General features: G+C 31.9%; 44 protein-coding genes and 5 pseudogenes (2 of these 49 only partly in view). 16 read left to right on the top strand and 33 right to left on the bottom strand.

Annotation, left to right across the window (positions count from 1 at the left end; all coding sequences use genetic code 11):
* Positions 1–48, top strand: partial view of a phosphatidylinositol-specific phospholipase C gene (locus tag ABH961_RS07570; protein ID WP_098642368.1) — the 3' portion only. It extends 1,368 nt beyond the left edge of the window; 48 of the gene's 1,416 nt are visible here — the last part of the coding sequence; the start codon falls outside the window, past its left edge; the stop codon is at positions 46–48.
* 175 nt (positions 49–223) lie between these two features.
* Here ABH961_RS07570 and ABH961_RS07565 read toward each other — a convergent pair whose 3' ends face one another.
* Positions 224–1,600, bottom strand: coding sequence for a lytic polysaccharide monooxygenase (locus ABH961_RS07565; RefSeq protein ID WP_404519163.1), 1,377 nt, complete (start codon positions 1,598–1,600; stop codon positions 224–226).
* Positions 1,601–2,922: 1,322 nt separating this feature from the next.
* Here ABH961_RS07565 and ABH961_RS07560 point away from each other — a divergent pair.
* From ABH961_RS07560 to ABH961_RS07545, 4 genes are all read left to right on the top strand, one after another.
* Positions 2,923–3,966: a Fic family protein gene (locus ABH961_RS07560; protein ID WP_404519161.1), complete on the top strand. Its 1,044-nt coding sequence runs from the start codon at positions 2,923–2,925 to the stop codon at positions 3,964–3,966.
* Positions 3,967–4,825: 859 nt separating this feature from the next.
* On the top strand, positions 4,826–6,334 hold the full coding sequence (locus ABH961_RS07555) for a spore germination protein (RefSeq protein ID WP_098077080.1): 1,509 nt from the start codon (positions 4,826–4,828) through the stop codon (positions 6,332–6,334).
* The gene (locus ABH961_RS07550; RefSeq protein WP_098077077.1) at positions 6,321–7,424 is read left to right on the top strand and encodes a GerAB/ArcD/ProY family transporter; all 1,104 of its coding nucleotides are present in this window, start codon (positions 6,321–6,323) and stop codon (positions 7,422–7,424) included. The genes ABH961_RS07555 and ABH961_RS07550 overlap by 14 nt, the downstream gene beginning before the upstream one ends.
* Positions 7,421–8,548, top strand: coding sequence for a Ger(x)C family spore germination protein (locus ABH961_RS07545; RefSeq protein ID WP_098123808.1), 1,128 nt, complete (start codon positions 7,421–7,423; stop codon positions 8,546–8,548). Before ABH961_RS07550 ends, ABH961_RS07545 begins: the two co-directional genes overlap by 4 nt.
* Before the next feature lie 42 nt (positions 8,549–8,590).
* Here the strand turns inward: ABH961_RS07545 and ABH961_RS07540 are convergent, their stop codons facing one another.
* Complete coding sequence (locus tag ABH961_RS07540) at positions 8,591–8,857, bottom strand: hypothetical protein (protein WP_240519144.1); 267 nt, start codon at positions 8,855–8,857, stop codon at positions 8,591–8,593.
* A gap of 1,344 nt (positions 8,858–10,201) precedes the next feature.
* On the opposite strand from ABH961_RS07540, the gene ABH961_RS07535 reads away from it, so the two are divergent.
* A complete protein-coding gene (locus ABH961_RS07535) occupies positions 10,202–10,786 on the top strand; it encodes a sigma-70 family RNA polymerase sigma factor (protein WP_000157852.1) in 585 nt (194 codons plus the stop codon).
* Entirely contained in the window at positions 10,770–11,585 is an 816-nt protein-coding gene (locus tag ABH961_RS07530) for a DUF4179 domain-containing protein (RefSeq protein ID WP_098131666.1), read from the top strand. The genes ABH961_RS07535 and ABH961_RS07530 overlap by 17 nt, the downstream gene beginning before the upstream one ends.
* Positions 11,586–12,346: 761 nt before the next feature.
* Here the strand turns inward: ABH961_RS07530 and ABH961_RS07525 are convergent.
* The 5 genes from ABH961_RS07525 to hblC all read right to left on the bottom strand — a co-directional run bounded on the left by ABH961_RS07525 (position 12,347) and on the right by hblC (position 20,047).
* Positions 12,347–12,895, bottom strand: a complete 549-nt coding sequence (locus tag ABH961_RS07525; RefSeq protein WP_404519159.1) for a fascin domain-containing protein — start codon at positions 12,893–12,895, stop codon at positions 12,347–12,349.
* Between the two features lie 255 nt (positions 12,896–13,150).
* Entirely contained in the window at positions 13,151–15,760 is a 2,610-nt protein-coding gene (locus ABH961_RS07520) for a putative mucin/carbohydrate-binding domain-containing protein (RefSeq protein WP_404519157.1), read from the bottom strand.
* Positions 15,761–16,271: 511 nt separating this feature from the next.
* Positions 16,272–17,405 carry a hemolysin BL binding component B gene (gene hblA, locus ABH961_RS07515; protein ID WP_098132523.1) on the bottom strand — a complete coding sequence of 378 codons (1,134 nt, stop codon included), beginning with the start codon at positions 17,403–17,405 and terminating at the stop codon, positions 16,272–16,274.
* A gap of 31 nt (positions 17,406–17,436) precedes the next feature.
* Complete coding sequence (hblD, locus tag ABH961_RS07510; protein WP_170957036.1) at positions 17,437–18,666, bottom strand: hemolysin BL lytic component L1; 1,230 nt, start codon at positions 18,664–18,666, stop codon at positions 17,437–17,439.
* 55 nt (positions 18,667–18,721) lie between these two features.
* Entirely contained in the window at positions 18,722–20,047 is a 1,326-nt protein-coding gene (gene hblC / locus ABH961_RS07505; protein WP_404519155.1) for a hemolysin BL lytic component L2, read from the bottom strand.
* Positions 20,048–20,658: 611 nt separating this feature from the next.
* On the opposite strand from hblC, the pseudogene ABH961_RS07500 reads away from it, so the two are divergent.
* Positions 20,659–20,730, top strand: a pseudogene (locus ABH961_RS07500) (undecaprenyl-diphosphatase); the annotation flags it as partial.
* A 19-nt stretch (positions 20,731–20,749) separates the two neighbouring features.
* Here the strand turns inward: ABH961_RS07500 and bla are convergent.
* Positions 20,750–21,676, bottom strand: coding sequence for a class A beta-lactamase Bla1 (gene bla, locus ABH961_RS07495; protein WP_048547863.1), 927 nt, complete (start codon positions 21,674–21,676; stop codon positions 20,750–20,752).
* Positions 21,677–21,956: 280 nt separating this feature from the next.
* On the bottom strand, positions 21,957–24,095 hold the full coding sequence (locus tag ABH961_RS07490) for a peptidoglycan D,D-transpeptidase FtsI family protein (RefSeq protein WP_404519153.1): 2,139 nt from the start codon (positions 24,093–24,095) through the stop codon (positions 21,957–21,959).
* 393 nt (positions 24,096–24,488) lie between these two features.
* On the opposite strand from ABH961_RS07490, the gene ABH961_RS07485 reads away from it, so the two are divergent.
* Positions 24,489–26,213: a peptidoglycan D,D-transpeptidase FtsI family protein gene (locus tag ABH961_RS07485; RefSeq protein WP_404519152.1), complete on the top strand. Its 1,725-nt coding sequence runs from the start codon at positions 24,489–24,491 to the stop codon at positions 26,211–26,213.
* A 46-nt stretch (positions 26,214–26,259) separates the two neighbouring features.
* Here ABH961_RS07485 and ABH961_RS07480 read toward each other — a convergent pair whose 3' ends face one another.
* The 7 genes from ABH961_RS07480 to ABH961_RS07450 all read right to left on the bottom strand — a co-directional run bounded on the left by ABH961_RS07480 (position 26,260) and on the right by ABH961_RS07450 (position 35,327).
* Entirely contained in the window at positions 26,260–27,087 is an 828-nt protein-coding gene (locus ABH961_RS07480) for a hypothetical protein (protein ID WP_001060748.1), read from the bottom strand.
* On the bottom strand, positions 27,077–27,610 hold the full coding sequence (locus ABH961_RS07475; protein WP_000393076.1) for an RNA polymerase sigma factor: 534 nt from the start codon (positions 27,608–27,610) through the stop codon (positions 27,077–27,079). The genes ABH961_RS07480 and ABH961_RS07475 overlap by 11 nt, the downstream gene beginning before the upstream one ends.
* Positions 27,611–28,210: 600 nt before the next feature.
* Complete coding sequence (locus tag ABH961_RS07470; protein ID WP_098132528.1) at positions 28,211–30,181, bottom strand: penicillin-binding transpeptidase domain-containing protein; 1,971 nt, start codon at positions 30,179–30,181, stop codon at positions 28,211–28,213.
* Between the two features lie 454 nt (positions 30,182–30,635).
* Positions 30,636–31,256 carry an SGNH/GDSL hydrolase family protein gene (locus ABH961_RS07465; RefSeq protein WP_116480648.1) on the bottom strand — a complete coding sequence of 207 codons (621 nt, stop codon included), beginning with the start codon at positions 31,254–31,256 and terminating at the stop codon, positions 30,636–30,638.
* A 175-nt stretch (positions 31,257–31,431) separates the two neighbouring features.
* Positions 31,432–32,541, bottom strand: coding sequence for an acyltransferase family protein (locus ABH961_RS07460; protein WP_098132529.1), 1,110 nt, complete (start codon positions 32,539–32,541; stop codon positions 31,432–31,434).
* A 547-nt stretch (positions 32,542–33,088) separates the two neighbouring features.
* Positions 33,089–34,402 carry a D-alanyl-D-alanine carboxypeptidase family protein gene (locus ABH961_RS07455; protein WP_098077050.1) on the bottom strand — a complete coding sequence of 438 codons (1,314 nt, stop codon included), beginning with the start codon at positions 34,400–34,402 and terminating at the stop codon, positions 33,089–33,091.
* 265 nt (positions 34,403–34,667) lie between these two features.
* A complete protein-coding gene (locus ABH961_RS07450) occupies positions 34,668–35,327 on the bottom strand; it encodes a CatB-related O-acetyltransferase (protein WP_000682543.1) in 660 nt (219 codons plus the stop codon).
* 453 nt (positions 35,328–35,780) lie between these two features.
* Here ABH961_RS07450 and ABH961_RS07445 point away from each other — a divergent pair, with 453 nt between their 5' ends.
* Positions 35,781–36,251, top strand: coding sequence for a DUF5065 family protein (locus tag ABH961_RS07445; RefSeq protein ID WP_098077048.1), 471 nt, complete (start codon positions 35,781–35,783; stop codon positions 36,249–36,251).
* Positions 36,252–36,845: 594 nt separating this feature from the next.
* On the opposite strand, the gene pepD is transcribed toward ABH961_RS07445, so the two are convergent.
* The 6 genes from pepD to ABH961_RS07415 form a co-directional block, all read right to left on the bottom strand.
* Positions 36,846–38,315, bottom strand: coding sequence for a beta-Ala-His dipeptidase (gene pepD, locus ABH961_RS07440; RefSeq protein ID WP_098152948.1), 1,470 nt, complete (start codon positions 38,313–38,315; stop codon positions 36,846–36,848).
* A gap of 142 nt (positions 38,316–38,457) precedes the next feature.
* Positions 38,458–38,634, bottom strand: coding sequence for a stage II sporulation protein SB (spoIISB, locus tag ABH961_RS07435; RefSeq protein WP_000852619.1), 177 nt, complete (start codon positions 38,632–38,634; stop codon positions 38,458–38,460).
* Positions 38,635–38,709: 75 nt separating this feature from the next.
* The gene (locus ABH961_RS07430) at positions 38,710–38,835 is read right to left on the bottom strand and encodes a hypothetical protein (RefSeq protein WP_000588712.1); all 126 of its coding nucleotides are present in this window, start codon (positions 38,833–38,835) and stop codon (positions 38,710–38,712) included.
* A gap of 94 nt (positions 38,836–38,929) precedes the next feature.
* Positions 38,930–39,667: a type II toxin-antitoxin system SpoIISA family toxin gene (locus ABH961_RS07425; RefSeq protein ID WP_116480647.1), complete on the bottom strand. Its 738-nt coding sequence runs from the start codon at positions 39,665–39,667 to the stop codon at positions 38,930–38,932.
* 333 nt (positions 39,668–40,000) lie between these two features.
* Positions 40,001–40,738, bottom strand: coding sequence for a 2,3-diphosphoglycerate-dependent phosphoglycerate mutase (gpmA, locus tag ABH961_RS07420; protein ID WP_064449141.1), 738 nt, complete (start codon positions 40,736–40,738; stop codon positions 40,001–40,003).
* A gap of 167 nt (positions 40,739–40,905) precedes the next feature.
* Positions 40,906–41,388, bottom strand: coding sequence for a MarR family winged helix-turn-helix transcriptional regulator (locus ABH961_RS07415; RefSeq protein ID WP_088080043.1), 483 nt, complete (start codon positions 41,386–41,388; stop codon positions 40,906–40,908).
* A gap of 116 nt (positions 41,389–41,504) precedes the next feature.
* Between ABH961_RS07415 and ABH961_RS07410 the strand changes: the two genes are divergently transcribed.
* Positions 41,505–43,181, top strand: coding sequence for an alpha-keto acid decarboxylase family protein (locus ABH961_RS07410; RefSeq protein WP_141497649.1), 1,677 nt, complete (start codon positions 41,505–41,507; stop codon positions 43,179–43,181).
* Positions 43,182–43,356: 175 nt separating this feature from the next.
* On the opposite strand, the gene ABH961_RS07405 is transcribed toward ABH961_RS07410, so the two are convergent.
* From ABH961_RS07405 to ABH961_RS07395, 3 genes are all read right to left on the bottom strand, one after another.
* Positions 43,357–44,139 (bottom strand): class I SAM-dependent methyltransferase, encoded by a 783-nt coding sequence (locus ABH961_RS07405; RefSeq protein WP_048546872.1) that lies wholly within the window; start codon positions 44,137–44,139, stop codon positions 43,357–43,359.
* A 301-nt stretch (positions 44,140–44,440) separates the two neighbouring features.
* Positions 44,441–44,848, bottom strand: a complete 408-nt coding sequence (locus tag ABH961_RS07400) for a VOC family protein (protein ID WP_098132533.1) — start codon at positions 44,846–44,848, stop codon at positions 44,441–44,443.
* 120 nt (positions 44,849–44,968) lie between these two features.
* Positions 44,969–45,679, bottom strand: coding sequence for a class I SAM-dependent methyltransferase (locus ABH961_RS07395; RefSeq protein WP_098132534.1), 711 nt, complete (start codon positions 45,677–45,679; stop codon positions 44,969–44,971).
* Positions 45,680–45,884: 205 nt separating this feature from the next.
* Here ABH961_RS07395 and ABH961_RS07390 point away from each other — a divergent pair, with 205 nt between their 5' ends.
* Complete coding sequence (locus ABH961_RS07390; protein ID WP_098077040.1) at positions 45,885–46,181, top strand: hypothetical protein; 297 nt, start codon at positions 45,885–45,887, stop codon at positions 46,179–46,181.
* 720 nt (positions 46,182–46,901) lie between these two features.
* On the opposite strand, the pseudogene ABH961_RS07385 reads toward ABH961_RS07390, so the two are convergent.
* A pseudogene (locus ABH961_RS07385) lies at positions 46,902–47,111 on the bottom strand (hypothetical protein); the annotation flags it as partial.
* 926 nt (positions 47,112–48,037) lie between these two features.
* Here ABH961_RS07385 and ABH961_RS07380 point away from each other — a divergent pair.
* On the top strand, positions 48,038–48,511 hold the full coding sequence (locus ABH961_RS07380; protein WP_404519149.1) for a CDI toxin immunity protein: 474 nt from the start codon (positions 48,038–48,040) through the stop codon (positions 48,509–48,511).
* Positions 48,512–48,529: 18 nt separating this feature from the next.
* Here the strand turns inward: ABH961_RS07380 and ABH961_RS07375 are convergent, their stop codons facing one another.
* Together ABH961_RS07375 and ABH961_RS07370 are read right to left on the bottom strand one after the other, a co-directional pair.
* Positions 48,530–49,774 carry an MFS transporter gene (locus ABH961_RS07375; protein WP_404519147.1) on the bottom strand — a complete coding sequence of 415 codons (1,245 nt, stop codon included), beginning with the start codon at positions 49,772–49,774 and terminating at the stop codon, positions 48,530–48,532.
* Between the two features lie 64 nt (positions 49,775–49,838).
* A complete protein-coding gene (locus tag ABH961_RS07370) occupies positions 49,839–50,474 on the bottom strand; it encodes a TetR/AcrR family transcriptional regulator (RefSeq protein WP_098144432.1) in 636 nt (211 codons plus the stop codon).
* Positions 50,475–50,817: 343 nt separating this feature from the next.
* Here ABH961_RS07370 and ABH961_RS07365 point away from each other — a divergent pair, with 343 nt between their 5' ends.
* On the top strand, positions 50,818–51,030 hold the full coding sequence (locus tag ABH961_RS07365) for a hypothetical protein (protein WP_000033159.1): 213 nt from the start codon (positions 50,818–50,820) through the stop codon (positions 51,028–51,030).
* A 1,314-nt stretch (positions 51,031–52,344) separates the two neighbouring features.
* Here ABH961_RS07365 and ABH961_RS07360 read toward each other — a convergent pair.
* The 3 genes and pseudogenes from ABH961_RS07360 to ABH961_RS07350 all read right to left on the bottom strand — a co-directional run.
* Positions 52,345–53,721 (bottom strand): DEAD/DEAH box helicase, encoded by a 1,377-nt coding sequence (locus tag ABH961_RS07360; protein WP_404519144.1) that lies wholly within the window; start codon positions 53,719–53,721, stop codon positions 52,345–52,347.
* Between the two features lie 179 nt (positions 53,722–53,900).
* Positions 53,901–54,263: pseudogene (locus ABH961_RS07355) on the bottom strand (helix-turn-helix domain-containing protein); the annotation flags it as partial.
* 66 nt (positions 54,264–54,329) lie between these two features.
* A pseudogene (locus tag ABH961_RS07350) lies at positions 54,330–54,533 on the bottom strand (YolD-like family protein); the annotation flags it as partial.
* 169 nt (positions 54,534–54,702) lie between these two features.
* Here ABH961_RS07350 and ABH961_RS07345 point away from each other — a divergent pair.
* Positions 54,703–55,197 (top strand): hypothetical protein, encoded by a 495-nt coding sequence (locus tag ABH961_RS07345; RefSeq protein ID WP_098047806.1) that lies wholly within the window; start codon positions 54,703–54,705, stop codon positions 55,195–55,197.
* 225 nt (positions 55,198–55,422) lie between these two features.
* On the opposite strand, the pseudogene ABH961_RS07340 reads toward ABH961_RS07345, so the two are convergent.
* Positions 55,423–56,109 (bottom strand): annotated as a pseudogene (locus ABH961_RS07340) (MBL fold metallo-hydrolase).
* Positions 56,110–56,350: 241 nt separating this feature from the next.
* On the opposite strand from ABH961_RS07340, the gene ABH961_RS07335 reads away from it, so the two are divergent.
* Complete coding sequence (locus ABH961_RS07335; protein ID WP_048546852.1) at positions 56,351–56,680, top strand: YkvA family protein; 330 nt, start codon at positions 56,351–56,353, stop codon at positions 56,678–56,680.
* Positions 56,681–56,953: 273 nt separating this feature from the next.
* Here the strand turns inward: ABH961_RS07335 and ABH961_RS07330 are convergent, their stop codons facing one another.
* Positions 56,954–57,671, bottom strand: partial view of an MFS transporter gene (locus ABH961_RS07330; RefSeq protein ID WP_098152946.1) — the 3' portion only. It continues 518 nt past the right edge of the window; only the last 718 of its 1,236 coding nucleotides appear in the window; its start codon lies off the right edge, out of view; its stop codon occupies positions 56,954–56,956.

Below are 57,671 nucleotides of genomic sequence, written 5' to 3'. Positions count from 1 at the left end.
GGTACGACTAACAAATTCACTGTGAAAATATACGCTATTACAAATTAGAAAAAAAGAATCCCAATGGTATTCCACTGGGATTCTTTTTTGATTTCATTTCATAAATATTAGATGAAGATTAAATGTATTAGTATATCATTTAAACCATTAAGGGATTTATATATGGAACGACCCTTTACTTTCAAAGAAAAAAGCAAAAATGTTAGCTACATTTTCCTACTTATCATTTATTTAAAATTGGCTTCCAAAGCGATAGGGCAAAAATCCAATTTGTGTCACCTTTGCCTTGATAATCTTGAACTGCTTCATACACTTTTCCCTCATGTAGTACTCTATCACCTTTAGTATACGCTTTTCTCGCATCCCATTTTTCATATGTGGAATCCTCTGACTTTGTTGTTACATTCAAAATATCACTTCTACTAGATTCATTTCTAGCTAAATCAACCGCCGTCACTACATATTTATACGATGTATTAGCCTTTAATTCTTTATCCATAAAGGATGTATTATCTGTTGTCCCAATTTTACTCATAACTCCAGCGCTTTCCCTATATACAATATAATGGTCTACACCTACATTATCTTCAGACGGACTCCACATCAAGTCAACAGTTGTTGCTGTTGTACTCATACTATGTAATCCTTTCGGTTGAGTCGGAGCTTCTATATCTGGGACTTCATTTGTTGTCTTAACTTTTAGCTCTTCACTTTCTTTTGATACGTTCCCAGCAGAGTCTAATGCCTTTATTGTATAGGTATATTCAGTATTTGCTTTTAGTTTTTTATCAATAAATGTTGTACCTGGTATCGTATCAATTACTTCTCCATTGCGTAACACTTGATATTCTTTTACACCTATATTATCCGTAGAGGCCTTCCATGTTAGTGCAACACTATTGGCAACAACTTTAGACGCATTTAATCCAGTTGGTTGACTTGGAGCTACTGTATCGGGAGTTTCATTATTTACTAGATTTACATCAATTACATTATAAAACGCATTTGACGTATCTGCTACATCCCATACAGCTAAAATAACATGATAACCATTTCGATCAGTTGGTACATTAATTGTATGTGTTAAATTATTTGATGCGGCAGAACCGTCATGTTTCACAGTTCCAATTGGCTCTAATTCAGCACGTGTTAATGGTTTATTAGGATCCCATCCCTTTTTTGTAATGTAGTAATGCCATTTACTTGTAAGATGTGCAGCTGTATATTTCCATGTAAATGTATTTGCTCCACCCTTAATCGTATTTTTGAACCAGCGATTTGATGTTTGTTGGTCAAGATTTCCTCCAAACAGTCCTCCTGCCGAAGCGATTTTCCCATCAATCGGTCCACCATCTGGAAATCCTTTAGGCGCTTCTAAACTTTGAGGTTCGTACATTATATTTCCACAATTTAAATTTAATGCTCCATAATTCTGACTACATAAAGCAGCACGACTGGTTGGCTTTTCAACAAATCCATGTGCATACGCACTTTGAGGAATCATTGTAATCGCCGTCACCCCTGCAGCTAAAACACAAGCACCAATTCCTTTTTTACTTTTTATTAATCTTTCAAATTTAGAAGTAAATTTCAAATTCATTCTTGTCCCCCCAATATATTATTGTTATCGCTAATATAATAGCAATATAAAGATAAACGAACAAATTACTAGTAAATATACTATTATCATTCAAACATTGGTACATTTATTATTATTTTTAATCTCATATAAAAATAAAATAAATACAATAACTCTATTTTGTAACATTATGTATTAATAGAGGAATAAAAAGCTTGCTTTATTTCACAAAAAATTCAAATATTAATTTGAAGAATTATATTTACCCTCATGCAGAAAAAATACAATTTTAAAGTAAAAAAGTCTGGAAGAAACTGATTATATCAGTCTCTTCCAGACTTCATATTTCTGCTATACAGCATATAAACAAGTCATTTCCAAGGCAAAATTCACACATATTTTCTAAACCTTAATAAACACATTAAATAATCTGTTTATATTCAAATGGTGAATGCGCACAAATTCTTTAATCTTAGATATATTCTCCTATAAAATACCTGAAACTAACTTAACTTTATAGCCCTTTTGAATGGCCATCTTCTCCCCCCTGTGAATCCTTACTTTAAACAAATCATCTAAAGATTGATAATGTAAGATATGAAAAAGAGAATTGACAATCCAATTCCCCCATAACATTATATTAATTTATTATGTCATTTTTACCTAATAAGGTACAGGAACAAACAAAAAACTTCAGTGTGCTCGTTATATAAATATAAACGTTCTTAGGGTGAAACGTTTAAAGGGTACTTTACTGAATTGTTATTAACTGCTCCTGTACCTAGTATTTAAATTAACTTATGTCAATATATTTTACAATACAAGTGTTAAACGTTACATATTTCTATATTTAATGATACATTTCATCAATATAGCCCCCTAATCTTTAGGCTAAATATAGAAATTTAGGCTCGTTAGGATTTAATTGTGGAATTCTCATCATTGCAAATGAATTGATTAGGCACATAACTGTCACAAATTAATCACTTTTCTATTTTTTTAACTATGAAAATTTTATTACCACTTCAATATTTACTCTTAAACTAAAACACATTTATACCTACAATTAATTTATTATCTTTCAAAAGAGTCGATAGTTTTATATTTTTTATTTTTTTATTGTACATTTGTACATTTGATGTTAGGATTATGCCTATTAAAATTGAATCCTAACGATTCTTCTTTATAATTTCTATATTTTAAATACCAAATAAAAATATAGATTCTGAAACACGATCAAAATCAGAATAAAAATGTCGTTATTTTACAATGATGTCGTGGAATACCTTTAGAATGGAAAGATACATGCAACAACGTGTTAAGGGGTTACAGGGGGAACAAAAATGAGAGACTTTTTTGATGATAAGTATAAAAATATTGAATTAAAAAGGAGGTTAATAAATTTAATAAGTGACATTAGCGAGTTCAAAGGAAAATTAGCTGCTTATCAGGAACAAAACCCTGACATATTTAATAATTTAGAAAAAACTATACCACTACATTACATAAAAAATTTCACAACTATTTATGAAGATGTAAAAGTTCCTAATAAAAGATTAAAAGAGCTTATTTTAGATGATATAGTACCTCAAAATATTTCAGAAGATGCTATTTTTTGTTATTATCAAACACTTTCTTTTGTACATAAAAACTCCTGTACTTTATTAATTAATCCAGCAACTATACAGGAATTACATTTTCAACTAATACATTACCTTACCTCTGACAGTGCCAAATGGCGTGAAAAACCTTTTATTATTCCAGGTATTCCTGAGCATGGAATGCACTTGAATAGTTACCGCATTCTTCCACATGAACTTATTCCGCAGTTTATGGAGCAATTATGTGATCAATACAACTCATTAAATGCTAGTAAGGGACTACATTCGCTTTTATTAATAGCTCGTTTTATATTAAATTTTTATTGCATTGTCCCTTTCAATCAAGGTAATAACAGGCTAGCATTTATGTTAATGCAATTACTGTTAATTAAGAGTGGACATACATTTGTAAAATATGTATGTTTGGATAAATATATTAAGAAAAATGAATCTGATTATTACAATTCGATTTATAAATCTTCCGTGAATTGGTACTGCGAGGAACATAATAGTAGCTTTTGGTTAAAAACGTTTTTAACAATTATTTTAGAGGCTTACAAAGATCTTCATAACACAGTTCTAGATTCTATATGTAAACATACTAAAGTTGAGAGAATTCAGGATTTTATACTTAAACAAAAACACCCCTTTACTAAGGAGAGTATTCGTAGCACTTATCCAGACATTGCAGAGAGTACAATCAGTAAGGCTTTAAATTCCTTGCAATTATTTGGGCATATTAAGCTAGTTACAAAAGGAAGAAACGCAAAGTGGACTAAAGTTTGACCATACTTTTATAACTCTTACAGTTTAAAAATTCAATTATAACGTTATCAATTGTTTCCATGATTTTGGGATCAAATTCATGGAATGTCATTTTAATTTTAAGCTATTATTACTACTTTAGTTATTTCTAATTCCTACACAACAATTTATAGGAAAAGGTACGTTTCCTTCCACCTTTTCCTATAAAAATATTAGATATTAACACAGAAAGATTGTCGAAAAAAGTCGTATTTTAATATTTTTTCTTTATTTTCTGGTTGTAAACGTTTTAATTTCATGTTACCATCTTAATCAAACAATAGAGGGTAATAAAAATGAAAGTATTTCTTTCCCTTAGGAACATATAAACGTACGGTAACATCAAGTAAATAAGGCCCAAGAAATATTTGATACCTTCCAAAATAAACAATAGGAATTTTGCACTTTAATTTTTTCTTTCAATTTAGAAAAAAACATTTTGTCCCTAAACAAAAATTGTTAGCATGCAAAGTTCAAATACACTAGAACACCCAAATAAATGTAATTTCTTTTTAATCGATCATTAAAATATGAAAAAAGTATTCTTCCTACAAAATTCAGCTGATTAACTTAAAGACATCTAAATTACTATCTTAATTTCCCTCTATTGTTGACAACATATTTACCAACTATGAAAAAGAGCCTTACAAGGGTTCTTTTTTGTTATAATCATTCAAATTTCAATTTTATCTTGATACTTAGATTTCCACACAAATTTCCTCTACTTTTTTACTCTCAATTATTAATTTCCATACCAAATTTGTTTAAATTTATGAATAAAATTCCATCATATAAAAATAATAAATACAACTAATCGTTATATATTAAAGAGGTGTCAATTTTGTCCTTAAATGAAGAGACCTTAGAAACTAAAACAGATAAAAACATTGAAAAGATCCAAACAAGTAACTTAGAAGAGCTTAAAAATACATTAGATAATATCTTTGATATTAGTGCAGATTTAATCGAACATCCTTTGCAATTAAAAACAAACACGAATATTTTACTATATTATTTTGAAGGCCTTACAGATGGTGTCGCTTTAAAAGGCAATGTTGTTACACCATTATTACAAAAAGTAAATGAGGACAGCCAAATATTTAATTCTAATATTATTGCTACTCATACCAAAATAGTTTATACATGGAATGAAATTAAAGAAGGATTACTTGAAGGTCAATGTGTTCTATTTATGGAAGGAGAAAAGCGGTCACTTCTAATAAATACAAAAGGCTGGGCAGAAAGAGCAATTCAAGAACCAATTTCAGAAGTTACTATTAAAGGCTCACATGATGGATTTATTGAGAATGCCACAAAAAATATAGGCTTAATTCGTCGATATCTTCCTTCTACAGAGTTAAAAATCAAAAAGCTGACGATTGGAGAACGAGCAACTTCATTAGTCTATTTAATTTACTTAGGTGATGTAGCAAACGCAGATGTTGTCCAAGAAATAGAAACTAGAATCTGTAAAATTAAAACGGATGCGGTATTGAGCATTGGAGAACTATCTAATTATACAAAAGATCAAAATTGGACTCCTTTTCCACAGGCTTATTTAAGCGAACGCCCAGATGCCATTTCAAATCATTTACTTGATGGGAAAGTAGCAGTGTTAATGGATAGATCCCCTGGTGCAATGATTGTTCCAATGAATTTAATTGGATTTTTTCAAACTCCAGATGATTATAATATTCATTGGCTCATTGCATCTTTTTTTCGCCTATTACGATTTGCAGGATTTATTATAGCTATTTTTTTACCGGCATTTTATATTGCTATAGTCTCTTTTCACTTTGAAATCATTCCTATAGATTTATACACTTCTATTGCAACGTCAAGAGTCAAAGTCCCTTTCTCTCCCTTATTGGAAGCTTTTATAATGGAAATCACACTAGAAATGCTACGTGAAGCTGGTATTCGCTTACCACAACCCATTGGACAAACTATAGGAATTGTTGGAGGGATTGTAATTGGACAGGCTGCTGTTCAAGCTGGTCTTGTGAGTAACGTTATGGTTATTATCGTATCGATTACAGCCATTGCATCATTTATTGTTTCTAATTATGATTTATCAAGTTCTATACGCCTTATTCGTTTTCCAATGATGTTATTGGCATACTTTTATGGGATTGTAGGTATTGTTAGTGGATTAATGCTCTTATTCGCTCATTTTGTTTCACTAACTTCCTATGGTTCACCATACGGATTGCCAATCGCGCCATTTCGGCTCAAAGAATTAAAAGATTCTTTTGTAAGATTTCCTATTTCTATGATTACCACCCGCTCGAGTACAGGACAGCCGAAACAAAAAAAGAAAAAAGAAGGTGGTTCGCATGGGGAATCTTAAATTTCAAAACCTAACTTTATTCGAATTTATTATTTTCATTCATTCACTGCAACTAGCATCAGGTATGTTAATTATGCCAAGTCCACTTGCTACTACAGCTGGCACAGATGGCTGGATTTCCATCATTCTTGGATGGATAGTTACTTCTATAATCGGCGTATTTATTATATTAATGTTACAAAAAAATCCTAACAAAAATTTCTCACAAATCTTAAAAAGATATTTTGGTAAATGGATAGGGACAATTCTTTTTCTTTTATATGCCTTTTATCTATTTTTTGCTGGCTTTAATACTTTATTAAAGGCAACTGATATTGTAAAAGTGTGGATATTCCCTTCCACTCCTGCTTATCAAATCACCATATTATTACTATTACCTTTTATTATTTTAGCCCTGAGTGGGTTAAGGGCTCTTACTAGTTATTCTATGCTTGTTTTCTTCTTCACTACTTGGATGCCACTATTTCTTCTTTTTTCACTACAGACTAACTACAACCCTTTACACCTACTACCTATTTTTAAAGATGGATTATACCCTATTGTAAAGGCAACAAAAGAAACCATTACTCCTTATGCTGGCTTAGAAATTGCATATTATATATACCCGTTCTTACAAAGAAAACAAAAAGCCATAAAAGGACTACTAATTGCGAATACTGGAACTATGTTTTTCTATCTATATGTGACTATTCTTTCTTATATATACTTTAGTCCGGAGGGGATAAAAGACGTAATCTGGCCAGTATTTCATCTGTTAAAAGGGGTTCGTTTTTCATTCATGGAACGATTAGAAATTATATATATCGCTTACTATTTAATTGTATTTTCCACTACGATATATCCGTATTTATTTTTCAGTTTTGAATCTGTGACCATTTCACTTCCAAAAAACACCCGCAATTGGGCGCTGCTTGCTTTTATGTTATTTATAGTTGGCATATTTATTTTCCTAAATCCCGATGTAGATCAATATTTGTTTATATATTCTCTTATGGATATCTTAAATGTCGTTTTCTTTATTCTATTACCAATCTTATTTTTCTCTTACAGTATTCTTTTTACTTGGATTATTAGGAGGAAGCAACTTTGATTCGAAAATGGATATGGATTGTAATTTGTTGTGTATATATAATTGGTTGTAGTCAGAGAATTCCTCTTGAGAAGGTTTCATTAATCCTGTTAATTGGCTTGGATAAAACCCCTAATGGAGACATAAAAGTTGGAACAAGCATACCACTCTTTCATCATAAACAGCAAAAAAGTACTATAGAACATTGGACACATGCATCAACTGTATATACTGGATTCAGTAAGATAGATACGAAATTAACGGGCTATATGACAGCTTCCAAAGCTGAAATCATTTTAATTGGGAAAAAATTAGCGCAAGAAGCAAATTGGTTGCAGGAGCTTGATTCGTCATACCGTGATCCTTACGCTACCATTAATACTAAAGTAGTACTTGTAGATGGACCTACAGAAGAAATTTTTAAAATTCATAAGCCTAGTAAACCATCACTTTCATCTTATATAAATGGTGTAATCGAATCCTCAATTCAAAATAACCAATCCGTCTCTTCTACAATTCAACAATTAATGAGAGAACAAAATGAAGAAGGAATGACGCAAGCTGTTCCAATTATCAAAAAAACAAAGAATGAAATCGACACAGTAGGAATTGCATTTTTAAATCGAAAAGGGAAATATTTAACTCATATCCCTAAAAAAGATGTTAAATTTTTCAATCTTATAAATAAGCCAAAAAGTAACGGCCGAATGATACTACACCTTGCGCTTCCTCCTAAAAAGTCCAACAAAAAAACAAACACCTCTATCTTCGTACAGAACGCGACAAGGAAAGTAGATGTTGATTTTCAAAACGGAAAGTTTATATTTAATTTCAATATATATGCTAATGTAGCTTTAATAGAAAAAACCAATGCGAATTTAATTAAGGGGCACTATGATAATAAAACAAATATAAATAATTTAAAAAGTGCTATTCAAAAAGAAATTAATAATAATTTACAAAATATGCTGAATCAAATACAGCAGAATAAAATTGATCCAATCGGATTATCCCTATATGCTAGAGCTTTTCAATATAAAGAATGGAAAAAAGTAAAAGGAGATTGGTTGCAAGCGTTAGCAAAGGCTAAAATAAATGTAAAGACACACGTCAAAATAAAAGATACTGGGACCATTAGAAATTAGTCTTAGATTTAATAGCATTTCTCAAAGGAATCACATATTGTTCTAGTGATTCCTTTTTATGAGAGAATAATGCCTTGCTTTAACGAAAATACAATATATGCAATAGGCAATGATAGCTAAACTCCAACTGACACCATAGTAATCATGTGTGTAGAAGTCATAACCTGCCTTAATACCTTTTTCTATTACAACTAACGTAAATCCTAATGCCACCCACTTGTTAATTTTCATCTTGATAAACGTTATAGCTATAATAATTAAAAATAAAATATTTGTAAGGCAGTTTATCATTAGCTCATATTTTTGAATTTATACTGCCATTATACAAGCAACGATATTAGTCGCAATGCCTAAGACAGCCACGGCTCCCCAAATCCTGTCCGAAATTCCCACTACTGATTCAGTCCCTTCCTTAATAAACATTCTTTTCCTTAATTCGTTCCTACACACTATTCAAGGTATGCTGTATTATCCTTGTCTGATGAATATCTATTTATCTTTTCATATAGAGCAAACAAAATTTTTACTCATAATTTTTTCTTTATCAGGCAAACTAGATTTAAGCCGTTTGAACTAGCGGCTTCACTCTTCTGGTAATGAGATAGTAATTTATAGTAATTGACTAACGCATTCAGTCCATTGGCACTGGCAGGCGACAAAATTGTTGTCTGCCAGTTTCATGTATACTTTTTCTAATTTCATTCCAAACCATACGTTCGCTTTACTGATTTTGAAAAGGACGGAATTAGATTTTGAATAAGTAAAAAAGATAAAGCTCAGTCCACTTTTGGTATAGGACATTTTCTTTTTACATATACTATTTTTGAGCCTTTTTACCAATACGTGTCCTATTGGTGTCTTAAATTCCTCCTAAAAAAGGGCGGCAGATACGACTGCATGCCCTTTTTTATTTATATTGCTGTTCTCTATCCAATAAACCAAATGAAAACTAAAAATGCACTATTACATATTCTGCTCAGTCCAGATTATGTTAAAATTTCTTATGTTGTTTATTTCATAGTCGAATTATGGTTTCGTATCTAATTCAACAATATGTGAGCTGTATACCAAAAGAAAAGACACCCGAATGGTGTCTTTTCTTCTTTTAATCTAAAAAAACATTTTTCTTTTTCAGGAAGATTTAATTATCTCACTAACCCAAACCTCTAATTAAAAGACATTTTGATCACGGTGCTCAAGAGGGCTCATCTATATCAACATGTTAATATTTTAATTCCAAATCAATTTTCCAGCACTAAATTTGCTTTCTTAAAGATTTTCTGTCTTGTTCTTATTTTGGTCAAAATCCTCATATAGCTATACAAAAAATATATGCTATTATGATTTTAAGAAACTATGCGTTCCCTTAACCCTGTGACCCTGTATTTTTTACAGGGTCCTTTTTTATTTTATTTACTTTTATTTAGCTTACACGAGTTAATACACATGCCCATCAAGCTAAGATTATATAGGTTTAATTTCATATGAAATTTTCTCTTTTTTCTAAAGGTCCAGTGTAAATTCTTTAAAAATCTACGTATTCTATATACGTCTTAAGAGAAGATAAAAAAATATATTTTTTTATCTAAATTGGAACTTTATCTTGATTACTGTCCAATATATAGTGAAATCAATTTTAAGGAGGGTGCCTGTTTGGCTAGTAATGACAACATAAGCACATGGATAGACCGTCTGTTATCCGGTGACGAAGAAGCTTTTGAATATATATTTGATTTAACAAATCAGAGGATATATGACACCGTATTTGCCATAGTTAAAAATAGTCATGATACAAATGAAATTGTAAATGAGGTTTACTTTCAACTATGGAAATCCATCTCAAAATATGATCAATCTAGACCTTTTTTATTTTGGGTGAATGGCATTGTCTATAAACAAATTAGTCAATGGCGAAAACAAGTTTGGAAAAGGATGCGTTTATTTGAAAAACAGCATTCAATGCAGGAGTCAGTTGTAGAAATCCCAGAAAAACTATTACTTGAAAAGGAAACACAAAAGGAATTGCTAACATTGATTCAAGAATTGCCGTTCAAATTTAGAGTTGTGATAGTGTATCGTTTTTATCACGATTATACATATGAAGAAATTGCGGAATTATTACAAATCCCTATAGGTACGGTAAGGTCTAGAATTCATAGAGCGTTAGAAAAAATTCGGAATCAATCTAATATTGAAATTGATGAGGAGGAATATAAATCAAATGTCATTTTCAAATGAATTAAAAAAAGAAATGAAACAAGAAGTTCCTAAAGAAGTTAAAGAGCGTGCATATCACTCATTTACGCAAATTCACAAGAGGGAGAATAAAAAGAAATTGAAAAAGAAATTATTAATAACAGGTTTAGCGGCAGCTATCATTATACCAACTAGTACAATGGCACTAAATAACTCTTATTTTACGCAACCTCAATTAAAATTGAATGACATGATTACTGATCAAGTTAGAAAGTATGCAGCAGCGGGAAAATCTATACCTTTGGATCAAAAAATAACAGATCAAGGAATTACGCTTCATTTAAAAGAAATGTTAATCCAAGAGGATAAAATACTTGTTTACTACCGATTTGAACAACAAGATGGATTAATAATTCCGTATGAATTTAATACAAATGGATTGGATATCATATCCAGTGGTAAAGAAAAGGGTAAGCAAGTGGCAAGTCCAACGTATAAGAATGAAAAATTTAATACTGTAAGTGAATTGCGTTTTCTTAGTAACAATAATCTAGACAGCTATCAAAAGGATCGAATTGGTAATCCAAATGCACCGGATATTGGTATGTTTTACTTAACTGATGCAACAGGAAAGGCTTATGAAACTGTGCTGGCTTTTCATGATAAACCAGAAGGAGCAGTAGTTTTTGAAGAACTTCAAGGAGAAAAATTCCCTAATTCTTTAACTATAAACATAAATATTGATAGAGTTGGAAAAACAGAAGGAAATTGGAAAAACAAAATTTCAGTTGATGTAGAGCATAGATCCGTACAAAAGATTGATACGGATAAAAATCAGTAGAAATCATAGGACAATTTCCGTACCTTATACTTTTCAAAAAGTATAAGATATGGAATTTTCGAAATCAATCGGTTTAGTATCCTACTATCAATATCTAAATATTTGTGAAGAATACCAGCATGATGACTGTATTTAAGAATTAGTCCCCAAACAAAAAATAAGCTAAATTTACATAAATAACTGTAGAAAGAAAAATTTTGTTATGAGGGCATTTAAAATATTAAGTTGATAGGCATGGAGTTAATAATACACACCCAATTTCAATTAAAATCGTTTAAATCTTAGTTAAAATTTGAAATGATAAATCTATTAGCTTTTTTGAAAATTGTAATCTAATACTAGATATTTCAATGTATACTTCACTAAACACCGGTTAACACTATAAGCATAGTGTTAACTATCTTAATTGAATATTAGTAATAGTAAGTATAAATATTATCAATTTACTATATATTACATTTATGTAAAAATAGATGTATGTTAAGCTTTTTCAAAATCTTTCCCCTAATAAAGATTTGAAGTAGCATTTCATGATTCTCCTTACGGTTAATATGCCTTGAAAAAGAACCCTATAGGGTTCTTTTTCTTCTTATTACATCCACAGCAGATACTTAATTAACATACAAAAAGGACTGACAGTTACTTGCAGTCCTTTTTGTACCTAAATATACACTTATATTAAGTACTTAACTCTTTATTGTATTTGGCATGCATATGAACTACACATGTCATTATCATCTAGATACATAACACTTCCAAATTTAGAAGTACACAATAACAAATCTTTCCCAGCTTCCAGCTACATAACTATTAGCAGTTAATTCTCTACCGCCATTTGCTGATATAAATCTACCATTACTTAGCGCTTGTAATACATATATCCTATTGTCTCCACCATTATATAAGATAAATTTTTCCCATGCCCCAATTGATGTACGATCTGCTACTACTCTACCATTTGGCTCAAACGAAACGTACTTTCCATTACTTTTCGCTTTTAAAGCAAACGTATATAATTCCCCAGTCGGAATTAATTCAAATTTCTCCCATTCATTAACTACACTACGATTTGCTACTACATTTCCCGATGGCTCAGCAGACACATATTGTAAATTTGCAGCTTGTATAGCAACAGTCCAGCTTCCATTAAATAGATTCACACCTTTTAGTGAACTTGCATTTGATTGGACGGCTGCCAATGCATCATTCGATGGGGTTATCATCATTATCATTAGAACCATTGGTAACACCATTAAAACTAACTTTTTAAAGATCTTATTATCATTTGCATGAGCTATGAACCTCTTCATTTTCATTCCTCCCTTAATATATAGCACTCATATACATCATACCAAATATGTAAAATATTGTAATGATAGAGAATCTTTATCAACAAATACCTTATTATTCTGTTTCTTTTTTCTCAAATCTACAGCACCTAAACATCACTCAGTACTCATACATATTTTAAAAATTAATTTCACTTTATATTAAATAAATGCCAAATAGCCGTTCATAATGAACGACTATTAAGCATCTAACTAAAAATTTGAATGTTTTTCATGTTAATCTATTTTGTTTAATCCCGTTGAAGTAACTTGATAGATTCTTTTTTTGCCTATATATTCTTGTTTATTATTCTCAAGGTTAGTAAGTTTAGCCCGTGTCTTTTCATTTACTGCTTCCCCTTCTATATGGGTAAACTCGATATAATCTCCCACTTTGACCGGCACAGTTTGGCTTTCAGCAGTTTGCTGTCTATTTCCCACTATTTCTTTATTGTACACAACACTACCGGATGAATTCTGTACTTTGATACTCGCATACGTATTATTAAAATAAGAATGTGGTACGCCTGCTTCTAAATTCACCTGTATTTTCTCTGTTATCCTATTATAATTTACTTTTGCAATTTCTCTATCACTATATCCTTTTAACGACCAACTAAATTGATTTCCGTCTAAAACCGTTGTTTCTGGCATTTTTTCTACTTTCTTCAGACCTTCTTTTGTAACTTCGTACATTGCTTTTTTTCCAAAGCTTTCTTGTTTACTACTATCTACATTTGTTAAAGTAGCTCTATGCACACCTTCTTGATGTGTTAACTCAATATAATCTCCTACTTTAACTGGAACTTTTTTCGATTCGGCATTTTGTTGTTTGTTTCCATAAATGTCTTTATTATATACTACTTTGCCTGATGCATTTTGTACTTTAATACTCGCATATGTTTCATTAAAATAATGATGCGGTACGCCTGCTTTTAAGTCAATATGCATTTCTTCTGTCGACTTATTGAAATTGATTTTAGCAAACTCAAAATCACTAATCCCTTTCATTGACCATGCAAATTGATTTCCATCTAAAATTGTTACTTCTGGAATTTTTTCTATTTTTTTCAAGCCTTCTTTTGTAACTTCGTACATTGCTTTTTTTCCAAAGCTTTCTTGTTTACTACTATCTACATTTGTTAAAGTAGCTCTATGCACACCTTCTTGATGTGTTAACTCAATATAATCTCCTACTTTAACTGGAACTTTTTGCGATTCGGCATTTTGTTGTTTGTTTCCATAAATGTCTTTATTATATACTACTTTGCCTGATGCATTTTGTACTTTAATACTCGCATATGTTTCATTAAAATAGTGATGCGGTATTCCTGCTTTTAAGTCTACTTGCATTTCTTCTGCTGACTTATTGAAATTGATTTTGGCAAACTCAAAATCACTAATCCCTTTCATTGACCATGCAAACTGGCTTCCTTCTAAAATATTATTTGCATTAGGCACATTTGGTTTAATCGGATTAGAATCCGTCCCCTTCCAAATCTCTGCTGTTAAAACCGGATATCCTAATGCAGCCACTTTTTGAATGGTATCATTATTTGGACGTAATCCCCACTTCTCAAAGAAAGGCATCAAATTTTGTTTGGCTACTTTTGATGCTGAGATCATAAATAATTGTTTTTTATTTTCATCAGTTTGTGGAAGTTCATTAGAAGGCATATCTCTATACAATTGATGCAGTTTAGGATAGAAGTCTTCTCCATATGCTAACTGTAGTTGCCAAAGCATAACAAGCTTAACAAAAACATCACTAACTTCGTCATAATTTTTATTAGGTTGTTCTAAGTATTGAAATGCCTTAGTATAAGCGCCCTCCTGTTGCAATCTAAAAGATTGATTAGATGTAAATGCTTTTTCTACAGAAAGGCTGTAAATATTATTTTGTACTTCTGTCATATTATAAAACTTCCAAGGTGCTTGCTGTCTCAAATGCCCTGCCTCATGCCAAGGACCCCAACCATCTTTTATAAATTTATTTATATCTAACACGTATTGAATTGCATCTCCTACATATGCAGTTCGATAAGAAGTCGCATACATATAATAATCTGGTGAATGATTTTCTTCTACGTAATGAATATAATGCTTGTCAGCTTGTTCTTCGGATAATCCAGCTACTTTGTCTTGAATTCGGGTAGCTTCATCCATCTTTTTTAAGAGTTGTACAGGATCTGTATTAGAACCAAGCAAATATTTCTTAACACGTGCAGGGCTGGCCGTAATTAATACACGTTCTCCTTTTAGCTCCACTGCATGTGCATTTGGATTTTGGTTCAGCATGTCTATTAAATCTTGTTTCGTATGCTTGCCTAGTTCAAAGAAAGGAGTAGTCGTTCCACCAGTTGTGACTGTTGTTCGAATGGTACCACCTTGTTGTTTATTGTAAAAATAAATCATTCCTCCATTTGGAGATTGGATTGTGTTTATACCTGGTTTTAATGTAAATGATTTTATTTTAGAATCTTCTCTCCAAGAAGCATCATACGAATACGTTCCAATGTATGCTTGAATATTTTCATTTCCTTCTACATTAATCGTTATTTGTTCATTTGGCTTTGCATATAAACCAGTCGGTTCATATGGACTAAATGCCATACTTTTTCTTTCCTGTTGTTTCAATACCTCAACATCCCCTTTTCCTGGGACTGTATATGATCTGTTTTCTAATTTAACTGACTTTTCCTCTTGCAATGATGTCGATATTTTTTTTTGCTGCTTTGTTTCCTCTGCAAAGACATCTGATGAAGAAACCATTCCAGTCGTAAGCATAGTTACTGTAGCAGTAGCTGCAAGTATTTTTCTAGTTTTATATTTTGAGTTATTCCCCATATTATCTCCCTCATTTTCCCTTAGTACATGTAAGGACTATTATTTTATTTATCATGTTTTTACATCAAAAACTATTTACGCTATTTATGTTGTATCTAATACTCTATTTTTTCTCATAATAGTCTCCTTTTCTTTATTTCTAATTGTTTATAAATGTTATTTGATGACACATAAAATAACAACTTTACGATAAACTCATCAATAACAACCTATTATGTTTTGATTTAGTATTCTTAACTTCCATCTAATTGTATAAAAGTATTCAATTAGGAAAATAAGAATATAAAGCTCACTAATCATAGATTAGGTTTTACGGAAAAATTCATAAAAATCATTCACCTTAAAAATTCAAACTTGTATAACTACTTTCTACATATAGGATGGAATTATAAAAATATTTCAATAAAACAAAAGACAGAGGCCTGATTATACCTCCGTCTTTTCAATTTATAAAGAACAAAAAATCATTTTATAACTGTATAAATGCCCTTGTAACAAATACCGTATTCCGCTATTTTTTTGAAGAAATAGGATCCATTTTTAATGTTTTTATCCCTTCTTTTAATGTAAACGCATCCGCTCTCAATGTTTTCCAACTATCTTTCGCTGCATTCAAATTAGGTTTTAGGAATTTGAATTTATTTTGATCCGCTTTTTGGGATGCTTTATCAATATGACTAAGCACTCCCGAATATTGAGAATCTAAATCATGCCATTGTGCAGACATATAGGTAAGTGCATTAATAGCCGATCCAATCGCATTGTGCATTTCATTAATATTATTATACGCAACACCAACTACACGATTTAATGTTACTTTATAATCTATAGTCTGACGTAATTGTGCTAACAACGGCTCTAATGTACCTAAATTATTTCTTGCTACCCCTATCATTACACCACCAGCAATCCACGTAGGAATTGAGGGAATTGATACAGTTATTATTCCATCTGATTCTACTTGTTTAAAATGTCTAACTTGCTCTAAAACTTCATTTAGGCGCTTTTCATCTTCATCAATTCCAGATGCTTGGTTTTTCAGAATCGAATGCAAAATATCTTTATGACCTCCAAATGCCCGGACATCTTCTCCAATACTATCTCTTAACTTAGCTAGTTCTTGTATTAAATTCTGTGTATATGCTTGATTTTGTTTAATCTCACCTTGTAAATCTGTAATGCCTTCTTTTAATGTGTCTGCATCCCCTTCATTAATCGCTTCTACTAATGTGTCATAATAATTGTCGAATTTAGTATCATACTCTACAATCCCCGTCAGTGTATCTAAAAGTTGTTTTTTTATGTGTGAATCCCATTTCGTAGCATGCTCTCTTGCATTCTTTTGATCTTGTAGAATTTGACTAGGTAGATTTGTATATCCTTTAATGTCAATTCCTTCAAAGTTAACATCTGGGTTTTTAATTAACAAATAAGAGTAATCATTCATAGATTTTGCAAATACTCCAGCATCTTGCAAAGCTTTTTTCATCTTTTCGCTGTTTACAGAAAGAGATATATCTTCGGTACTAGTTTGTTCCATTTTACTTTCACTTGCGAAGGCTGCCACTGGAGAAACTACAGTAGTTGTTGTCACAGTTAAAAACGTCGATAAAGCAAGTAGTTTATAAGGAAAGTTTTTATTCATTTTAATTCCTCCTATACATATATATTGATTTTTAGTTTGTTTTTTCTTGTTTAAAAGCAATGTCTTTTGAAATGAATTCTGCATCCTTATGAATATCATTCCAACTTTGTTTTGCAGCCTTTAAATCATCAGGTATTAAAGACAGTTTATGTTCTTGCATTTGGTCGATATTATCATATAGATCTTTATAATTCGCTCCCATCGTATTCCATTGTTGCTGAACATTCGTTAGAGACATGATTGCTTGATCCACTGTTTGATACAAATATGTCAACGTGTCTTTTGTATTAGTAAGTGAAATAACTGCTTGGTTAACAAGATCGGCTTTCATACTTAATTCTCCGATTTTATTAGAAATTTCATTATAAGAGTTCATATGATTAGATGCCGCAACACCAGCTGCTGTTCCTAAACCGATACCAGCTGCCCCTAGAGCTGTTAGACCACCAACAACAGCTGGTGTCGCTGTGCCACCGGTCACAACAATTACTACCGCTCCTGCAATCGTTCCAATAACTAAAATAGCTGCTCCTAATCCACCACCAATTGACCAGGCTAATACATTATCAAAATGTGCTTTCTGCGTAGAACGTAAATTCTCAATTTCGGCCTGAAGTTGTGGGACTAGTGCTTGTTTTCCCGCTAATATAGCCGTTAATCCCCCTTGTCCATCTGGACCTCCAACATTATTTTTAAAATCTACAGTATTTGTATACAACTTTGTTTTGAAAGCTTCTAACATCTTAATAACTTCCGTAACTTCATTTGAATTTGTATGAATTGTACCGATTAAATCCCCTATTCCTTCTTTGAGGCCCGCCTTATCTTTCTTTTTTACAGTATCTACTAGTGTGTCGTAATAATTTTGAAATTGTTCATCATAATTTACAATATTACGTGCTGTCTTTTGAATGTTTGGCTTCGCTGTATCTAGCCAGTAATTTGCATTGATTCGTGACAGTTCCTGATTCAGGTGAATGTTTTTAATTAATTCTCCCCCTCCTGAACCTAATTCAATGTTGGATAAATTTACATTCGGTTGCTTAATCATTGTTTTTGCGTACAAATCCATTACAAGAATATGAGAGCCTGTTTCAGCCAATACTTTCTTTAACCCTTCAGGTCCTAACGCATAATTTTCTATTTGCTGTTCTTGTGCTGTCTGTTCTTGTGCAAGTGCATGAATAGTACTACCATTCGTAGCAGTTATAACCGTTGCTAAAGTGGCCAAAGTTATGACCTTAAATGGAAATTTCATTATTTGATTCTCCTCCTTATTTTCAGTTGCATTATAATTTTTTGTTAAACCTAATTTCTTAATATTGAAATTTATTAACTTGTTCTTCGAGTTGATTTATTACATTCTTTAGTCGTCTTAATGTATCTTTTTGAGACTGAGTGTTATTCGTATCAACTTCATTCGATAATTTTGTAATACTATTATTTATTAGATTCAAATCCTCTTTATAACGTTTCATTAGCTCAATCTCTCCATCTACTTGATTAGCAAATGTATGCAAATCATTTTGCATGAAAAGAATCATTGATTTTTGTAAATCTGCTACTGTTAATTTAGTTGTTAAGTCATATAATTTTTGATTTTGTTTCTCTAAATCATTTAAATATGCTCTTTGCTCTGCTGTTAGTTTATTAATTTCGGCAAAGGTACTATATGTTTTTTTAATTTTTTCAGGATCAATCACTTTCATAAGATCATACTCTTTCGTTTTTGTAACTGCAGCTGCAGCAATTTCACCTTTTTTACTTTTCTCTATCGCTTCACGTGCTTCTTTTTTGGCAGCTTCAATTTCTATAACTGATTTTCCCTTTTCTGTTGCTTCTTGCTCTGCTTTCTTCTCTGCTTCTACAATAGCATTGTTTATTTCTTTTCCTTTGTTATACGCCACTACTGCGGTTTGAGCAGCCGGTTCAATGATATCTTTTGATAGACTATAAATTTCTTGGAATACCTTTAGCCCTTGTTCATTTAAAGCTCCTGGTAATAATGCTATTTGCTGTAAATCATTTTGAATTGATTTTTTTGTATTTAGCATTTCATTTTTTAACTTGTCTATTTTTCCTGTTCCCTCTGAACTAAGTACACTCTGTGCTTTTATCACATCTGTATCAAGATTTTTCAGTTTCTTATCTACCTGTAGTTTAAGATCTGTTAACTCATTAATCTGACGTTGCACGTTTTCTTGGTTTGTTATAGTCATATCTTGAAGAACTTCCAGTCTATCTAAAAACCCTTCTTTATCTTCCTTATTATCTACAAATCCTTTTAATGTTGGATAATAGCTATTAAATTTGGTTGCAAATCCTTTGCTTTTTGAATTTAATAGAATTAATTTTGGATATAGTTCTGATGACCACTCTTTCATATCTTGTTTAATTAGAAATTGAGTTGTATTTAAAGATGGAACTTCTTCAAGTTGCACATTCGGACTTGCTAAGGCTCCATCTATAAAGGTTTGTGTTAATTTGGAGTGTGCACCTATTTTTCGTAATGCTGAGGAAATATCTATATTATCTTGTTTCGTTTCTGCCTGAACGATTGGCATTGCGAGAGTATTGATAGGAATAGTCGCTCCAGTAACGATTGATGTTATTAAAAATCCTGTCATAATTTTATTCTTCATTCCGTACACCTCTTCACTATTGTTTTTTACAGTTTTAATCGTAAATGTTGTACAACCTAACGTTAGGATTTCTTCACACATACTTAAGGATAGAGATTTTTTCAAAAAAGTAATTCCATCTCGTTTTTTATTTATTTTTGAAAGAATATAAGGACCTTACTTCCCCCTCATTTTAAACACTATGTTTTTCATAAGTAAACCTGAAAATCACATTGATTAAATTTGATTTTTCAGATATTTATTATTCAAATTTAAAAATATTATATTTAAAAAAGTTATATACAAATTTCATTTCATAAAGTGAAATAATTATACTATGATAATTAAACATAAAAATTCTTTGATTCCTTTAAATCTATATGAATCCCCTTACCTAAAAATGATTTTAATATAATTTAATAGTGATTAGCACATATGTGTCTTTTATATGGATATGTAAAATTACATATCCATATAAGAGTATCTAGCTTAACTACTCCAAAATATTATTATCGTATACATAATAATATTATTGCTACGAACACCACAGGAGAAAATTTCCCTCATGCACTTTAGGGGATAAATTGTCCATGAAATAATAATTTTTGCTTATATACTTACTATTCATTATAGAAATACAAAAAAGCGATTCTTTTCACATTAAAAAGAATCGCTTTCCAAGTTCATATTTTCAATTACATTAAATAAAGAATTGAGAGATTATCACTTAAGAGCTTTAACTATAACTTCAGCTGCCTCTGCAATTAGTTGATTATCATAGGTAGCCTCTTTCTCATCTTTACTAGATAAAATTGCGATGATAATAGGTGCTCTATTCGGAGGCCAAACAATAGCAATATCATTTCGTGTCCCATAACTTCCAGCTCCTGATTTATCTCCAACTATCCAGTCAGTTGGTACGCCTGCACGAATAAGTTTGTCTCCTGTAGCATTTCCTTTCATCCACTCTGTAAGAATGTTACGTTTATGAGCTGGAAGCGCATTTCCGACCGTTAAAGCTTTCAGATTCGTAGCAATTGCTTTCGCTGTACTAGTGTCACGAATATCTCCTGGAATAGCCTCGTTTAACTCTGTCTCAAAGCGATCAGCCATAGTAATCCGATCACCCATCTGTCTAAGCGCTTTTTCATATCCTTTAGGTCCACCTATTTTATTAAATAAAATGTTCCCTGCAGTATTATCACTGGTACGAACGGCGGCCTCAGCAATTTCTCCTAGTGTCATTCCGGTATCTACATGTTTCTCTGTAACAGGTGAATATTCCACTAAGTCATCTTTCGTATAAGTGATAACTTCATTTAATTTATTAGTTGAGTTTTGCTGTAGCAATACTCCTGCGGCTAACGCCTTGTAGGTTGATGCAAAGGCAAATCTTTCGTTAGGTCGATAAGCTATTGTTTGATGTGTACCCGTATCAATAGCATACACACCTAATCGAGCATCAAATTTTTTCTCAAGTTGAGAGAATTCTTTATATGTCGCATGCTTTTTATGTTTAACTTGCCCTGTCTTTTCCTTCGCTTCAACTTGCAATGCCCCTCCTGTAAAAGTTTCTAGGCTTGTAAGACTTATACCTAATATACCAATGCATATTCCTATTTTTAGCATCCTCTTATTTTTCAAAATCATCATTCCTTTCAAATTTTCAATACTGAAAACAAGTAGTAAATTCAATACAATGTATCTATTTGAATACCTGTTTTTATACGTACACATAATAGACCATCTAAGAAACAAGTTTGTTCCATAAATTTAAAACCTTTTTTAATTAGTAACCAAAATATTAACAAAAATAAGAGATAGCAACTATGATAGCAACTAACTCTTATTTCAAATCTTACTTTTTCTTTAACTTATAAAGGCTTTTATATAAACAGGAACTCTTCCCCTGAGAAAAGTACACAAATTATTAATGGTTTTGATTCGAACTCTCTGTACTAGCAGTTTCACCTTGTATACGTTGCTTTTTCAAATCAAAGTATACATCTAAAACTTCTTTTCCAATTATAGAATTAATTCCACTTTTATCGTTATGAAGCCATGGAACTACTACAGAAAATGCTACTTCTGGATTATCATATGGAGCATATCCAACTAACGTTAAGTTGTAGCATTCCATACGTTCTCCTTTTGCATTTCTACCAATTGGATCATCTCCACCATATACAGTTTGAGCTGTCCCTGTCTTTCCTGCTGGTTTATATGGCGCGTTTTTGAAATACTTCACGCCAGTTCCATCACCTTCTTGGAATACCCATCTAAACCCTTCTTTTATCCGATCAATATGTTCTGTCTTCATATCAATTCGATTTAATACGACAGGCTCTATAGAGCGTATAACTTTGCCAACCTCTTCTTCTTTTATTGATTGCTCTCGTATTTCTTGTACAATTTGAGGTTGCATTCTATAACCGCCATTAGCAATCGTTGAAATATATTGCGCCAATTGCAACGGTGTATACGTATCATACTGCCCGATAGAAAAATCTAGTAAAAACCCAGGCTGACTATCTACTTTTCTAGTTTGTCCAATTATTTCATTCGGTAAATCAATACCTGTTGGAACTCCTAATCCAAATTGTTTAAAATAATAGCGCATCGTATCAAATGCTCCTTGTTTTATATCCAACGAACCATTTGGTACGTAATTAACTCCCGCAATTTTTAAAGCTGTCTGGAACATGTATACATTCGAAGATACTTGTAGCGCTCGTAAATCATTAATATTACCAAATCCGGATACATTCCACGATTTCTTAGCTTGTGTACCTTTAAATTTCATAGGTGCATCATAAAATTGATCTCCTGGCTGTATTGCCCCTGTCTCATATCCAGTTAATAAAGTTGCACCTTTTACAGCTGACCCTAGCTCATACGAGGTTGTCATGTTACCTAATGCCAAATCTTCAATCTCTATTTTCCCTTCTTTTTCTACAATCTTTTTGCCTGCCATAGATAAAATCTGTCCGTTATTTGGATTCGTCATGACGACAAAAGCTCGGTCCAACAGTGGCTCTGAACTCTTAAACGCTCTCAAATTTTTCTCTATACTTTCTTCCACTTTCTTTTGTAATTCCATATCAATCGTTAATGTTAAACTATTACCACTTTTTCCTTTAGAGATTATTTCTGTGTTTATAATGTTTCCTGATTTATCAGTAATGTTTTTCACTTCTTCTTTTGCACCGTGCAAGACATCTTCATATCGTTGTTCAATATAACTTTTTCCTACACGATCATTTCGGTTATATCCACGTACCAAATAAGAATCTAAGTTTTCTTTCGGTAATCCTTCTTCACTACTCGTAATATTACCTAACACGGAACGAAATAGATTACCATTTACATAATTACGTTCCCAATCAACTGTTGCATCTACTCCTGGAAACTCAGCAAGGCTTTCACTTATTCGCGCATACTCTTGATCTGTTACATCTTTTTTTATAATTTGTGGTGTTAGTTGATAACCTGAACTCATTTTACTTTTAATAGCTAACACCTTTAAATCTTGTGCTGTTAATTCTGCCAATTCTAATTCTGTAACACGACTTCGTCTTAAGTCTTCTATTTTTTTATCTAACTCTTTTCCTTCTATTCCCTTATCTTTTAACTTTTCTATATCTTTTTTAGTAATCATCGTCTCCGCACGTTTCGTATTCAACTGCATCCAAAAATCTTTTTTATCGATATCTGTTAATTTATTTATATCTTGTTCAGACATTTCAAGTACTTTCGCTAAGTTGTTTGCTGTTTTTAAAATATCTTCACTAGTAATTCCCTTTACCCTTGTATACGTAATCGTACGAAGAGATTTATTATTAACGACTGTTTTCCCTTCTCGATCTAGTATTTGTCCACGTGGAACTGGTATACTAGTTGTTTCATTTTGACTGCTCTCCACTTGGTTCTTATAAGCCTCTCCCTCAACGATTTGTACTTTTCCTAGCTGCATAATAATGGCTGAGAATAGTAGAAATATGCAAAGGAACATTATATTTAATCGAATAGATATATATGTCTGCTGCTTTGTTTCTTTTTGTTTTTTCATAAATCCTCCATATAATTCTTCCGGAACTCCTCACTAATACTTAGTAAATAAATACGTTCCCTATATATTAGAAATCACCATTCAGTTATAAATAGTGTCTTATCTTTTTTTCTACATCCTTGTAAGCATCAAGCCTTCTTCGTTTAGCCGCGTAATTGATAAATCCCCTTTCCTGTTTTTCTCTCTATTTTTTTATTGCTTGCATTAGAAATGCTAAACTGTATAATGACTCATATTAAGCTTACACATAGACTTGCTAGTAACTTTTCATACTAATTATTCCTTTCTTCATGCTGTTATACTTAATAGACAACCTAAATAATAAAATTGTTCCACATTTACAAAAAAAATAATTAACTATAAGATGAAATAGGCTACATAAGGGAGGGTTATATGTTACATATAAAAAGATGGAGATTTTTTGCGGTTCTTTCTATTGTAGGTTTGATTTTACTAATTTTATTAAAAATCAACTTCATCTCAATTACTATCGCAACTTCTTCAGCTGAAAGAGGAAAAATTTCCGATCAAAATGGTGTAATACTAGCTACAAATAAGAAAATTAAGTCTCTATATTGCACTTCTAATGATGAAAAGGTATCGAATCAAGATACATCAAACACATTAGCTTTTTTTAAACAATTTTCAAACGAGTTTCAACATGACATTTCGGCAGAGGACATAAAATCACAATTACAACAATCTTGTAAAAAGCAGACTATGAATGATTTACCGTTATACTCTGACATAAATGAGAGTGAACTTACATTCATAAACAAGAACAAACCCAATAATGTAATAATTAAAGATGAATGGATTCGATATTATCCTAAACACGAAGTTGGTTCACAGCTAATTGGGTATGTAGAAAATGACCTTAATTCTAAGTATGGACCCGTTGGAAAAAGCGGGATTGAGCTGCAATATGAAAATGATTTAAAAGGAAAACCCGGAAAAACTCTTATTTTTAAAATGAATAATAAAAAGTTCTTATGGAACATTCAAAAAGTACAAAAAGGAAAAGATATCCGGCTAGCTTTAGACTCTAAGTTGCAGCAAAAAACAGAGGAAGCATTAAGATCTCAAATCAAGAAAATAACTGATGTTAATGCTGGTTACGTTGTGGTAACCGATGTGAAAACTGGCGCAATTTTAACTATGGCCAACTCAGCAGTGTTTGATCCAAATACATTATATGAACAAGTATCATCTAAAAAAGAAAACATCAAATCACTTTCGCAAAATAAAGCAATTCAAAAATTAAAGTATGGTGAATCTTATGTAAATATGGCCTCAACTATAAAGCCACTTACTATTTTAATTGGATTAAACGAAAAGCTTTTTCAACCTGAAGATACTTATTTAGATAAAGGTACTTTTCAATATGATAATCAAAATAACATTACGAATGCACCTGGAACTCCAACAGGTGAGATTACACCGAGGCAGGCTATCATTAATTCATCTAACACATTTATGACAGCAAAAGTAGCTCTACCCTTATTCAACCAAAATAATGGGAATATAGAAAAAGTTGCACATATATGGACAGAGTATTTAAAACAATTCGGCCTTCGTTCTAAAACCGGGGTTGATTTACCTTTTGAAGAAGACGGACAATATGAATTTCATCCAACAAACAAGTTTGAAAATGGTATCTCCGCCTTATTAAATGCCTCTTGGGGAGGAAATGAAGTACACACGCCTCTTCAACTTGCTCAATATGCAGCAACTTTAGCAAGTAAAGGTGATAAATATAAACCTCAAATCTTAAGTGCTATTATTGATCAAAATGGTAAGGAAACCAAAAAGTTTAAACCAATTTTAGAAAGTTCAAATCGTTACCCGGTGAAATTTTGGAGTGTCGTGCAAGGTGGGATGAGCCAAAATATAGAGGAAATTAAAAACTTACCCTTTCATGTCGCAGGTAAAACAGGCATAACAGGTGCTCCGAATGAGCAAGAAAGAATGATAAACCATTCTCTTTTCATTGCATATGCTCCTACGGAAGATCCACAAATTGCCGTTTCTGTCGTTATTCCTGGTAGTAATTCAGAAAAAAACATTGCTGCTCTCGTTACATCAGAAATTTTAGAGTACTGGAATACTCTTCAATAAGAGAATAAAAACAAAGAGGAAGGTTCATTAAAGTGAACCTTCCTCTTTACCATATAGAATCTATATTCATTATTTTCCATTTACCTTCATGATCCTTTTCGAACATGAAAGAATATTTAATATCAGTTAAAACATACTCTTTTTGTACATATCCAGTATTACCGCTAATTGTCGATACTTTTATATATCCATTATTCTGCACTTTTTCTGGAATCCAAGCTTTTACCATTTCATTAGATACTTCATATAAAACTTGTGATTCTCGCTTTGGTTCAGCTAAAATTTTCGTTTTATTTCCAGTAACAGTTGCATATATATAATGCGCTTGTTTTGGTTCGTTACTTTCTGTCAATCCACTTGGTACTTTGTATACTTTTTTTGTATCATTTGCAAATTCTCCCCCCATTGTAAGAGCGACTTGCAACTCATGAAAAATATCTTCATCAAACTTCAATTCATCCTTCTTATAACTCTTCCCTTTAAATAGAACTTCATCATTTAACGCTCTATACAAGTCATTTTCATTTTTTGAATTTGTACTTTGATATAATTCATTCATAAATTGTTTTAATGTTGGATCTTGAGCAGACTCATCTTTAGTTTTAGGCTTAATTTGTGTACTACTTTGGACCGGTGATTTATTATCATCAAGCCATGGTTGTTGAACGATAACAAATAACATTGTACAAACCAAAACAACTACTATAGGCAATGCTCTTTTACGAAACGGTCTTTTATGTTTTACAAGATCCGCTTCATTATTTTCATATATAGACTGCTTTATTTTAAAAATAAACTCTTCTTCATCTTTACGATTCTCCATTGGGCCTTTTTTTAATTGTTTATACCAGTCAGGATTTTGTTTATTGTTCATCACTACTACCCTCCCCTATTAATTTTGAAACCTTACTTCTCGCTCGGCTTAATCTAGATTTTACAGTTCCAATGGATACTCCTAGTGTTTCGGCCATTTCTTCATAAGATAATTCATATTTCGCGTCTAAAATTATTATTTCACGGTGTTTTTTAGGTAGTTTTAATACAACATCCCACACTTCATTCATTTCCTCTTGATTAAAAAATTCTTTTTCTGCCGATGGAGATTGCTTATCATCACTAAAAAAACCTACTAATGATATCCTTTTAAAATAGGAGGATTTCAAATAGTTTATTGCTGTATTTCTTGTAATTTTTAATATCCACGTTTTAATAGATGACTCCTTTCGAAATGAATTCCAATTTTTAAATACCTTTATAAATACATCTTGCGTGATATCATCTGATAAGTGTGGATCTTTCGTAATAATAAATGAATAATTCCATACATCTTGCCAATAGTCTTTTATAACATAGTCAAGCTCATCATGAATACACTTTTCAATAAACGTCTCTTCCATTTCCACACCTCGAACTTATTTGAATAAAGATAAAACTGCCCTCACTTTTATTATGGTTTCAATATATAGACAAGATACAAGTTTCATTTGTTCCGTTCTTTATCTTTTTTTAATAAAAAAATCCTCCTAAAAATGTAAAGGTGTGCAATTACTTTCATAAAATAATCATCTATACATTCTTTTACATGACAGGCTCCGAAAAAACAAGTAAAGCATACAATGTTAAAAATACACTCATAAAAAATCTGATTATTATTTGTGCATTTCACGCAACACTCCACTTGTATCACCTTTTTTCTTAGAGCATACTTATTTGTGTGCTCTATTTATGTTTTACTAAATAACTGTTTTGTTAACGTTTATAATTCCCCCTCACTTGTCCTTTTCAATTTGTTTTACTCTTCTATTTACTATTAGCAATACCAACCTTTCAAAAATGAAAACAAAGATGTGTTATTATCTTTATTCAGCCACAACAAAAAAGCATTCTCGATTAAGGAGAATGCTTTTTCGAAACTTAATTGTTCTTTGTATTGCTCACTTTATACCTTCGTGTTAAGCAAACAATGAATGTAGTAAAAGATTTCACCTTATAGTTACTTATTTTTTCTGAAAAACATGTTTTACTTTTTCGCCTGGAACGTTACTCCCCCCTCTTCCTTTTACATCTTCGATCATCATGGTAACGATCATGTCGGGCGCATTTGCATCAAAAGCTGCAAACCATCCAAGTTCTTTTCCGTCTGCTTCTTTCGACTCCTTCAGTTCTGCTGTACCGGTTTTACCAGCAAGAGTTATACCATCAACCTTAGCAATTCTCCCCGCGCCATCAGGGTCATTAATGACTTTTATTAATGCGCTCTTTAATATCTCTTGATTCTTTTTAGAAACCACATTTTCTTTCCAATTCCCCGCTACTTTTGCTTCTTTTAAAAGATGAGGCGATGGAATATTCCCTTCATTCACAATCGGTGCATATGTTAATGCTAAATGAAGTGGTGTCATTAATACTTGTCCTTGTCCATATCCCGTGTCTGCTAGTTGAATATCATTTTTTATCCCATCTCTTGCAATGATTGAAATAGGAAATTCGTATTCGATTGGTAATTTTTCATGAAATCCGTATTTCTTAAATTCATTTACATACTGATCTTTTCCCATTTTCAAAGCTTGTTGAGCAAAATAAATATTATCAGAGTACTTCATTGCCTTATCAAAATCAATTGGACTAGCTTCCTTCACACGTGTTACATAATAATTTCCCCAAGATGAATCTTTTGCCCACTTTAATCCTTGAATTTTAAATTCTTCCTTAGGGTTTATAGTGTTTGTTTCCAAACCAATTGCACCAGTAATCGTTTTAAATACGGAACCTGGTACAAATGCTTGTGTAAAACGATTCATCATTGGTAGTTTCGAGTCGTTATTCCATGCTTCTCGTTGGGCTTTTGATGCTCCTCTAACTATTGTATTTGGATTATAAGCAGGGCTACTTACAAGTGCAATAGTTTCACCTGTTTTAGGATTGACCGCTGCACTAGATCCTGCTTCATTTTTCATCTCATTAAAGATTTTTTCTTGAATTGCAGCATCGATTGTTAACGTAACGTTTTCCCCTTCTTTTGCTTCTTTTTTTGCTACATTTTTAATCTCTTTTCCATTCTCATCTTCTATAAATACGCGTCCACCTTTTTCGCCACGCAATTTATTCTCTAATACTTTCTCTAAACCTGTCTTACCTACTAAATCATCAGCTTGATAACCTCTTTTTTGAAGCGATTTTAACTCCTCTGCATTCACCTTTCCTATATATCCAGTTAAGTGTGCCGCTGCTTCTCCTAATGAATACGTACGAATATTTACTGGGCGAGATGATACTCCTTCTAATTCAATATAATCATTCTGTCTAGTTCCCTCTTTTAAAATCCCAATTGGTACAAAGGAGTCTGGTTTTATCCATTTCGCTGTAAGCTTCTGATTGACCTCTTCTATAGACATATCCAGTAACTGTGCTACTATTTCTTTTGTTTGCGCTGCCGTTTCGCCTAGTTTCTCTGGAATAATTCCAACCTCAGTCGCTTTACCATTCGTTGCTAGACCCTTCCCATTTCGATCATATATTTCTCCGCGTTTTCCTTGTTCTATTTGCATACGTACTTTGTAATCTTTTTTCATACCTGGAAAAATGAAATCTGGTGTCCAATCTATTTTCCAAGATTCTTTTTCTTTCACAAGTTTTGCTTCATGAATAAATGAAGCTGTTCCTCCATCCGTATCCATCTTAACTTCAAAAAGAAAAAGTTCTTTATCTTTAGCATTCTCTCCTTTCGTTTTAATTTTTAAATTCTTAACGCCAATACCTTCATAAATTTTTTGATATTTCTCGGTGAATTCCTTTTTAGAAATCGTTTTTTGGGCATGTTCTGATAAATGATCATACATATTTGCGAATTTTTTATCATTCCATAAATTTATATATTCTTCAAATGCTTGTTTTGGCGGTTCGTTTTTATTACATCCTACCAACATAACTGCAAAACAAAAGAAAACCAACATCCATAATTTTTTCAATTCAATCTTCTCCCTTAGTTAAAAATATTTATTCCTTTCTTGATATATTAAATAAAAAATGGTGTAACGCTTAATAGACAGTGTAAGTAATGAGATTGTTCCATATTTACAAAAGAAATTAATTTATGGTTCAGATGCATTCGAAGGGGAAGATTTTAAAATTCTTACAAATAAAAAAGCGGATCTATTTAGCAATCGGTGTCATTATTAGTGCTGTTTTAACAATTTTATTTAAAATACCTTTTAGTTTGAGTTCTCCGCTCTTATCTTTTTTGTAAATATTTGAAACAAAAAAGACCCCTTATACTAAGGGTCCTACAATAGAAAATAACTAAGTATAAACAATAAAAAGAATTACTGAAAGTATAATTTATAGGCGCTTTATATCCTTCTATTTCGCATCAAAACCCCTGCGCTGTATGCGACAGGGGATTCGATGCGTTCATTCTAAAGCTTATTTAGAAGAGTCATGTACAGGCAAACTACTAAAAATCAATTCAGCAACTTTTACATATCCTTTTGAGTTTGGATGAATCAAATCCGTAGACCAAAGCGTATTATCGTTTACTAAATGATGATTCCAAAAGTCAACATGATGAAGCTTATACTCTCTACTCAGTGAAAGAATAATTTCATTTGCCTCTAATAATTGTTCTTTTAACACTTGTTTTTTTTCAGAAGAAATAGGTAGCCGAACTGTAAAATCTGGAAGGTTTGCTATAATAATATCAGCATCTGTTTTACTTAATGTATCTATCATAAATTCCATTTCGTTCTTATATTCTTGATGATTCCAACGTCCTTTTAATACATCATTTGCACCTGCAATTAAACTAACCAAATCTGGATTAAACGTTAATGCCTTTTCCAATTGCTGTGAGCGAATTTCTTTAGTTACCAACCCACGTTTTGCAAAATTAGCATATTCTATATCGTTTACACAGAGTTGAACAAAATGATCTACCCAGCTTTTTAATGCTATTCCCTCAACTTCATCCCCTATGCCCTCTGTAAAACTATCACCAATCGATACAAATCGCTTCCACATATGTAGTCCCCCTTTATTATTAACCATATCTATACTATACAATAGCTCACACCGTAATTGTTATTTCTAAGTGGTTTTCGATTTCAATTATATTCCACTTTACTATATTTACATTTAGAATTCAAAATTGACCGATTCCTAAGTATACTTAGGAATCGGTCAATTTCGTATATTTACTAAAGAAATAAAATCTCTCTAGGAATTATACTTTTTTCAAAAAATTGGTTGTTCTTTGTTTTGCCCAGTTTATACATTTCTTTTCGATTAAATGATACGAAATTATAGAAAAAAGCAGTGTCATTGCAATGCACAAAGTAAGAAGGAAAAAGATAGGTATCTTTGTATACAAAAGTTTAAATAGTACCATCATGATTGGAAAATGACACAAATAGATACTGTATGAAATTTCTCCTAAATATACAAATACATTCTTATTTAAAAATGCTTTTACTTTTAGGTTACTCATAGCCATTATAATAAATATACTAACCCCCATTACGACACCCCAATCTTTTAATAAGAAAGTAGTATCATTACGGGAAAAACCATAAATTAAAATGGAATATAAATATAAAATAATCCCTAATGCAATAAGAAATCCTTTTTTAAATTTTTTCATATTCCTATATGAGTAAATAAGTTTTTCCTGATACTTAAAAAGTAACATTCCAACCATAAACATAGATGTAAAATGCAGTGTATCAGCATAACCATTATAAAATCCTTCAGCTTTCCCAATATGCAACATATTAAGAAAAACACTAATGAAAGAAAGGCTCAAAGCAAATAGTACCGTTTTCTTCCAATTCAGTTTATAAAAAAGAAGGAATAATAAAGGAAACACAATAGATATACGTATTTCTTGAGCCAATGACCAAATAACTGGATTATAATTTTCCGTAAAAAAGTTATTAAGAAGCAAAAAGTGGTTTAGAATATCTAATTTTGTTATAGACCCTTGCCACCTATCATAGAACCAATCCCGTAGTCCTACCACTTCATACGACGAAAATAAAATAAATAAAACAAAGGTAACGATTATCCAAAAATAATAAGGAATATAGATTCTTACAAATCTCTTAATTAAATATCCCCAATAATTTGTTTTTGAATGATAAAGTGCCATAGATAACACAAAACCACTTAGTACATAAAAAACGATAACAGCTTCCCCACCCGCCCATAAAAACCTAAGCGGGGAAAATTTAATAGAATTAGGCAACGATGGTAGCATTAAACAAAAATGTCCAAATACCACAGTAAGTGCCGCTAACCCTCGTATAGAATCTAATTCTTTTATTCTCTTACTCATAAAATGTTCTCCTTGTAAATTGTAGATTTTGCTGTTCGTAAAGGCCACTATACGAATGTAGTGGGAGAATTGTACATATTGTTTCTTTAAATTCCTAATATAAGCAGTACAAAGTTAATTTGACCTCCATTTCTTTATATACATAATTTAAAACAAAATATTTAATACAAAGAAAAGATTTTATTAAATTTTTATAAAATCTAATTACAGAAATACGTACCGGGTATTATTTTTTTATTGTCATTTAATGAAAAAATGGATTTTTTTCTTCATGTAACTTTATTAAACTAACTTTGTACTAGAATGCTTTGAATCAAAAAATACATAATAAACGCCATCCTTTCTGTATATTTCTACAAAAAGAATAGCGTTTTTTGATTATATAGATACAAATTTAATTTAGCTTGATAGCACTACCACTACAAATAGTTCTGAAGAGCCAAATTTGAGAATTAATGCAATCTACCATTCCAAGCTATCTACATAAAAATCCATAATACTTTGAAACTCTGTATTTCAGATTAATTTTTAGTTTTATCTTATAAAGTTAGCTTTTTACTATATCAACCGCACTATCCCATATACTGCTAAAGAAAGATCCAATTTGGCGCATAAAACGTGTAAACCAATTTGCTTGTTCTACATCAGATTTTGTTACAAGGTCTATTTGTAATGATTTACCTGATAAGAACCCAGGATCTGTATTATCTTTAGGCGAGATAATCATTTTACTTATTGTTACACCTTTTTTAATAGGCGCTTCTTGTTCTTTATTCGATACTTTAAATTCTTTTTTATAAACATCTTTATTGCTCTTTGGTATTGGAAGTGAAACAGCTTGCTTCGTTTGAACTACTACATCTTTGTCTTTTGCATTTGCAACTCGCAAAGTTTCATGCCCTTTTACTACTGAATCTTTTCCGTAGATATTCTTCACTTCAAAATTCGCAAATCCATAATCATATAATTTCTTCGTTTCATCAAAACGTGCTGTATGGGAGTTTGCTTTTATCACTACAGATATTAGACGCATACCGTTTCTTTCTACTGTACCAGTGAAGCAATCACCGGCTTCTGGAGTAGTTCCTGTTTTCAACCCATCTACACCTTCGTATTGCTTAATTAAACCTTTTAACATCATGTTAAAATTCACCATATCAATTGGATACTTGCCACCCTTTTGGAATGTTTTTTTGGGAATTCTTGCTGTATCTAACATTTTTGGGAAATCTTGAATAAGACGTTGCGCTAAAATCGCACAATCTCTTGCGGACATTTTATTTTTCTCGTCTGGAGTTGTCCCTTCTGGGTGATATCCTTTTAAATCATAGTTTGTTAAGCCTGTAGAGTTTACAAATTTATAATTTTTCATTCCAAACTCTTTTGACTTATCATTCATCATTTTCACGAAATCGGCTTCTTTTCCAGCAATTTCTTCAACTAAAGCAATTGTTGCACCATTTGCAGAGTAAATTGCCATTGCCTCATATAACTCTTTTACTGTATAAGAGCCACCATTTTCTAATGGAACGTTTGATAATGAGCGATCTTGTGAAATCTTATGTGCATATTCAGAGATTTTAACTTTTTGATCCCATTTAAGTTTTCCTTTATCCACCGCTTCATGAACTAAATATTCACTCATCATTTTTGTCATACTAGCAATTGCTAGTGATTCATCCGCATTTTTTTGATATAAAATTTTTCCGGAATTCGCTTCTACTAAAATTGCTGATCCTGCTTCTACATCTAAAACAGGGACTGTTTCCGCTGTTGCTCTTCCAGATGTAACAATTATGCTACAAAATAGTGTAAGCACTGTTACTATTACAATGAATTTTTTGTAAAACATTCCTTTCAATCCTCTTACCTCCAATATATTTTTTAGGATTACAATGAATAGACAATCTAAATAATGCGTTTGTTCCATATTTACAAAAAATAAAACCAGTGTATCCCGATTAAATATCGAGACACACTGGTTTTATTAGCTATCAAGGATTTTAATTATTTAATTCAGCTATTTACTATACTCATACCAGAGATGAATTTTCCTTAGTCTAGACTATTAATTTTTTATAATAAAAAAACTACATCCTATATAGAATGTAGTTTCCCTCACAGATCTATCTATTTTTTACTTCCTTGTTATAAAAATCATATAATAATTCAATAGATGAACTAGATAAAAGCGGCATTGCCTTCTCAACTAATTCTCTATCCCAATCAAACCAACGCATTTCCATTAGCATTTTCATTTCTGTATCAGTGAATCGTTTCTTTATTTCCTTAGCAGGATTTCCACCAACTATTGTATACGGCGGAACATCTTTACTTACGACAGATCCCGCTGCAACGATTGCCCCTTCACCGATTATAACGCCAGGCATAATAATAGCATTCATTCCAATCCAAGCATCACTTTTAATGACTGTATCGCCCTTCGGTTCATATGAATGCTCAATTTGCTCAGCGAATGGATATACTGTAATCCATTCTGAGTGATGATTATGATTACCACCCATTAAAATGACTACTCCACTCGCAATACAAACATAGTTCCCAATAATGAGTTTATCAAGATGCCATCCCATCTGTTCAATTGGATTGAACAGCGCTCGGGACTTAGCATCCCCCCACAAATACCTTACACAGCCATCTTCAAAATTTTGATGACCATAATAACCTGAATAATAGGAGTACTCTCCTACCTCAATGAGTGAATTTGTTACTATATCTTTTAAATACTTTGTTTCTGACCAATGATTAAATAATGGATGCTTCATAACTTTATTCCTCGCTTCTAAGTATTATATATTTTGCTATTTACTTAGAAGCTTACTACGACTGCTACATTTTTTAGCTTTCTCAAACGACGAATCATTGTCTTCAAGCCTTTCTTTTATTATAAAGGAATCATATCGTGATAAATTATATAAGTCAAATTGTAAAATTATGTACTGAAACTTGAAGTATGAATTGAAATTTCAGCATTAAAACAATCGAGTTTTCAAATAACAAATCCCAATTACATATAATAAAGATTTCTTAGCTATACATCTAACTTCTTTCTTATATTAGCCTTCACTCCCTCGATATAGTTTTATTATTTATTAATTTGTCTGATAAATCAACAAATGTTAATATGATTATAAAAGATATTATCATCCATTAGATTTCACAGCTAGTTTTTCACAAAAACGATTTCTGAATCCTTAAGTAAATAGGAGGTTTAGAACATGAAACTTTTAAGGCAATCAACAATTATTGGTGCATTGACTGTTGGAGGATTTTTATTTTCAAATACAATTAGTACAATCACACCTGTGTCTGCTGAATCGCAACTTACACAAAAAGAATCACGAATTTTAGATAATTGGCGGTGGCAAAGCTATTTTTTATTACATCATAATGCAGATTTTATAGAAGAGTTAGCAGTTGGTGACTTAAAGCATGGAGATACATTCGATGTTAATATATATACTGGTGGTAAAGATACTGGTATTGTAAAAATATATCAATTGAGTGAAAATGAAAATAATGAAATAAACTTGCATAGATATAAAACCATTTATGACTCAGGTTTAAAACATAATTATGGTAGATTTGTAACACCTATTACTAAGGTTTATAATCCAGGAACATATGTAGCCGTTATGAAACTTGGAGAAAATTATTATTATGGGGGCAGCTTTAAAATCTCAAAATAATTTACATTTATCTCATCAGTAAAAAAATATTGGATACATTTTTATTAGACAAAAATCATTTTAAAAGCTTCTCTACCTTATTTAAGATAGAGGAGCTTTTTGATTGTTTGCCCTTTTTAAGGTTTAAAAAAATTCTTACTTTCTTTATAAATTAGCATTTTTATTCAATAACTGTTTCCATTTCTATAAGTTTTACAATTCAATATGCAATATTGCATATTTTATATGTTTACTCTTTAAAAATGCGATAATTTATTTATACTAATTTATAAAATTAATATTGAAAGGAGAATATTACATGTCTTTCTATTCTTGGTCTCCTCTTATTTTCTTAATAGTTGTTGCAATTATCATTTCTATTCAAAAGGCTAAGAAACAATAATTTATTATGTGGAGGTGTAATAATGTCATTTGCAGCATGGAGTGCAATTTTTATGACTTTAATCGGTGCAATATCCGGAGCAATCTTTGGTACAATATCCTCTAGAAATAAAAGTAAAAATTAAATACTAACGTAAAAAAGAATTTCTAATAAAGATCAATACAAAAAAGTAGCCTATAAAGTTTTATAGGCTACTTTTCATTTCATCCATATTATTTAGCTAATTCTTTCGTACCCTTCATTACATCAACGAAGAATCCCCAATTATTCACAACAGAAGAAATACTAATATGTTCATCTGGTGTATGAACGTTAAAAATGTCTGGACCAAATGCAATTGCATCTAAGTCAGGCATCTTTTGAACGAATGCACTACATTCAATACCTGCATGTACAGCAAATATTTCAGCATCCTTGTTGTATTTTTCTTGATGCACTTTTTCAAACAAATTACGAATTTGTGAATTCGGATTGTATGGCCATTCTGGATATTCTGACTCTATTTCAAATGTTGCACCAACTAATTCGGCAATACATTTAATTTCATTTGCAATATGTTGTTTTAAACTACTGACAGAACTTCTCACTTCGTTACGTAATTTAATTTCATCTTGCAACGTTTCAATAACGCCTAAATTTGTTGAACTTTCTACTAGACCTTTAATATCCATGCTCATACTTTGAATGCCATTCGGAATTAAGAATAATGATGAAATAAGTTGCTTTTGTGTCTCTTTAGCAAATACTTTTTCTACTTTCTCATCCAATTTTGTAAGTGTTACATGAACATCTGGATCAACAGCACGCATTTCTTCTTGTAATACTCTTGTCCATGATTCTAGTTTTTCTTCTACTTTCTCTACATCTTCTGTAGCTAATACAATTGTAGCTACACTTTCACGCGGAATTGCATTTGTTTTTAATCCGCCGTGAACTTCACTTATTTCAAATTGAATATTTGCTGATAAATCTCGTAATACTCGTCCTAATACTTTGTTCGCATTACCGCGTTGTTTATCAATTTCCATACCAGAATGTCCGCCTTTTAAACCGCCAACATATAGACGGTATGCATCCGTATTCACTGGCGCTTCATCCCATATTACTGGAATTGTTTCTACAGCTTTCGCACCACCTGCGCTACTGACAAGTAATTTATGATCTTCTTCAGAATCGATATTTATAAAAATCTTTCCTTCAAAGTGATTTGCATCAACAGCGAAAGCCCCGCCCATTGTCGTTTCTTCTTCAGTAGTAATAACTACTTCAAGTGCTGGATGCGAAATGTCTGATGCATCTAATAAAGCCATTGCATACGCAACTGCAATTCCATTATCAGCACCTAAAGTCGTTTGATTTGCATATAACATGTCCCCAATGATTCGTAATTCAATTGGATCTTTTTCAAAATCATGTACGGTTGCTTGATTTTTTTCACATACCATATCCATATGGCCTTGAATGATAATAGCTGGTACATTTTCATAGCCAGTAGTTGCGTCTTTTTTAATAATGACATTCATTGCTTCATCTTGAATCACTTCTAAGTTACGCTCTTTTGCAAAACCAACTAAATAATCACTAATTTCCTTTTCATTACCAGATCCTCTAGGAATCTTTGAAATTTCTGCAAAATGATAAAATACAGGGTGCTTTGTTAATTGTTCTAAAGTAGAATACATTTTTAAGCTCCTCTCAAAATGACAAAATAATATGTAAGTCTGCTATCATTATACCATGATTCGTTACTTTCCCTTTCTATTTCATCCTTTAAAATCCACCCTTTAAATATTTAATCGTATAAAAAAAACGAAAGAAAATGCACTATGCATTTTCTTTCGTTTTTTTTGCTCTCATATATTTTGAAGTACCATTATTCATTAATTTCTCTAACCGATTTATATTTTCCGTTAATGCACCTTTCACAAGAGAGAAATCTGTATTTGGTTCTTCTTTTTTTTCTTTAAAAAATGAAGACTTTTGTACGTTTACTTCAGCCATCTCTTCTCCCCCTTTTCAAAAAGATACAATCTTCTATTTATATTATATCGCAAATGTAGACAGCGTGTACACGTATCATTTTCTTTTTAATTCTTCTTCTAATTCTTCTACTTGCTGTAATGTATCTCCTTTTATTAACGAGAAATCTGTTGTATCTTCATTATCTTCTTTAAAAAAATCATTGTCATAATCTTTTATCATTACAATCACCTCTACGTGCTAGTGTAGGAATGATTGTCCGATTTTATACAAGTCCTTTCTGTATAAGTGAAAAGGACAGAAGAAAATCCTGTCCTTATTTACTAAAATAACTATGATGTATTGTTAAATTATATACATTTTCAAAATCTCGATCTTGCAGGTTATTTTTCTTCCCATCAATAACAATGAAAACATCACTCACCATTTTTGCTGGTATTATTCCGACATTTTCTACTTGCACCGCTTTCTGCTCATTCAATTGCTCAATGTGTTCTAACGGAACGATAATACTAAATTGAGAACGGATACCACGAAAGTTTGTATTTAATTCCTTTGCCGCTTCAAATACAACAATTTTCGCACCAATCTTTTCTCCGTACGAATCTAAAAATGCGTTTAAGCTCTTTGTATATTCCTCTTCCGTATGCCATTCCATTGTACCGAATACTGCTGGATTGACATTTTGAATAATTGTTGTGTATATTTCTCCTCTTGCTTTAGAAGCAATTAATGACCGTTTTATCGATTGAACAGTCTTGCCGATATCGCTAAATTTCGCTCCCCATATTTCTGAAATATTTGGTGTTAAAATAAATGCGATATCAACGAAAATAACCATTGCAGTGAACATTAAAAGGTTTTTCCAGAGGGTTAAATCAATTCCTTTTATCATGAAATACACGGTGACTGATATTATAAACAACCCATACCAAGTCTTTCTAATACGTTGCTTTTTCTCCTCGTACAACTCTTCGTTTCTCCAGTAAAAGAACACAAGAACGAGAAAAACGATTGCTAAAATAAATAAGCCGATTCGAATGTTAGAGATCACCAATGACATCACCCTCCATTCAAAAACTACTCACGATATCATTACATGCACAAGTAGCCCTCTTTATGACAAAAGACGTGGACAAGCTTCTAAATTTAGCAATATCGCATATACATTAGAAGGTACCACGTCTTTTACCCCGCATTAACGGGCAGTAAGACCCCACCTGAAAATTTTGCAAAAGCATAGAAGTTAGGTAGGGGATCAACTGCCCATAAAAGCCCGATTGGTTCAACTAATAATCAATGGGGGATGCCCCCCACTGATTAAAGTTTCACTTTATCATGAATCTACATTGTATATGTAGACAAGCATGCGTTTCAAATTTTCATGTTAAAAAGAAATATGTTTCGGAATTTCCCCTTCTGGTACTTCTCCGTCCATACTTAAGTAATAATGACGAACCGGACGTAAATCATCGTCTAATTCATAAACGAGTGGAATGCTCGTTGGAATATTTAATGAAACAACACCATCGCTTGAAAGGTTATCTAAGTATTTCACTAGCGAACGAATCGTATTACCGTGTGATGAAATAATTACCTTTTCACCATTTTTTAATGACGGTGCAATTTCTGAATGCCAATAATCAAGTACTCTTTTCTCCGTATCCACTAAACATTCAGTCAATGGAAACTCACCTTTTTTAAGTGCTTTATATTTTGGATCATTCATTTCATATCTAGGATCATCCTCAGTAAGAGCAGGTGGTCTTACATCAATACTTCTTCTCCAAATATGAACTTGCTCCTCACCATATTTTTTCGCAGTTTCATCTTTATTCAACCCTTGCAATGCACCGTAATGTCTTTCATTTAGCTTCCAAGATTTATGTACTGGCACCCAGGCAAGATCCATCTCATGAAGTACAATCCATAAAGTCCGAATTGCTCGTTTTAATACAGATGTATAAGCAACATCAAAAGTATATCCGTTTTTCTTTAATATTGCTCCTGCTTCTCTCGCTTCACTTAATCCATTCTCTGATAAATCTACATCTGTCCATCCAGTAAAACGATTTTCAAGATTCCATAAACTTTGTCCGTGACGAATAAGTACAAGTTTTATCATAATAATTCCCCTCTCGGAAATGTGAATTTTATTGTTCCATTGCGTACACGTATAAAGTATCTAGTAATGTATCTTTTTATCCATTCACTCTATGACCAATCCAAAGTTGCCAAATGTATGGATAAAATTTGTTCTTTTTCAAACTATAAAAACAGATATATTTCTTATTATTTTTGATCGATTACAACTTCTCGTTTTGATATCCAAGCATCAAAACCTGATCGACTATTTGCCATTTCATTCATAACTTGATGCCAATTTTCTTCACACGATTCACCAAATTTTGAAAAAATAGCACTCATCTGTTGTCTTTGAACATCGCTCAATTTTTTCTCTAAATCTACACCTATTTCTGTTAAAGATAACTGTTTCACACGGCGATCATGTGTAGCTTCATTACTCTCAATTAAACCCTTTTCCACAAGTTGTCGTAGTGGTCCGTGAAGAGCTTGTTTACTTATTTCTAGCAGTGATAATAACTCATTTACACTTATCCCTGGAAATCGTGCGATAAAAAATAAAATTCGGTGATGTACTCGTTGTATGCCATACTCTTTTATAATTTCATCTGGCTTTTCAGTAAATGTTTTATATGCAAAGTAAAATAATGCTAATGCTTCATTCATCTGTTCTTCTTTATGTTGTGTCATCTACTTTCCCCCTGTATGTAAATTATACCACAATCTAGTATTGAATATTTTAACGAACACATTAGAACTTCTTTAGTTTATTGAAATATTCAATGCACAATTAGGAGAGGATTCATTTGAAATCGCAATATACTGTAAGTACATATTTATTAGATCGACTAAGCGAATTAGGAATTGAGCATATATTTGGTGTTCCTGGTGATTATAATTTAGCTTTTTTAGATGATGTACTCGCACATGAAAAGCTAAAGTGGATTGGCAGTTGTAATGAATTAAATGCGGCATATGCTGCAGATGGATACGCTCGTATAAAAGGAATTGCCGCTCTTATTACCACCTTTGGCGTTGGAGAATTAAGCGCCCTTAACGGTGTTGCTGGCTCATATGCCGAAAACGTACCAGTTATAAAAATAACAGGTACGCCAACAACTAAAGTAATGGAAAATGGAGCACTCGTTCATCATACGTTAGGTGATGGAAAGTTCGATCATTTCTCCAATATGTATAGAGAAATCACGGTAGCACAATCAAAATTAACACCTGAGCATGCCGCTGAAGAAATTGACCGTGTGTTACGTGCATGTTGGAGTGATAAACGCCCTATTCATATTCAATTACCGATTGATGTATATAATAAGCCAATTAATAAACCTACGGAACCAATTTTACATAAACCAGTTTTAAGTAATAAAGATGCGCTGGATAAAATGCTTCTATATGCAACTTCAATAATAAACAGTGCAAAAAAACCTGTTATTTTAGCTGATTTTGAAGTGAATCGTTTTCATGCGGAAGAATATTTACATCAATTCGTAGAAAAAACTGGGTTTCCTATCGCAACGTTAAGTATGGGGAAAGGAATATTCCCTGAACAACACCCTCAATTTATAGGAATTTATACTGGTGATGTTAGTTCTCCATACTTACGAAAAAGAATTGATGAATCTGACTGTATTATTAGTATTGGCGTGAAATTAACTGATACTATTACTGGTGGCTTTACACAAGGCTTTATGAAAGAGCAAGTTATAGACATCCATCCCTATACTGTGAAAATTATAGATAAAAAATATGGACCCGTGGTAATGAAAGATGTTTTACAACAGTTAAGTGATTTAATCGAACATCGTAACGAGGATACACTTGAAATTAAGCCCTTTATTTCAGAATTACTATCTATGACAGAAGAGTTCAATCCAAAAGCTCAAATGGTTACACAAAAACGTTTTTGGCAACAAATATACCATTTCTTACAAGAAAACGATGTTTTAATTGCTGAGCAAGGAACCCCTTTCTTCGGTAGTGCTGCTATCCCTTTACCAAATAACACTACATATGTAGCACAACCATTATGGGGATCAATTGGTTATACATTACCTGCTCTACTCGGTACACAGCTCGCTGATTTATCGCGACGTAATATTTTAATTATTGGTGATGGTTCTTTCCAATTAACTGTTCAAGAGTTATCGACTATACTTCGTCAAAATTTAAAACCGATTATATTTTTAATTAATAACAATGGATACACTGTTGAACGTGCAATTCACGGCCAAAATCAACCGTATAATGACATACAAATGTGGGATTACACGAAACTAGCAAACGTATTCAGTTCAGAAGAAAAAAGCTTAACATGTAAAGTGGAAAATGAAACAGAGTTAGCAGAAGTCTTAACTAAAATAAATTTTAATATAAATCGACTTATCTTTGTTGAAGTTGTAATAAGCCAAGGGGATCAGCCTGAATTGTTAGCTAAACTCGGTGAAAGATTCGGCAAGCAAAATTCTTAAAAAGAAAAGAGTAACTATAAATAATGACAACTTCAACTAAGAGATATGAAACTTGTTTATATACTCAAAATACACAAGAAAAAGGATGGCAAGTGCCATCCTTTTTGATATATATTGAACTTTCCCTATTTTTAAGACCATTCTTCAACTAACCCAGTATAACAAGCAAAAACTTTCAATCTAGCTTTAACTTTACAGCTCTTGTAGCAATAAAAGTTTTAATATGCTTATCTAATATTCTAGTTCCACCAAAATCATCCTCAAAAAAACCAGTTATAACTAAACCAGCTTCAACTTGACCTTGAATTTGGTCTTCAAGAGTATGTGCATATTCTATTGTTTGATTAGACTTTACATAATCTTGAACTTCATTCTCTGGTAAATAATCTAGAGTTGATGATGGTATTGCATGTTTAACATCAAGTATACCCTTTTGCTCTTGATTGTCATCAAAAATCCATAGTAACGGATTTGTAAATCCTGAAATAAGAATACCTCTATTCTTTAGTACCCTTGATACCTCATTCCATACAAGATGAACATCTTTTACAAACAAATTAGAAACAGGATTTACAACAATATCAAAATATTCATCCTCAAAATCACTAAGGTCCGACATATCTCCTTGTACTGTTTTTAAAGTTAACCCATCCCGTTCTGCCACCTTTTTATCTTGTTCCAACTGCTTTCTTGATATATCAGTAACTGTTACATCCGCCCCAGCAGCAGCTAGCACTGGTGCTTGTTGCCCTCCACCTGATGCTAAGCACAGTATTTTTAATCCTTCTAATGACTTTGGAAACCAATATCTAGGAACTGATTTTTCTGTGGTAACTGTGATTTCCCATTCACCTGATTTACTTCTTTCAATAACCTCGCTACTTACAGGTTGCGTATATCTAGAACCTTCTTCAACCTTTTTATCCCATGCATTACTGTTTTGTTGAGTTGTATCCATTATAACTATTCCCCCTAGCTATCTTGTTACATTTTAAGTGTAAGATCATTTACTATTTATGCTTTCCTTTTTCTATTAACCTAACCAATAATTAATACATATTTTTCTATATTTATATTAACAGATAAAAAGTAGTAAGAAAAATAAAATATTCTAAATAGAAAAAATATAAATTCATTTAAGCAAATCAATTACATATAAAAAGGCATTCCAAACCTGTTGACGGTTGGAACACCTTTATATATATTATTTAAATTTTCACCCTCTGAACTAAACCCATTAAACAAATAAATTACATTTTTTATTCCGCAAGCGTTAACTGCCAAGACACACCATATTTATCATTTAACCAGCCAAATTTTTTACTAAATGGATAAGAACCTAAAGGCATTAGTACAGATCCATCCTGCGCTAACTTATGAAAGACCTTTTCAATTTCTTCTTCTGTCTCACAATTTACATAAAGAGACATAGATGGTGTAAATGTAAAACCATGATTTACATAACTATCAATGCACATGAATTCTTGGCCATTTAACGTAAAAGTTGCATGAATGACAGAACCCTCTTTACCAGGTCCGTTTTCATCGTAGCGAGAGATACTTACAATTTCTGATTGGTCGAATAGCGACGTGTAAAAATTCATCGCCTCCTCAGCTTTACCTTCAAACATTAAAAACGTAGTAATTTTTTGATTTGTGTTACTCATATAGAGACAACCCCTTGTTATGTATTTATGCAAAACATACACCGGCAAGTAAAAACCGAACGTACATTCTTATAAATATATTGTCTATAAAAACGATGAGTTTGTCAATTATCTACTTTCTTATTTCTTCTTAAATAATGCTGTCCAAAGAAATGATTCTCCAAACATAGTATTTGGTTGGTCAATTTGCTTCATCTTTCTAATTTCGATCACTTCAAATTCGTCAAATATATCTCTTAATTTTTCTTCTGAATATGCAAGACCACCTTGTAGACTCCACCCTCTATATACGTCCCAATCCGTTATTTCTGATCCATTTCGCTCATCTAAATCACCTGCTGCAAAACATGTTAATCCAAAATAACCACCCGGTTTCAATGATTTTTTAATTAAATCCACATAATGTATCCTTCTATGTGGTGGAATATGATGTAAACAGCCTGAATCGTATACAAAGTCAAAATCATTTTGACAATCTAAATTAAAAATCGAATCACAAATAAAGTGAATTTCTATCCCTTTTGCTAACGCTCTCTCTTTCGCCCAATTAATGCCCTCTATCGATAAATCTACTGCTGTTACATCAAATCCTTGAATCGCTAAATAAATGGCATTTCTACCTGGACCACATCCAAGTTCTAATACCTTCCCTTTTGAAACTCTCTCTTTTTGTATATACGAAACTAGATTCTCATCTGGAACATTTTTAAAAAACGGAACATCCTTTTCTCTATTCTCATAAAACTCATTCCAAAATGGTTCTGCAGGTCTTAATAATGAATCAAGCATTTTTAAAATGTCTTCTTGTGTGTGTAACGTTTCATTTTTCATTAATACCCCTCCACGAATTAATAGTCAGAAAATTATTATATATCTTTTTGAACTTTCAAACAAAGAAAAAAACTCCTACATTACTTCACTTTCTATTCAAAGGATTATTTTGTTGAAAAATTCATTTTGATTTATAAACGCTATCTTTTTCTTTTATTTTCCATTAAAATTGAGTAAAACTATTTTGATAACATAGGAGAAAGCTATGAAGCATAACATCAATCTATGGTCCTTTATTTGTTCTTTGGTTTGCGTTGGGCTATTCTGTTTATATTTTGAAATTCCACTTGAACTATTCAAATTTTTCACGGATTTATTACACATTCACCCTTTGTTTATATTACTAGTTTTAGCAATAGGAACTTTTTTTGCTGGTATGAAAGGATTTTCTAAAGTAGATAATTGGGTTATGATGCTTAGAAGCATAACAACAGTTCTACTAACACTTTTATTATCAGTGTTTTTAACACTAACTTTGATTGTTGGCTATGCATTAAGTTAAACGTCATTCTCCCACGAATAAAACTCAATACTATAGATACACTAGTCTCCAATTCCCCTGAAGAACCGAGCAGTTAGCTTTTGCTGGCTGCTCTTTGTCTGTAAAAATACACTCAATTGACAAGAAACGTATATAATACTCTGTGTTCCTTTCTTTATAAAGTTTTCTTAATAAAATGGATCTCGTCACGAGAGCACTTAATAAAGTGCTCTTTTTTGGTTTTATAATAAAACAAAGTAAATTTTTTATTAAGAAAACTTATTTATACCTTTCAGTTGATTATTTTCTAATTCAAGTTCACTTATTCTTCTTTGTAACAATTCCACTTCAATCTTATTCATATATGGTATAATCTGTATTATTTATTTTTTCAAGAAAGGCTAAAGTAATGAGAAAATACTTCGGTTTCATTTCAATTTTGCTAACTATTATCGTATTTTTCAATTTTTATAGTGATAGTAATTTAATTTATTTAATATTTGTATCACTAGTTTTAATTATTTTTGCTCCAAAAGGGATAGGAAGGAATTTTGCTATTATAGTTTTTACACTTGTAAGTATTTTCCACCCTTTCTTTTCCATTATTATTACTATTATCATCAGGGCTATGTTTGGGGCTAGCTGACATACATTTATAACAATTCCATTTACTCCAAATCAAAATTTTATTACATAATCATTTTGATTCATTTTCTCAATGATATAATCTGCCATACTCCACTTTTTAAGAAGGGATAACACAATGAGAGAATACTTTGGTTTCATTTCAATGTTTTTAACTGGATTCTTATTTTTTAATCTATATTTTGCTGGTCCTTTTTTAATTTTAATACCTATCTCAATCGTTTTAGCTATTTTTGCTCCGAAAGGTACAGCTAAAACGTTTGCTTTTGTTGGTTTAATAATTTTCAGCATTTTCCTCGCCTGCATATATATCTTCATTTATTTTATTTAGCGCTTAGCCGAAACTCATCTCAGACAATCCCTTTCTCTAAAATAAGGATTTTGTTAAAAACTTACATGGATATATTTTTCGTTATATAATTAAATGATTAATATATTAGGAGTGTTAGTAATGTTAAAAACAATAATGATTTTGTTATACATCTGTTTCGGAATAAGTGCAGTTTTTAGATTAATAAAGGAATTTCGAAAGCCACAGAAAAAACAGTTCTTGATTTTAGTTGATTCTCTAATTTTGATAGGGGCTATATTTTTAATGGCTAGTTTCTTTATCTAAATTACATAAAAAGAACTCCCACCTAGCGAAAGCTAACTGCTTTTTTATTACAATAACTATTTTGTTTAAATTCACCTTAATTCATATCAAAGTTTCTTAACATTCGCATTAATAACTCTATAATATAATTAAACTGTTTGTATGAGGGGTGATTATTATTAACTGGAAACAAAAATACAATCCAAAATATCTCTTTTACCGAATGTATAGTTATATTTATAAAGCCCTTGATGATATATCATGGTCCTTAAAATAACGTTTTTGTTCACTTTTTTGATACATTTACGAAACATTCATGTGTTATCTTCATTAAGTTCTTTTCTTTTTATAATGTCGTGTGAGATATACCAACAGAGGAAGCCCTAGATCCTCTAATCCTAGGGCTTTTTTATAAGAATTTTATACATTTTATTATTTCCACTAACTCTTTAAATTGTATATACATAATATAAAATTCTCATGTTGTTATATTTTTTAATGGCCTCTTATCTTTCCTTAAAAGGCCCTTTTTTCAAATAACGCTTTTGTTTAATTTATATTTAAAAAGTTCCTTTTCATAAAGACTTCCTTTATATGCTATACTCATTCTTAAATAATTGTATAAGGAATGTTAAAAATGGATGATAGATCGTCAAGACAATGGAAATTGCGACAAAAGTTAAGAGCACTGAAAACAAAAAACAGAAATGATACAAACCCTTTGTTTAATGAATGCCTTGAATCCCTAGGAAACGAAACTGTCATTTTCCTCCAAGAAAAAAGCCAGCAGATTGCTACTATTTTAATGAATTCATTTCCTATAACTGTCTCGGGAAGAATAGATTGGGAACAGATAGATAATCAATTCATAGCTTCGAACAAAGAACAACTAATTTCCCTTATTAGAGCAAACCAACTAGATTTTGATGAACAGATTTTTATAATATGGGATAACTATGAGATCCCTGTAGTAAGTACAAATCTTGATAAAGTATTCCAATCACTAGTTGACGTTGATACAGTCAGTTTTTATTACTGGCTATTAGACAAAGAATATAGATTCGTAATTGAAATGAATAATGAAGAATTGATTAGGGTTGGGTTTCGCTAATACTCTAAGCATATGAAGCTAGTTCCCTTCATTCGATAATATTTTCTTCGTCACCACCGCTATTATTATCATTATGAAACTAATAGAAAATATAGGTAAATAAATTTTCGTACTGAATCCTTCAAACATAAAACCATATACGACTTGCCCAATTGGTGCCATACATTGAGATACCGCTGTTATAAATGCCATCACTTTTCCTAGATTTTCATTTGGTGTTTTCTTTTGGACTACAGTAATCACATAGATGGATACAATTGTAATAATCATTGCGATTAGAAGAGAAGAAAGTATAAAGAGGATAAATGGTGGATAGTATCCTAAATTAAGAATATACGGTGTAACTGATAGTGCCACTGGTATTACCAATAAAGCTATGATAAGCATCCAATTATATAATGTTTTCATCTGTAACTTTTTAGCAAAGAAACCGATTGACAATGCCCCTAATATGGTTGCAAAATCAATTAATCCCATTCCAATTCCATACATCGTATCGCTACTCTGCATAGTTACTCGTAATATAATAGGTCCCCCAACAACAAATAACGGTGTCAAAATTAAGTTTAGTAAAGCTGCAAGTAACATAGCCTTCAAAATAAAAGGTTGCTTTAAAACATAAAGAAAACCTTCTTTCATATCGTTTACAATTGTCGGTACGATATGGCCTTCCTGTATTCTTTTTATAAATGGTATTGTAATAAACATTTCTAAAATCGCAGATAAAAAGAAAGCAAGACAACTTGTTATTACGAGCATTTTCAAACCAATTATGCCGTATAATATTCCTCCTAGTACAGGTGCAACTATATTAGATAATGCTTGCACACCATTTATGATACCGTTTGCTTGTTCTAACTTTTTCTCTGGAACTAATTGCGGAATACTTGCCATAACAACTGGTGAGTACATTGAACTAACGACTGCTAGTAAAAACATAATTGTTCCAATCAATAAAATAGATACCGATTCAGTTAATAACAAAACTATAAAACTTAATACAATAGCAGCATTTATAAAATCCAAAATGACCATTACATTACGGCGGTTGAAACGATCTGCTATCGCTCCGCCAAGAGGAGCTAACAAAAACGGGATACTCGTTATGGCATATAACCCTGCAAATATATCGGCACGTCCTGTTATATCTAGCACATATAAAGACAGTGCAAAACGTAATAGTGTTGAACCTAAAATAGTAATAATTTGACCACTTACCATTAAGTGAAAATCTTTCAAGGAAGATTGAATCCTTGCTGGCATCCTCATCACATCCTTCATTTAGTCTAGACCGACTGCCGGTCTATAATACCCAAACAGAAAAAAACTATTTCTGTTTCATTAAAACCTCGATCATATAATCAAAGGACCCTTCTTTCGCTCCAACAGATACTTCCATCATTTTAATATAAGCCTTAGCTCTTCTCATCATTTCTTCCGGTTTCCACTGGAATAAACCATCATCAAATATGACTTGTGCTGAAGAGAGTAATAATTCAATTGTTTCTTGTGGGTATGGAGTAGAAAATATGCCTTCTTCTATTCCTTGCTCTAAAACTTCCGTTAATACAGGAGATAAATGTATAATGGATTGCACTAAACTTTTCTGATGCATTTCTGCATTATTTGGTTGATGGAATTGTTCAATCATTTTTTCTTTGACATCTCCTGATTTTGGTGATTGTTCCATTAAAATTTTAAATAACTTATCTAAAACGGGGATATCGGGATTGGAGACAATCCTTTTCGCCTTAGTGACATCCTCTTTAATAATCCTCATAATGATTTCATCCATTACTTCCTCCTTCGACTTAAAATAATGATAAAACGTCCCCTTTGCTATACCAATTTCTTTTAAAATATCATTCACGGTTGTTTTCGTATAACCTTTCGTAAGAAACAAACGCTCAGCTGTTTCTAAAATTTCCTTTCTGCGCTCCTCATACTCCTTTACAGTTCGCATTCAAGTTCTCCTTCCCACCAGACCGACTGTCGGTCTATTAAAATTATATGTTTAGTTTACAAAAAGTTTCCTATTATCGTACATATACAACACCATACTTTCTATTTCCTTTATAAATTTTTATTTTTTAACGTCCGCTCAATTTGTTTAAAACGTATCTCATGTTTCTTATCGTCACCTTTCATTTTAGAAAAAGAACGATGCCCTCCGTTCGATCTATGTACTTATCAATGGAGTCTTTTGTTGAGTTCCAATATGTAATATTGCATATTTCACACTTTTAATTTTTGTATATGTGATAATTTATTTATAAAAATATAAATTATTAATAAAGGTGATTTATATGAGCAAGTTCCGAAAGAAGATGATTAAATATTTGCAAACATTTTGGGGATGCTTAGCATTTGGTGTATTAATGTTTGCTATCTTCTTAATTACAGATTTAACAGATGCATCTTTAAATACATTAGGCTGGAGAGACTGGCTAGGTTCTGTAGCAGGCGCAACCATTTTATCTGTTGGGATGTTTACTTTAAATAAATTGAATTTAAAATAAATATTCGGTCAATACTGAATGTAGGATGTATGCCAACATTCATGTAAAGTAGTCTTCTCTGTATCTCCTTGTATTGAGCAGTTAGCTTTTGCTAGCTGCTCTTTTATTTTGTTCCGGTTCTTGCCTCTTAAAGAACTCTTTATCTACTTTTCCCCAATAAGTACACATATCTATTCCCCTTTGCTACAAAATGAAATCTTTATTTTGTTTTACGCGTCGCTTCTTCAATCAGCCAAGATTCAATATTAAAATCATTAGCTTCACCCTTTAAAGATGTTCCGTTCCAAAAGCATTCTTTCATCACTTCAAGTAATTTTTCAACAGCTTCAATTCATCTCATATTCATTTTTCCTTTCTCCCAAATAACTATTTTGTTTTATTAATTAACTGATTAATAAAACAAACACCTTTATTAAACATTCCATGTTTCTTCACCCCTTGAATATTTTTCAAATAAAAATACATACTATTTTCAAGCCGCCGTGTCCATGGCTAATACCTCTTTCTTTTGATGTATATTTTTTAAGAAATCGAAAATAATACCAACAAGCTGTTTGAACTAGCAGCTTCACTCTTCTCGCAATGGGGATGCAAATTATCACAATTAGCTAACTCATTGAACTCACTGGCAGACAACCAAAATCGTTGTCTGCTTTTTGTATGAGATTTTTCATTTTACATATACTACTTTTGAACCTGCAGACCAATACGAGCCATTTTGGTGCTTGGGATTTCCCTTCCGGGGATAAGTATTTTTTACTTATCCCTTTTTTGTATAGACACGTATATTTAGGGTAAAACTAATTACAAGCAGATTTTCTGTTTATGCGTAGTTCTAAACAAGATTACTTTTTCTCCTATTAAAGGACGGCAGGTACGACTGCTAGTCCTTTTTTCTTATTTCGCATATTATCACTACATTACCTTCATCGTCGTCGTAAGCAAATTCCCCATAAGGATGGCAGTGGTGCTTCTCGAGTTCCTCATCGATCAAAACTAACAAATTAGTTTTCCAGTTTCCAACGATCGTACACCAATACGAGTTTAATCCTTCATAAACTTCTCTTGTTCTATTTCAATAATTGCGGAATGTATAATGAAAATACTCGCTCGCTTCAATACCTTTTCTTTTAACCAAAGTGTTCTGCTGAATGATAGTAATACCCTTGCACTAATGGTTTTGGACTATAAAATTTCCTTTATAAATTTCAAATGCGGTGAATGAAATTTTGTTTTTTTCTTGTCATCATCCTTGTTGTATACAAACAAAAAAAGAGCCACAATATTTTGCGACTCTTTTACAATTATAACTATTTAACGGCCACGTCTTTGCTGACCTTGCTTTGTACTACCTTTTTTATTACTTGGCTTATTAAATGATCGGTTATTTTCATTTCTAGAACTATTTCTCGAACTATTTCTTGAATCACTTCTCGAGCTATTTCTCGAATCACGTCTTGATTCACTTCTTGAACCTTCGCGGCTATCTCTTTGACGATACTCGCCTGATTTCTTCGGAGCCGGCTTTGGTACCGGTTTTCCATTTTCATCTACACGTTTTATCTTCGGTTGTTCGATTATTTCTCTTTGTATTGGTGCACCAAGCGTTTTTTCAATTTCTTCTAAATGTTTTTCATCTTTCGCTGCAACGAACGTAATTGCAATACCTGATCCACCTGCACGTCCTGTTCGGCCAATGCGGTGAATATAACTTTCTACATCTTCAGGAATGTCAAAGTTAAATACATGCGTTACACCATCTACATCAAGTCCACGAGCTGCTACATCCGTTGCGATTAAGTACTGAATTTTAGCTTCGCGGAAACTCTTCATGACTCTTTCACGTTTCGCTTGAGGTATATCACCATGAAGTTCAGCACAATTATAACCTAGTCCTTTAAAATTATCATAAAGCTTACTTGCTCTAACCTTTGTACGACAGAAAATAACTGCTAAAAATGGCTGATCACGATCCATAACAAAACGAAGTGCATCTGGCTTTGCACGATCTGTCGTCTCAATGACACGCTGCTCAATTGTATTTACCGTTACTTCTTCACTTTGTACTTGAATCATTTGCGGCTCATCCATATAACGTTTCGCCAATTTTTTAATATCTTTTGGCATCGTTGCTGAAAATAACATCGTTTGTTTACTACCAGGTGTCTCATCTAAAATATCTTCAATATCGTATAAGAAACCGAAATAAAGCATTTGATCCGCTTCATCTAGTACAATTGTTGAAAGATTACTTAAATCAATTGTTTCACGACGTATATGATCTAATAATCGTCCTGGTGTCGCGACAACAATATGTGTATTGCCTTTTAATTTCCTCAATTGCTGTGCTACATCTTGCCCGCCATAAATCGCTAGTACATTAATATCTTCTCTTTGAACAAGCATTTTTTTAATTTCAGTTGTAATTTGCAGTGCTAGTTCCCTTGTTGGTGCAACAATTAAAGCCTGAACATCACTACACTCTGGATCGATTTTTTCTAAAATCGGTAACACGAATGCTAACGTTTTACCCGTTCCTGTTTTCGCCTGTCCAATAATATCTTTACCTGACATAATAACTGGAATTGCCTGCTCTTGAATTGGTGTTGCTTCTGTAATTCCATTTTCACGTAATGTATGATTAAAAGTTTCACTAATTCCTAATTCTAAAAAGTTTTTCAAATAGACCACTTCTTTTCCTTATTTTTCACATTAGCTTTCATTGTACCATTTGTTTCGCCAAATATGAAAAATAAAAAAATTCTTATCTTATTTTTTATATTCATCGTGTACTAGTTGGATAAATTCTTTTTGTTTTTTCTCTGATTTTATTAATGCTTCCATATAAGTCGTAGACAAAATGAACTTTTTAATTTTTCTATTGTATTTGTATTTTTCATAGTTGGACGCCCTCTCTTCTTTTCATGTAGGGAATCCACGCCTTTTAAATCATATGCTTCCTTCCACCTACGAACCGTTCCATAAGATGGGATATTAAAAATAGCCCCTGTTTCTCAAATATATGTCCCTTGTCTATCCATATAATTAATTACATCCAGTTTATAATCCAGGGGATATCTTCTATAGCGTTTTTCACCTACCGCATTATATTGTTTAATCCACTGCTGGAGTACACTCGGATGAACCTTTATGGATCCCGCAAGTCTTTTCACTCCGTCACCTTCATCTGAATATTTTTTTACTACTTTTTCTTCTAGTGAGAATTTAACTATAAAAAAGTACACCTCCAATTGTTGTTTGTGTCTAACAATTGGGGTGCACATCCTAAGATTCAGCTTTTTTACTAGTAATAATATCAAAAAAACAAGTGCGACCCTGTGGTAAAAAACATCTGTACAGATTAATGCACTATTTAACGGATCTATATCAATCACAGTCATATATCCATTGAGCAAAAAACCATCCTCATAATATGTAATTAGCATTTCTTATTCAGATAACAATGAGCATAATAATATGTTTTCTATAAATTCCTTTTCCTCCTAAGTTTGTATTTACCACTCACCCACTCTTTCTTGGACATGCTTCTGTTAGCGGCTTCTAGCCCTATCAGTGTATGCTCACAATAGGTTGTCAATTGCTAGTACCAATTCATTTTCCGCGAATATTTCCCTTTACATCTCACTATATTTAAAAAGAGGGGGTTACATAATGATAGATAACCACATGGAGTTACTATGTTTTTTGGACGACCTGGAACAACTCATTCATCAGCATAATCAAAAAGAAAATAAGTTGATACGTAATGCATCTAAAAAGCTCGGGATTATTAGTAAAATAGAAAAAATGCGTGATGAGACTTTGGCTACAGTGATAGAAGAAATTGTATCTTCTTCTATCACTGGCGAAGATATTAAATTGGATAGCGCTTATTTCCTAAATGAGCAACCAGAAAACAACAGACAACTACGTATAATTATAAATCATCCAATATATGGAGAAGATATTGTAAGCTGTCTACAAGAGATTAGGGAGAACTATCAAACATGTGCTCAACGAATTGAAGATGAATTAAATTTCTCTGTAGAAATTAGAGTAACTTTTTCTAGTAACGAGAGCATGCGTTCTTCCTCCTATGTGGATACTAGCCCTGTATATGAAGATATATTTGGGGTTTTAACAGCTGAGGATATTTGTGACGACTAAACTACTGAGTAATTCCAACAAAAACGCAAGCAATATGCTGCGAATAAAAATATTAAGTTAATTGATGGTGATAAGCTCATTCACATGATGAATTCATGAAGCCAGCTCTTTTAAAGACTTGGCTTTTTTCTTATAAAAACATTTTTAATGAATTAATTAGAATTGCAGAATCTATGAATTTAAAAAACAATCTTTTCGATATAGGAAAGATCGTTTTTTATTATTTTATACAGTAAGCTTTCCTCCATGATAACAATAATACGTTGCTGCTTTAAGGTTTTTTATTCTCTTTAAAGATTCTTCCGCTTTTTCTATATTTAAACAAAAATTCGGATTAGCTATTACTAATTCTCAATTATCTTGAACTGCCGCATCCCCTGTGATTACACACTCTAAGTCCGGAAAATATAATGAAATATGCCCCGAAGTATGTCCTGGCGTCGCTACTATTTGACATTCATCATTTAAAATCATTTGACCATCACTTACTTTTTCATCGACGCAAATATGTCTTATATTTTTTAATTGCTGTATAAACCATTCACCAAATTCTTTCTCTTCAATTGGCATATGTTCTAACATTTCTTCAGCTTGAACTAGTCTCTCCGATTTTATTTCACCATTAATGTAGTTAGATTCTATTTCACTAGCAATAATATTAATGTGAGGATATTTCACTTTGAAATCATATAAAGATCCTATATGATCGTCATCATAATGAGTAATAATTATATTTTTTAAGTTTTTCATCTCATACCCATGTTTTACAATTGCATCTTCAATTAAAGGTAAAAAGTTTATATAACCTGTATCTACTAAAGTTAATTCCTTGTTTAATATAAGTAAGCTCGGATATATACATTGTTTTGCCCCATTAAATTCAAATTCAATTGGTAGTTCTATTATCTTCACTTTTTTCCCCCCATACCCTTTATTAGATGTTTGCTAATAAATCATCCACATACATTTTACTGTACATACTTATGTAACGAAACACTATGAGTCGTTACATAACCAACATTCTATTATTTTGAACAGGTAATTCCTTATTTTTATGGAAATATACAATAAGATAAATAATAAAATTGATTACTTCTTCACTTTTTTGTCTATCCTTTTAAAAAATCTATGTTTTTGTAAAAGGAGTGTTACTATGGAGAAACAGACACTTTGGAAAAAATTCAAAAAAAGCTCAGCAAACCTCGGGAAATCTAGCGTATATGAAAGTATTATTTTATACTACACAATGAGAAAAAAAGGGTTACCTACTAAAGCGAAATTCATAATATTAGCCGCTTTAACCTATTACGTATTAACAATCGACTTCATTCCAGATATAGCTGCTATTATTGGGATTGGCTTATTAGATGATGTTTTAGCAATTGCTATAGCGCATAAATTTGTAATGCGCCATGCGGACGCTGAAATTCGAGAGAAGAGCAAAGTAAAAATGGAGTCATTATTTACTTCAGCACAAGTATAATGAAACTATCTAGTCATTTACCTAGCTTTTTACTTTCAAAAAAGCTAACTTTAATTATTGATAGTTCTATTTAACCTTCATCATGAGAGCATTACAGAATAAATTCTTAATTTCTCTTAGCTCTCAAGTCGTAAACAAATAGGGGCCAGTACTTGTTCCTAAGTTCTGACACCCTATTATTTGTTCTTATATTTATCTGTTATTCAATTCATTCAGGAAAGATTCCCGTAGAGACATCCTTATATAAAGAAAGACCATATTAGTGCAGATAGTTTATACAGTTACATGCGTCCCCCTATACAAAACTGCTATTGCCACTACTATAAGCATCATCCCCATAAAAGCAGGTGCAGCATGACCAAGCGATACATAAATTTGTCCTCCAATAATTGGACCAATCATTCTTGCCAAAGCTTGAATAGATTGGCTACCGCCTTGAATCCTTCCTTGTTCACTAGAATCGACAGACTTTGAAAGCAGCCCATTGAATGAAGGCCCGAAAATTGAGTCACCAAAACCAAACAGTAACATCCCAACAATTAGAAGAGGATATAGGGAAAATAAAGCTGATGCGGCAATAAAACTATAGCCAATAATCTCTGAAACCATCCCAAGTATTGCTATTTGTTTATCAGTAAGCTTGATCAAAAGTTTTGGCATTATAAAAGCTTGTGAAATGATATCTTGAAATCCCATAATTGAAAACATAAGTCCGATTAGTGCAGGCTTCCAGCTAAAAGTATCCATCGTAAATTGTGTGAAAATCGCTTGTAAAGATCCGTTAGGTATCCATAGTAAAAACGCTGAGATGAGTAACCATTTTAAATTTTTCATGGAAAGTATGTTTGCAAGCTGTACAAAAGGATTTAACCTTACAAAAGCAATCTCTTTTAACCTATTATTTTTGTCAAGACTCTCAGGCATATATTTCATCCCATATAAAACATTTAATAAAGTTATGAACGCTCCGAAATATAAAGGTACAGAATGA

Origin of the sequence: Bacillus sp. RC251, assembly GCF_044908765.1 — a bacterium.
Classification (GTDB): Bacteria; Bacillota; Bacilli; order Bacillales; family Bacillaceae_G; genus Bacillus_A; species Bacillus_A wiedmannii.
The sequence above is the reverse complement of the archived record's forward strand: the minus strand, read 5'-3'. Positions and strand labels throughout refer to the sequence as shown.

Coding starts and splice junctions, on each gene's coding strand:
- ABH961_RS07565 (WP_404519163.1), bottom strand. CDS start 1,600: ATGAATTTGAAATTTACTTCTAAATTTGAAAGATTAATAAAAAGTAAA.
- ABH961_RS07560 (WP_404519161.1), top strand. CDS start 2,923: ATGAGAGACTTTTTTGATGATAAGTATAAAAATATTGAATTAAAAAGG.
- ABH961_RS07550 (WP_098077077.1), top strand. CDS start 6,321: ATGGGGAATCTTAAATTTCAAAACCTAACTTTATTCGAATTTATTATT.
- ABH961_RS07530 (WP_098131666.1), top strand. CDS start 10,770: ATGTCATTTTCAAATGAATTAAAAAAAGAAATGAAACAAGAAGTTCCT.
- ABH961_RS07525 (WP_404519159.1), bottom strand. CDS start 12,895: ATGAAGAGGTTCATAGCTCATGCAAATGATAATAAGATCTTTAAAAAG.
- ABH961_RS07520 (WP_404519157.1), bottom strand. CDS start 15,760: ATGGGGAATAACTCAAAATATAAAACTAGAAAAATACTTGCAGCTACT.
- hblA (WP_098132523.1), bottom strand. CDS start 17,405: ATGAATAAAAACTTTCCTTATAAACTACTTGCTTTATCGACGTTTTTA.
- hblC (WP_404519155.1), bottom strand. CDS start 20,047: ATGAAGAATAAAATTATGACAGGATTTTTAATAACATCAATCGTTACT.
- bla (WP_048547863.1), bottom strand. CDS start 21,676: ATGATTTTGAAAAATAAGAGGATGCTAAAAATAGGAATATGCATTGGT.
- ABH961_RS07490 (WP_404519153.1), bottom strand. CDS start 24,095: ATGAAAAAACAAAAAGAAACAAAGCAGCAGACATATATATCTATTCGA.
- ABH961_RS07485 (WP_404519152.1), top strand. CDS start 24,489: ATGTTACATATAAAAAGATGGAGATTTTTTGCGGTTCTTTCTATTGTA.
- ABH961_RS07480 (WP_001060748.1), bottom strand. CDS start 27,087: ATGAACAATAAACAAAATCCTGACTGGTATAAACAATTAAAAAAAGGC.
- ABH961_RS07475 (WP_000393076.1), bottom strand. CDS start 27,610: ATGGAAGAGACGTTTATTGAAAAGTGTATTCATGATGAGCTTGACTAT.
- ABH961_RS07465 (WP_116480648.1), bottom strand. CDS start 31,256: ATGGTTAATAATAAAGGGGGACTACATATGTGGAAGCGATTTGTATCG.
- ABH961_RS07460 (WP_098132529.1), bottom strand. CDS start 32,541: ATGAGTAAGAGAATAAAAGAATTAGATTCTATACGAGGGTTAGCGGCA.
- ABH961_RS07450 (WP_000682543.1), bottom strand. CDS start 35,327: ATGAAGCATCCATTATTTAATCATTGGTCAGAAACAAAGTATTTAAAA.
- ABH961_RS07445 (WP_098077048.1), top strand. CDS start 35,781: ATGAAACTTTTAAGGCAATCAACAATTATTGGTGCATTGACTGTTGGA.
- pepD (WP_098152948.1), bottom strand. CDS start 38,315: ATGTATTCTACTTTAGAACAATTAACAAAGCACCCTGTATTTTATCAT.
- spoIISB (WP_000852619.1), bottom strand. CDS start 38,634: ATGGCTGAAGTAAACGTACAAAAGTCTTCATTTTTTAAAGAAAAAAAA.
- ABH961_RS07430 (WP_000588712.1), bottom strand. CDS start 38,835: ATGATAAAAGATTATGACAATGATTTTTTTAAAGAAGATAATGAAGAT.
- gpmA (WP_064449141.1), bottom strand. CDS start 40,738: ATGATAAAACTTGTACTTATTCGTCACGGACAAAGTTTATGGAATCTT.
- ABH961_RS07415 (WP_088080043.1), bottom strand. CDS start 41,388: ATGACACAACATAAAGAAGAACAGATGAATGAAGCATTAGCATTATTT.
- ABH961_RS07405 (WP_048546872.1), bottom strand. CDS start 44,139: ATGGATACAACTCAACAAAACAGTAATGCATGGGATAAAAAGGTTGAA.
- ABH961_RS07400 (WP_098132533.1), bottom strand. CDS start 44,848: ATGAGTAACACAAATCAAAAAATTACTACGTTTTTAATGTTTGAAGGT.
- ABH961_RS07395 (WP_098132534.1), bottom strand. CDS start 45,679: ATGAAAAATGAAACGTTACACACACAAGAAGACATTTTAAAAATGCTT.
- ABH961_RS07390 (WP_098077040.1), top strand. CDS start 45,885: ATGAAGCATAACATCAATCTATGGTCCTTTATTTGTTCTTTGGTTTGC.
- ABH961_RS07380 (WP_404519149.1), top strand. CDS start 48,038: ATGGATGATAGATCGTCAAGACAATGGAAATTGCGACAAAAGTTAAGA.
- ABH961_RS07375 (WP_404519147.1), bottom strand. CDS start 49,774: ATGCCAGCAAGGATTCAATCTTCCTTGAAAGATTTTCACTTAATGGTA.
- ABH961_RS07370 (WP_098144432.1), bottom strand. CDS start 50,474: ATGCGAACTGTAAAGGAGTATGAGGAGCGCAGAAAGGAAATTTTAGAA.
- ABH961_RS07365 (WP_000033159.1), top strand. CDS start 50,818: ATGAGCAAGTTCCGAAAGAAGATGATTAAATATTTGCAAACATTTTGG.
- ABH961_RS07345 (WP_098047806.1), top strand. CDS start 54,703: ATGATAGATAACCACATGGAGTTACTATGTTTTTTGGACGACCTGGAA.
- ABH961_RS07335 (WP_048546852.1), top strand. CDS start 56,351: ATGGAGAAACAGACACTTTGGAAAAAATTCAAAAAAAGCTCAGCAAAC.